The organism is Flavobacterium sp., from assembly GCF_036741995.1.
Taxonomy (GTDB): domain Bacteria; phylum Bacteroidota; class Bacteroidia; order Flavobacteriales; family Flavobacteriaceae; genus Flavobacterium.
On record NZ_DAINRG010000009.1, the window covers coordinates 7726 to 65396 of the forward strand.

Annotated in this window: 61 protein-coding genes (1 of these 61 running past the window's edge); 44 read left to right on the forward strand and 17 right to left on the reverse strand. The window is 38.5% G+C overall.

The genetic code is table 11. The features are described from left to right. Positions 1-153 precede the first annotated feature (153 nt). The gene (locus tag V7D82_RS04945) at positions 154-1209 is read left to right on the forward strand and encodes a T9SS type A sorting domain-containing protein (protein WP_333599865.1); all 1056 of its coding nucleotides are present in this window, start codon (positions 154-156) and stop codon (positions 1207-1209) included. A gap of 78 nt (positions 1210-1287) precedes the next feature. Here the strand turns inward: V7D82_RS04945 and V7D82_RS04950 are convergent, their stop codons facing one another. Next, complete coding sequence (locus V7D82_RS04950) at positions 1288-1665, reverse strand: hypothetical protein (RefSeq protein ID WP_333599866.1); 378 nt, start codon at positions 1663-1665, stop codon at positions 1288-1290. A 103-nt stretch (positions 1666-1768) separates the two neighbouring features. Between V7D82_RS04950 and V7D82_RS04955 the strand changes: the two genes are divergently transcribed. After that, positions 1769-1990 (forward strand): hypothetical protein, encoded by a 222-nt coding sequence (locus tag V7D82_RS04955; RefSeq protein WP_333599867.1) that lies wholly within the window; start codon positions 1769-1771, stop codon positions 1988-1990. Positions 1991-2048: 58 nt separating this feature from the next. Here the strand turns inward: V7D82_RS04955 and V7D82_RS04960 are convergent, their stop codons facing one another. The 3 genes from V7D82_RS04960 to V7D82_RS04970 all read right to left on the reverse strand — a co-directional run bounded on the left by V7D82_RS04960 (position 2049) and on the right by V7D82_RS04970 (position 5145). After that, the gene (locus V7D82_RS04960; protein WP_333599868.1) at positions 2049-2717 is read right to left on the reverse strand and encodes a hypothetical protein; all 669 of its coding nucleotides are present in this window, start codon (positions 2715-2717) and stop codon (positions 2049-2051) included. Between the two features lie 218 nt (positions 2718-2935). Beyond that, positions 2936-3262, reverse strand: coding sequence for a hypothetical protein (locus V7D82_RS04965; RefSeq protein ID WP_333599869.1), 327 nt, complete (start codon positions 3260-3262; stop codon positions 2936-2938). Between the two features lie 113 nt (positions 3263-3375). Then, the gene (locus tag V7D82_RS04970; RefSeq protein WP_333599870.1) at positions 3376-5145 is read right to left on the reverse strand and encodes an ABC transporter ATP-binding protein; all 1770 of its coding nucleotides are present in this window, start codon (positions 5143-5145) and stop codon (positions 3376-3378) included. A gap of 165 nt (positions 5146-5310) precedes the next feature. Between V7D82_RS04970 and V7D82_RS04975 the strand changes: the two genes are divergently transcribed. From V7D82_RS04975 to V7D82_RS05005, 7 genes are all read left to right on the forward strand, one after another. Further along, the gene (locus tag V7D82_RS04975; RefSeq protein ID WP_333599871.1) at positions 5311-5721 is read left to right on the forward strand and encodes an SHOCT domain-containing protein; all 411 of its coding nucleotides are present in this window, start codon (positions 5311-5313) and stop codon (positions 5719-5721) included. Between the two features lie 77 nt (positions 5722-5798). Further along, positions 5799-7583 (forward strand): ABC transporter ATP-binding protein, encoded by a 1785-nt coding sequence (locus V7D82_RS04980; protein ID WP_333599872.1) that lies wholly within the window; start codon positions 5799-5801, stop codon positions 7581-7583. 128 nt (positions 7584-7711) lie between these two features. Beyond that, positions 7712-8557 carry a L,D-transpeptidase gene (locus tag V7D82_RS04985; protein ID WP_333599873.1) on the forward strand — a complete coding sequence of 282 codons (846 nt, stop codon included), beginning with the start codon at positions 7712-7714 and terminating at the stop codon, positions 8555-8557. An 82-nt stretch (positions 8558-8639) separates the two neighbouring features. After that, entirely contained in the window at positions 8640-9188 is a 549-nt protein-coding gene (locus V7D82_RS04990; RefSeq protein ID WP_333599874.1) for a GNAT family N-acetyltransferase, read from the forward strand. Between the two features lie 35 nt (positions 9189-9223). Then, positions 9224-9748: a DinB family protein gene (locus tag V7D82_RS04995; RefSeq protein WP_333599875.1), complete on the forward strand. Its 525-nt coding sequence runs from the start codon at positions 9224-9226 to the stop codon at positions 9746-9748. 85 nt (positions 9749-9833) lie between these two features. Beyond that, entirely contained in the window at positions 9834-10358 is a 525-nt protein-coding gene (locus V7D82_RS05000; protein ID WP_333599876.1) for a DUF4199 domain-containing protein, read from the forward strand. Between the two features lie 74 nt (positions 10359-10432). Beyond that, the gene (locus tag V7D82_RS05005; protein ID WP_333599877.1) at positions 10433-10846 is read left to right on the forward strand and encodes an OsmC family peroxiredoxin; all 414 of its coding nucleotides are present in this window, start codon (positions 10433-10435) and stop codon (positions 10844-10846) included. A 76-nt stretch (positions 10847-10922) separates the two neighbouring features. Here V7D82_RS05005 and V7D82_RS05010 read toward each other — a convergent pair whose 3' ends face one another. The 4 genes from V7D82_RS05010 to V7D82_RS05025 all read right to left on the reverse strand — a co-directional run bounded on the left by V7D82_RS05010 (position 10923) and on the right by V7D82_RS05025 (position 17337). Then, entirely contained in the window at positions 10923-13139 is a 2217-nt protein-coding gene (locus tag V7D82_RS05010) for a T9SS type A sorting domain-containing protein (RefSeq protein ID WP_333599878.1), read from the reverse strand. Between the two features lie 186 nt (positions 13140-13325). Beyond that, positions 13326-15236: an acetate--CoA ligase gene (gene acs / locus V7D82_RS05015; RefSeq protein ID WP_333599879.1), complete on the reverse strand. Its 1911-nt coding sequence runs from the start codon at positions 15234-15236 to the stop codon at positions 13326-13328. Between the two features lie 501 nt (positions 15237-15737). Next, positions 15738-16499 carry a hypothetical protein gene (locus tag V7D82_RS05020; RefSeq protein ID WP_333599880.1) on the reverse strand — a complete coding sequence of 254 codons (762 nt, stop codon included), beginning with the start codon at positions 16497-16499 and terminating at the stop codon, positions 15738-15740. A gap of 196 nt (positions 16500-16695) precedes the next feature. Further along, entirely contained in the window at positions 16696-17337 is a 642-nt protein-coding gene (locus V7D82_RS05025) for a DUF6266 family protein (RefSeq protein WP_333599881.1), read from the reverse strand. Between the two features lie 578 nt (positions 17338-17915). On the opposite strand from V7D82_RS05025, the gene V7D82_RS05030 reads away from it, so the two are divergent. The 16 genes from V7D82_RS05030 to V7D82_RS05105 all read left to right on the forward strand — a co-directional run bounded on the left by V7D82_RS05030 (position 17916) and on the right by V7D82_RS05105 (position 32235). Next, positions 17916-19280, forward strand: coding sequence for a DUF4041 domain-containing protein (locus V7D82_RS05030; RefSeq protein WP_333599882.1), 1365 nt, complete (start codon positions 17916-17918; stop codon positions 19278-19280). Positions 19281-19582: 302 nt separating this feature from the next. Then, the gene (locus V7D82_RS05035) at positions 19583-20431 is read left to right on the forward strand and encodes a hypothetical protein (protein ID WP_333599883.1); all 849 of its coding nucleotides are present in this window, start codon (positions 19583-19585) and stop codon (positions 20429-20431) included. Between the two features lie 142 nt (positions 20432-20573). Beyond that, positions 20574-21056, forward strand: coding sequence for a hypothetical protein (locus tag V7D82_RS05040; protein WP_333599884.1), 483 nt, complete (start codon positions 20574-20576; stop codon positions 21054-21056). A 94-nt stretch (positions 21057-21150) separates the two neighbouring features. Beyond that, positions 21151-21630: a TPM domain-containing protein gene (locus V7D82_RS05045; RefSeq protein ID WP_333599885.1), complete on the forward strand. Its 480-nt coding sequence runs from the start codon at positions 21151-21153 to the stop codon at positions 21628-21630. A 176-nt stretch (positions 21631-21806) separates the two neighbouring features. Next, complete coding sequence (locus V7D82_RS05050; RefSeq protein ID WP_333599886.1) at positions 21807-22550, forward strand: hypothetical protein; 744 nt, start codon at positions 21807-21809, stop codon at positions 22548-22550. A 192-nt stretch (positions 22551-22742) separates the two neighbouring features. After that, positions 22743-23318, forward strand: a complete 576-nt coding sequence (locus V7D82_RS05055) for a hypothetical protein (RefSeq protein WP_333599887.1) — start codon at positions 22743-22745, stop codon at positions 23316-23318. Positions 23319-23329: 11 nt separating this feature from the next. Continuing rightward, positions 23330-24604, forward strand: coding sequence for a hypothetical protein (locus V7D82_RS05060; protein WP_333599888.1), 1275 nt, complete (start codon positions 23330-23332; stop codon positions 24602-24604). Between the two features lie 51 nt (positions 24605-24655). Continuing rightward, positions 24656-25171, forward strand: coding sequence for a hypothetical protein (locus V7D82_RS05065; protein WP_333599889.1), 516 nt, complete (start codon positions 24656-24658; stop codon positions 25169-25171). A gap of 168 nt (positions 25172-25339) precedes the next feature. Further along, complete coding sequence (locus V7D82_RS05070; protein WP_333599890.1) at positions 25340-25642, forward strand: hypothetical protein; 303 nt, start codon at positions 25340-25342, stop codon at positions 25640-25642. Positions 25643-25811: 169 nt separating this feature from the next. Further along, entirely contained in the window at positions 25812-26348 is a 537-nt protein-coding gene (locus tag V7D82_RS05075) for a hypothetical protein (RefSeq protein ID WP_333599891.1), read from the forward strand. Position 26349: 1 nt separating this feature from the next. Further along, entirely contained in the window at positions 26350-27198 is an 849-nt protein-coding gene (locus V7D82_RS05080) for an alpha/beta fold hydrolase (protein WP_333599892.1), read from the forward strand. A gap of 181 nt (positions 27199-27379) precedes the next feature. Beyond that, on the forward strand, positions 27380-28891 hold the full coding sequence (locus V7D82_RS05085) for a T9SS type A sorting domain-containing protein (RefSeq protein WP_333599893.1): 1512 nt from the start codon (positions 27380-27382) through the stop codon (positions 28889-28891). A gap of 61 nt (positions 28892-28952) precedes the next feature. Next, positions 28953-29474: a GNAT family N-acetyltransferase gene (locus V7D82_RS05090; RefSeq protein ID WP_333599894.1), complete on the forward strand. Its 522-nt coding sequence runs from the start codon at positions 28953-28955 to the stop codon at positions 29472-29474. Positions 29475-30272: 798 nt separating this feature from the next. Beyond that, positions 30273-30752 (forward strand): hypothetical protein, encoded by a 480-nt coding sequence (locus tag V7D82_RS05095; protein ID WP_333599895.1) that lies wholly within the window; start codon positions 30273-30275, stop codon positions 30750-30752. A gap of 134 nt (positions 30753-30886) precedes the next feature. Further along, positions 30887-31351, forward strand: coding sequence for a YcxB family protein (locus tag V7D82_RS05100; protein ID WP_333599896.1), 465 nt, complete (start codon positions 30887-30889; stop codon positions 31349-31351). Positions 31352-31506: 155 nt separating this feature from the next. Further along, on the forward strand, positions 31507-32235 hold the full coding sequence (locus tag V7D82_RS05105; protein ID WP_333599897.1) for a hypothetical protein: 729 nt from the start codon (positions 31507-31509) through the stop codon (positions 32233-32235). 502 nt (positions 32236-32737) lie between these two features. Here the strand turns inward: V7D82_RS05105 and V7D82_RS05110 are convergent. Beyond that, on the reverse strand, positions 32738-33034 hold the full coding sequence (locus V7D82_RS05110; RefSeq protein ID WP_333599898.1) for a helix-turn-helix domain-containing protein: 297 nt from the start codon (positions 33032-33034) through the stop codon (positions 32738-32740). Between the two features lie 169 nt (positions 33035-33203). On the opposite strand from V7D82_RS05110, the gene V7D82_RS05115 reads away from it, so the two are divergent. The 8 genes from V7D82_RS05115 to V7D82_RS05150 all read left to right on the forward strand — a co-directional run bounded on the left by V7D82_RS05115 (position 33204) and on the right by V7D82_RS05150 (position 39484). Further along, positions 33204-34196: a T9SS type A sorting domain-containing protein gene (locus V7D82_RS05115; protein WP_333599899.1), complete on the forward strand. Its 993-nt coding sequence runs from the start codon at positions 33204-33206 to the stop codon at positions 34194-34196. Between the two features lie 148 nt (positions 34197-34344). Further along, the gene (locus V7D82_RS05120; RefSeq protein ID WP_333599900.1) at positions 34345-34878 is read left to right on the forward strand and encodes a hypothetical protein; all 534 of its coding nucleotides are present in this window, start codon (positions 34345-34347) and stop codon (positions 34876-34878) included. 185 nt (positions 34879-35063) lie between these two features. After that, positions 35064-35342 (forward strand): hypothetical protein, encoded by a 279-nt coding sequence (locus V7D82_RS05125; RefSeq protein ID WP_333599901.1) that lies wholly within the window; start codon positions 35064-35066, stop codon positions 35340-35342. A 50-nt stretch (positions 35343-35392) separates the two neighbouring features. Then, positions 35393-35557 (forward strand): hypothetical protein, encoded by a 165-nt coding sequence (locus tag V7D82_RS05130; protein ID WP_333599902.1) that lies wholly within the window; start codon positions 35393-35395, stop codon positions 35555-35557. Positions 35558-35576: 19 nt separating this feature from the next. Next, positions 35577-35945 carry a VanZ family protein gene (locus tag V7D82_RS05135; RefSeq protein ID WP_333599903.1) on the forward strand — a complete coding sequence of 123 codons (369 nt, stop codon included), beginning with the start codon at positions 35577-35579 and terminating at the stop codon, positions 35943-35945. 65 nt (positions 35946-36010) lie between these two features. Continuing rightward, positions 36011-37138, forward strand: coding sequence for a hypothetical protein (locus tag V7D82_RS05140; RefSeq protein WP_333599904.1), 1128 nt, complete (start codon positions 36011-36013; stop codon positions 37136-37138). 16 nt (positions 37139-37154) lie between these two features. Beyond that, a complete protein-coding gene (locus V7D82_RS05145) occupies positions 37155-38030 on the forward strand; it encodes an alpha/beta fold hydrolase (protein WP_333599905.1) in 876 nt (291 codons plus the stop codon). A gap of 56 nt (positions 38031-38086) precedes the next feature. After that, on the forward strand, positions 38087-39484 hold the full coding sequence (locus V7D82_RS05150) for an alpha/beta hydrolase family protein (RefSeq protein WP_333599906.1): 1398 nt from the start codon (positions 38087-38089) through the stop codon (positions 39482-39484). On the opposite strand, the gene V7D82_RS05155 is transcribed toward V7D82_RS05150, so the two are convergent. From V7D82_RS05155 to V7D82_RS05185, 7 genes are read right to left on the reverse strand one after another with little or no spacing between them, the layout of a single operon-like run. Beyond that, on the reverse strand, positions 39453-39968 hold the full coding sequence (locus V7D82_RS05155) for a 4'-phosphopantetheinyl transferase family protein (RefSeq protein ID WP_333599907.1): 516 nt from the start codon (positions 39966-39968) through the stop codon (positions 39453-39455). The two genes, V7D82_RS05150 and V7D82_RS05155, sit on opposite strands and share 32 nt — an antisense overlap. Then, entirely contained in the window at positions 39965-40219 is a 255-nt protein-coding gene (locus V7D82_RS05160) for an acyl carrier protein (protein WP_333599908.1), read from the reverse strand. Before V7D82_RS05160 ends, V7D82_RS05155 begins: the two co-directional genes overlap by 4 nt. A gap of 3 nt (positions 40220-40222) precedes the next feature. Next, positions 40223-41494, reverse strand: a complete 1272-nt coding sequence (locus V7D82_RS05165) for a beta-ketoacyl-[acyl-carrier-protein] synthase family protein (RefSeq protein WP_333599909.1) — start codon at positions 41492-41494, stop codon at positions 40223-40225. A gap of 3 nt (positions 41495-41497) precedes the next feature. After that, the gene (locus V7D82_RS05170; protein WP_333599910.1) at positions 41498-41923 is read right to left on the reverse strand and encodes a 3-hydroxyacyl-ACP dehydratase FabZ family protein; all 426 of its coding nucleotides are present in this window, start codon (positions 41921-41923) and stop codon (positions 41498-41500) included. A 1-nt stretch (position 41924) separates the two neighbouring features. Then, complete coding sequence (locus V7D82_RS05175) at positions 41925-42977, reverse strand: type III polyketide synthase (RefSeq protein ID WP_333599911.1); 1053 nt, start codon at positions 42975-42977, stop codon at positions 41925-41927. After that, positions 42974-43708: a methyltransferase domain-containing protein gene (locus V7D82_RS05180; RefSeq protein ID WP_333599912.1), complete on the reverse strand. Its 735-nt coding sequence runs from the start codon at positions 43706-43708 to the stop codon at positions 42974-42976. Before V7D82_RS05180 ends, V7D82_RS05175 begins: the two co-directional genes overlap by 4 nt. Continuing rightward, positions 43705-44817 carry an NAD(P)/FAD-dependent oxidoreductase gene (locus V7D82_RS05185; RefSeq protein ID WP_333599913.1) on the reverse strand — a complete coding sequence of 371 codons (1113 nt, stop codon included), beginning with the start codon at positions 44815-44817 and terminating at the stop codon, positions 43705-43707. The genes V7D82_RS05180 and V7D82_RS05185 overlap by 4 nt, the downstream gene beginning before the upstream one ends. A 332-nt stretch (positions 44818-45149) precedes the next feature. Between V7D82_RS05185 and V7D82_RS05190 the strand changes: the two genes are divergently transcribed. From V7D82_RS05190 to V7D82_RS05240, 11 genes are all read left to right on the forward strand, one after another. Beyond that, the gene (locus V7D82_RS05190) at positions 45150-45995 is read left to right on the forward strand and encodes a class I SAM-dependent methyltransferase (protein ID WP_333599914.1); all 846 of its coding nucleotides are present in this window, start codon (positions 45150-45152) and stop codon (positions 45993-45995) included. 129 nt (positions 45996-46124) lie between these two features. After that, positions 46125-46730 (forward strand): flavin reductase family protein, encoded by a 606-nt coding sequence (locus V7D82_RS05195; protein WP_333599915.1) that lies wholly within the window; start codon positions 46125-46127, stop codon positions 46728-46730. Continuing rightward, entirely contained in the window at positions 46731-49031 is a 2301-nt protein-coding gene (locus V7D82_RS05200) for an oxidoreductase (RefSeq protein ID WP_333599916.1), read from the forward strand. Positions 49032-49064: 33 nt separating this feature from the next. Continuing rightward, complete coding sequence (locus V7D82_RS05205) at positions 49065-50654, forward strand: AMP-binding protein (protein WP_333599917.1); 1590 nt, start codon at positions 49065-49067, stop codon at positions 50652-50654. A 1-nt stretch (position 50655) separates the two neighbouring features. Continuing rightward, positions 50656-52236: an FMN-binding glutamate synthase family protein gene (locus tag V7D82_RS05210; RefSeq protein WP_333599918.1), complete on the forward strand. Its 1581-nt coding sequence runs from the start codon at positions 50656-50658 to the stop codon at positions 52234-52236. A 65-nt stretch (positions 52237-52301) separates the two neighbouring features. Continuing rightward, on the forward strand, positions 52302-52724 hold the full coding sequence (locus V7D82_RS05215; RefSeq protein WP_333599919.1) for an acyl-CoA thioesterase: 423 nt from the start codon (positions 52302-52304) through the stop codon (positions 52722-52724). A gap of 9 nt (positions 52725-52733) precedes the next feature. Further along, positions 52734-53714 carry a carbon-nitrogen hydrolase family protein gene (locus tag V7D82_RS05220; protein WP_333599920.1) on the forward strand — a complete coding sequence of 327 codons (981 nt, stop codon included), beginning with the start codon at positions 52734-52736 and terminating at the stop codon, positions 53712-53714. Between the two features lies 1 nt (position 53715). Beyond that, complete coding sequence (locus V7D82_RS05225) at positions 53716-54825, forward strand: cupin domain-containing protein (protein WP_333599921.1); 1110 nt, start codon at positions 53716-53718, stop codon at positions 54823-54825. A gap of 184 nt (positions 54826-55009) precedes the next feature. Further along, positions 55010-55924 (forward strand): fumarylacetoacetate hydrolase family protein, encoded by a 915-nt coding sequence (locus V7D82_RS05230; protein ID WP_333599922.1) that lies wholly within the window; start codon positions 55010-55012, stop codon positions 55922-55924. Positions 55925-56069: 145 nt separating this feature from the next. Further along, positions 56070-56837, forward strand: a complete 768-nt coding sequence (locus V7D82_RS05235) for a maleate cis-trans isomerase family protein (protein ID WP_333599923.1) — start codon at positions 56070-56072, stop codon at positions 56835-56837. Between the two features lie 4 nt (positions 56838-56841). Beyond that, complete coding sequence (locus V7D82_RS05240; RefSeq protein ID WP_333599924.1) at positions 56842-57075, forward strand: 4a-hydroxytetrahydrobiopterin dehydratase; 234 nt, start codon at positions 56842-56844, stop codon at positions 57073-57075. 463 nt (positions 57076-57538) lie between these two features. Here the strand turns inward: V7D82_RS05240 and V7D82_RS05245 are convergent, their stop codons facing one another. After that, positions 57539-57671, reverse strand: the 3' portion of a protein-coding gene (locus V7D82_RS05245; RefSeq protein WP_333599925.1) for a VIT1/CCC1 transporter family protein. 965 nt of this gene lie beyond the right edge of the window; the window shows 133 of its 1098 coding nt (coding positions 966-1098); its start codon lies beyond the right edge, outside the window — the gene reads right to left on this strand; it ends in the stop codon at positions 57539-57541.

Genomic DNA, 57671 nt, shown 5'->3' on the forward strand with positions numbered 1-57671 from the left:
AGTTTGCTTCGCTGCGAGGAGGTTTGCGGTGGGTTCAACAGTTTGCTTCGCTGCGCTCGCAATGACTAGGAGAACTACCCGTTTTTTTTGAAATTCTTATTGATAGTAACGCAACCAAAGAACGCTAATCAAGACTACTAATAAAAACAACTTATGAAAAACAAGCTACTATTGTTGCTGATTCCTTTATTGATGACCACCGCTAAAACTAATTCACAGAGTACAGAGGTAATCGGTGGGTTTCCGGGTGGGCCTTTGATTATTGCCTTTAGTGGCAATTATTTATACATGGTGGCCGGAGATAAAATTCAGAAAATAGATGTTACGCTCACCAGCCCATCAGCGGTTACCGTAGTATCGGGTCTCACCTCTCCGCAATATTTAGCCATTAAAGACAACTACTTATACATAGCACAAGGCACCAAAATAAGCAAGGTGAACATCAATGCCGCCACGCCAACAACAGCAACCGACGTCATTACCGGGATAGGTTTTGCACAGGGATTGTGTTTTAGTGGCAATACCCTTTATATTGCCTTTTACAACGGGGGTAAAATAGCCAAAATAGACGTCATGCAAAGCAACCCGGTTTTGACCAATGTAATCACCGGCATCAGTAGTCCGATTGCTTTGGCTATTAATGGTAACGATTTATACTTTAGCTCTACTGTATCTGCTACCTATCCCTCTCAGGGCATATCAAAGATAGATGTAACACAAGCGGTACCGGTAATGCACACCCTACTTACCGGAGTAGATGATCCTAAGGCTTTTATCCTGAATGGGAATGCATTGCTTTTTTCGGAGTTAGGGGCCAATACCATAGCTGCTATTGACATTACGCAGGCCAATCCGGTAAAAACGCTGCTTTTAAATGTTCCTTTGGGGCCTTACGGTATTGCTATTTACAATAACACCCTCTACGCCAGCGAATTATTTGCTAATAGAATTATAAAACAAAACACAGCGTTGTCTCTAAATAGTAACCCGATAACTGATACCCGAATAAAAGTATTTCCAAACCCGGCTCAAGACGAAATCACTATATCCGGAATAGTTCCAACATACTATACGATTTACAATCTGATGGGTCAGAAAGTAGTACAAGGCACAATGGATACGAACACGATAACCGTTAACAGTCTGACTAAAGGAATCTATTACTTAAAAACAGCAACTCAAGAGACTGTACGATTTATCAAAGAATAGCTATTCTTTTGCTAGCAGTTGCTCTGAACTTATCCGGTTCTAGTAGTACTTCAACTAGTCCTGCCTAAGATACTAATATCATATTTTAGATTCCGACTTAGTCGATTTACCAACTGTTAGCAAAACATGTCGCTCAGGGTTAAGAAATTCAATGCTGGTTTGAGCTTTATTCACTTTCATTTCTGTTTCGCCTAAGTCATTTTTAAGCTTATAAGTAGTAGCAACAGCGTTTGTTTTAGCATCAATAATTTGATAGACAAATTTTAAGTCGGTCAGATAAAATACTACTTCGTGTTTTTTGACATCCAAGAACACAAAGGAATATTCATTCCCCGATTGATCGCACTCGCCTTGCTGCAACGGTTTTTCATCAATGCAATACTGTTGTACGTTAAACACTTGCTTTTGAGCATATACTCCTGAAGTGAGCAAAAACAATAACATTACTTTTTTCATAGGTTCCCTCTTTTAGTATTTGGATAGGTATAAACAAAAGTCAAGCCAAAGTACTATAGCCATTTCTTTTTAACTACCTTACCAACTCACTAAATCGAAGCAAATGAATACCACAAAACTTATTGGAACAATTCTACTACTATTCAGTCTTGGCATTGGCTATATGGGTGTCACTAAAATAACTAACAATACCGCTGTTGTTAGTGTATTGGGTATAAAAATAGATGCCTCAAATGAATCAGGTAAACAACAAGGGTTTCTTTACATAGGACTAGCTGTAGTGCTATTTGCCGGTGGAATTTATACTTTCAATAAAGCAAAATAAAGACCTCACCTTAGATAAGGTTGTAGAATACTAAGGGTGTTGTTAGGATAAAATAGTTTTACTTTTTAGCAGTCTTAGCATCAAACAGTGCCATCATTTCGGTAGCTCTTTCAGTGTCCCCAACAGCTTTTAGGGACTTCGCATAGCGGTAAAAGTACACGGGATCTAAATCGGTAGTAATTTCAAATAATTGACAATACCATTCGGCAGCAGCTGCCCAATCATCGTCAAAAAAGCTTCTGTCTGCTACTTTTTTGAGCATATCCTCCGTTTTGTAGCCATTATTCAAAACCCTTTCATAGGTATTTAAAACATTGATACGAACAGATCGGTTTCCCATTTTCGGGACAATCGTATCCATTTTAATTGGTTTTATAGGAGCATTCCCTATAACTTTAACAGGAGCTGGCGCTTCAGTACCCATCACGGCAACTTTTGTTCTTACCAGTTTCGGAGTGACAACCCGGCTGTTGTTAGGACCCAAATCATTGGTGTTTACTAATTTCAAATCGGGAACCGTATATGTGCTGGTACTGCTTCCGAAGTTCATGTTAATCTTTTCTTCGACATGGTAAGAGACTACCGTAAACTCATTATCATTCAATTTATCCGACATTACCAGGGTGTTTTCGAAGGGTACATTGGTGAAAACGTCATCATTGCCCTGGGCAAAACAGCTAACCGAGAAAATAGCTGTTACAACAAAAAGAGGGGTATAATTTTTCATACTAACTTAAATTTAAGATTATACAAATAATTATAGGGCAGAATAAAGGTACTCAAAATAGCTTTTCAAAGCGCATTTTTTTGATTTATTTTACTGAATCCCAGAAAGTAACTTTGCTAACAGATAATATACCATCATAAAAATAAAAAGCGGTTTTATACAAAACCGCTTTTTTAATTCTTATCATTCTTGGAAACACTAGAACAGTTGCTTAGGAATTAATGTTTTTCTTTTCCTTCGTTTTTTTCATGATTTCTGGCTTTATTGGCAGCAGCTTTTGCTTTTCCACGAGCCGATCTTTCTCTGCCTCTTTCCGAAGCATTATTCCATTTAGGTCGTTTCACTTCCGGTTTAGGCTCTACAAACACTGGTTTAGGTTTGGAAACTTCCTCTTTGGGTTTGGTTACAACCACTCTCGGTCTTGGCGCTTCCGTTTTAGGCTTAGGCGTTATCTTGGGCTGCGGGATTTTAGGTGTCCCCACAAATTGAGCCTGCATCGCCATTGAAAAACCCAATGCTACTACTAATAAGATTTTCTGTTTCATAATTAAGATATTTTAAGTTTCATATTGCACACAACTCAACTATTGTGCCATTTGTACTAACGAAAATAATCAAAAGAAACGGTACAACCTAACCAATACCCCTCTAATTGCACTTAAACAGCTGCTCCTTGATAGTGTGCTCGCTCCCCAATCTGTTGTCTCCACATGGCGTAGTATAATCCTTTTTCATCCAATAAATCCTGATGTCTGCCTTGCTCAATGATTTTTCCTTGTTCTAATACAAATATCTTATCGGCATGCATAATGGTAGATAAACGATGCGCAATCAATACAGTGATTTGATCTTGCTTAGACGATATATTTCGAATGGTTTGCGTAATCTCTTCTTCGGTAATCGAATCTAAAGCCGAAGTTGCTTCATCAAACAGAAGCAGTCTTGGATTGCGCAGCAAGGCTCTGGCAATAGACAACCTTTGCTTCTCACCACCGGATACTTTGATACCGCCTTCGCCAATCGTAGTGTTGATCCCATTTTCGGCACGCTCTAATAAATTCTGGCAGGCGGATTTTTGCAATACATCGTTCAGTTCTTCATCGGTAGCCGACGGTTTGACAAATAGTAAATTGTCTTTAATGGTTCCTGAGAATAACTGGGCATCCTGAGTTACAAAACCCAATTGCTGTCTTAATTCCGTCAGGTCAATGTCTTTGGCATTTTTCTCATTGTAAAAAATGTTACCTTCTTCGGGAGTATACAATCCGACCAGCATTTTGACTAAGGTTGTTTTCCCACTGCCTGAAGGTCCCACAAAAGCAATCGTCTCCCCGGCTTTGGCTTCAAAAGAAATGTCTTTTACAGCATAAGTACTGGCCGTTTGGTGTTTGAATGAAATATGGGAAAAACGCAAATTATTAATAGAACCAATAGTTTGCGGATGCAACGGTGTTTCTTCACTTTTGGCATTCATCAAATCGCTGAAATTATCCATAGAGGCTTTGGTTTCGTTAAAGGTGGCAATCACATTCCCCAATTCCTGTAACGGATTAAACAAAAAGAAAGAGAAAAACATCAGCGTAATCAAGTCACCGGGTTTAATGATACCATGGAAAATAAACATATACAACGCAAAAACCAAACTGGTGCGCATAAAGTGTACGGTAGTGCCCTGAACAAAACTCAACGAACGGATGAAACGCACTTTCTTTAATTCTAATCCTAAGATTTTAATCGTAGTACTGTTCAATCGGTTGACTTCCTGCTCGGTCAATCCTAAACTTTTTACCAATTCGATATTGCGCAGCGATTCTGTCGTAGCTCCGGCAAGCGCAGTGGTTTCGCCTAATATTTCTCTGGATACTTTCTTGATTTTTTTGCCCAAAAATGAACTGATAAAAGCAATCACCGGAACGGTTGCCAAAAAGATTGGCCCTAATAACCAGTGAATATTAATAGCATACACCACCACAAACGTAATCCCGATAAGCGTTTGAAATACCATGGAAATGGATAGTGTAATGAATTTTTCACAGTCGATTTTTACCTTTTGCAGTTTGCCCAAAGTCTCTCCACTGCGTTGGTCTTCAAAATCCTGATAAGGCAATTGCAGTGCTTTTTGAATGCCGTCCGTGTACATGTGAGCTCCGGTGCGCTGAATGATGATATTGGTAAAATAATCCTGGAAGTTTTTGGCAATCCTCGACATCATCGCCGCTCCTAACGATAACGCCAGCCAACCCAACACCGCTTTGGTAAAAGCCGCATAATTATGGTTGAATTTGGCAACTCCCACGCCACATTGGTTCAACAATTTCCCGATGATGATGGAGTCACTCAACGAGAAACATTGGTTAATAGCCGCTAAAAAAAGTGCCAGGAACAACAGCGATTTGTGTTCCTTAATGTAAGTATATAATATTTTCATGGATGTTTTTACTAAAAAATAAGCACTGCAAAACTACAACTATATCAATGCAATTTTTGAAATCATCATTCTTTTTATTTATACTGTTTTAGTTAAAAACTGTACAGTGATTTTGACAGAAATAATATTTATATTAGCCATCGTAACTAATTCAAAATCTTTGCCATGAGAAAAATATTCGGAATTTTGTTTTTAATCCTTGGAATTGTCATGCTGGTGGTAGGTGGCGCTATCATTGTTACCAATGAAGCCAAAGACGATACTGTTAGTGGTCAGATTAAAGAAGAATTCAGCAAACAGTATCAGACTGAAAGAGAACGAGAATTAAATAACGGCAGAATATTATTAGTCGCCGGACTAATTTTCTTTGTCAGCGGCACTACGATAATTTCAGTCAAAACCAAAGGGCAAAAGAAAAAGGAAAATGACAGCTATACATCGGAAGATTGGAATACCGCTCCTTTGGCACAAAACAACGATATACTGACCCAATTAGAACGATTAGGCGAACTGAAAGCCAAAGGCATCCTCAGCGAAGAAGAGTTTCAGCAACAAAAAAAGAAGATACTCGGGTAACAACATTTTCACAAAACTTTATACTTTGTAAAAGATATCATTGCCCTACTATTGATTAGTTTTGCAATAAAAAAAGAATGGCCCGTTACGAAGAAAATAATTTACCCAAAGCCAAGCTCAATGCCAGTTCGCTAAACAAAGCTTTACTCATATTCAAATACGCCGACAACCACAAATGGAAATTCTATGTGGGGTTGGGATTCCTGTTGATGACCGGTGCCACAGCTCTTGCCTTTCCTAAACTGATGGGAATGTTGGTTGACTGTGTGAAAAATAAAGATACGGCTGTGGCCAATAATATCGCGCTAACCTTAGTTGGCATCCTATTTCTACAATCCTTCTTTTCGTTTTTTCGATTATCATTATTCGTGAATTTCACCGAACATACCTTAGCGAATATTCGTCTATCGTTATACAGTAACTTGGTCAAACTCCCGATGAGTTTCTTTTCACAGAAGCGCGTAGGTGAACTAAACAGTCGCATCAGCTCGGATATTACACAAATTCAAGATACTTTAACAACTACTATAGCTGAGTTTCTAAGACAATTTATCCTGATTATTGGCGGTATCGCGTTATTGGCCAGCCAAAGTTTTAAACTGACTTTAATGATGCTTTCGATAGTGCCTGTTGTAGCAGTAGCAGCGGTTGTCTTTGGAAGATTCATTAGAAAATATTCTAAAAACGTACAGGATAAAGTAGCCGAAAGCCAAGTCATAGTGGAAGAAACCCTGCAAGGCATCAGCAACGTAAAAGCGTTTGCCAACGAATGGTACGAGATTGCCCGCTACAAAGGCAAGATTCACGAGATTGTCAAAATTGCCATCAAAGGAGGAAAGTACCGTGGGTATTTTGCTTCGTTCATTATTTTCTGTTTGTTTGGAGCTATTGTTGCCGTAGTTTGGTATGGCGTTACCTTGAGCATACACGGGGAAATGAGCGTGGGACAATTGATTTCGTTTGTATTGTATTCTACTTTTGTCGGCGCTTCTTTTGGCGGTATAGCCGAGTTGTATGCCCAAATTCAAAAGGCAGTTGGTGCTACCGAAAGAGTTTTCGAATTGCTTGAGGAAACTCCCGAAAAAATAAACGCTACCGACTATCAGGTTACCGAAAAAATAAAAGGAAACGTTACCTTCCAAAATGTGGCTTTCAGTTATCCGTCGCGTGCCGAAATTGAGGTCTTGAAAGACGTAAGCTTTACGGCCAATTATGGTCAAAAGATTGCTATTGTAGGCCCTAGTGGTGCCGGTAAATCCACCATCTCCTCTCTCCTGTTGCGTTTTTATGATATTGATGGCGGGCAGATTCTGATTGACAATAAAAACATCTATGACTACGATTTGGAAAACCTGCGTGGTAATATGAGTATTGTTCCGCAAGACGTTATTCTATTTGGTGGCAGCATTCGTGAAAACATTGCTTATGGTAAACCCAATGCCACTGAGGAAGAGATTTTGGCAGCAGCCAAACAAGCCAATGCTTTGGATTTTGTCAACGGTTTCCCGGAGAAGTTTGATACTTTGGTTGGAGAGCGCGGCATTAAACTATCGGGAGGACAGCGCCAGCGTATTGCCATTGCCCGTGCTTTGCTGAAAAATCCAAGTATTCTTATTCTGGATGAGGCTACCTCCTCTTTAGACAGCGAAAGTGAAAAACTGGTACAGGAAGCTTTAGAAAACTTAATGCAAGGCAGAACCAGTATTATCATTGCCCACCGCCTTTCGACTATCAGAAATGCCGATGCCATTTTGGTGCTTAACGAAGGTAGAATATCCGAAAAAGGAACCCACAAAGAACTGCTGGAAATTGAAAACGGTATCTATAAAAACCTCAGCAATCTGCAGTTTAGCGAATATTAATTAGCATAAGGCACTCCCAACAGAGTGCCTTTTTTAATACCATCCATTTCAAATCACATAACGAATTCTGAAAATTGTGTAACACACTCCCCAAGGAAAAAGTGGACTTTTACAGTAAAGATTTCATTATGAAAAAGTCACTTATCCTATTCAGCTTATTCCTTATCTTGTTTTCGTGCCAACAAACTCCACCAACTAAGAAGGTCAGGAAACCGGCACCGGTAAGACACCAACCCAAATCGGTTGCGTATCAATTGGTCAAAACCAAAGAATGGCTGGCTACTACAACGGACAGCACTCAATTCAGCATTGCATTAGCCGTAAACCGAACCGATAGAAAGAATATTGTCAAAATGGATTCTATCGTAATTCCCACTGATATGACCGGCGATATTGCTTATTACCTTCCGTTTCCGTTGGAAGTACCGTATCTGAATGACGTAGATAAAATCATTTTCTTTTCCTATGCTACGCAAACTTTTGCCGCTTATGAAAACGGACAACTGGTTTATACCGGCCCCACCAATATGGGCAGAAAAGCAGATCCTACCCCTACCGGACTTTTCCATACCAATTGGAAAGCCGAAAAAACCACCAGCACTTTTAATGATGAGTGGGATTTGCGTTGGAATTTTAACGTGGCTAACAAATTAGGTGTCGGTTGGCATCAATATGAATTACCGGGCTATCCGGCTTCGCATTCGTGCCTGCGTCTTCAGGAAAAAGATGCCCGGTATCTTTATGATTGGGCAGATCAATGGATCTTAAAAGATGAAGAACACGTGTTAGTCAAAGGAACTCCGGTGGTTATTTTTGGTAGTTATGATTTTGGCGCACCAAAACCTTGGTTACAACTAACCTCAAATCCAAAAGCTTTGGATATATCGGCGGCAGCCATTGAAAAACTGGTCTCCCCCTATCTAAAACAACTGATAGCAGAACAGCTAAACAGAGCCAAATTGCAAGCGAATTAGTCTGTCATAACTTAACCACAAAGCCCTGATGATAAAAATTATTGGGGCTTTTTTATAGCGTTAATTTTAGTATTTTAGTACCATGATGACAGCACCCTTTGAAATACTAACGACAGACCGTCTTTTATTGCGAAAGCTTTCGCCGGAAGTCTTTCAGTATATTTATGAAAAGTACTCCGATGCTGAGTTGCTTACTTTTCTAGGATTAACAGACGAAAATGCTTTAGCCGTTGAAAAGGAAAAGTTCCGCAAAGGGCTTTCAACATTCAACAAATCCTTTCTCTATTTCCAACTCTTGGACAAAAGCACTAACAAAATCATTGGCTGGTGTGGCTATCACACTTGGTATTTAGACCACAACCGAGCGGAAATTGGTTACGGTTTATTTGATGATAACTACAAGCAAAAAGGTCTCATGAGTGAAGCGGTGAAAGCCATCTTAGAGTATGGCTTTGGCTCCATGAAATTGCATCGGGTGGAAGCTTTTATCGGTACTGAAAACCAGGCTTCCCTGAATTTGGTGGCTAAATTTGGCTTTACCAAAGAAGGACAACTTCGGGAACATTACCATAAAAACAATATCATGGAAGACTCCGTAGTTTTCGGTTTACTCAAGCAGGAGTATCTATAAATTCTTTATTTTTGATATCAGATAAACTACTGATCATGGAATTCGATTTACAAAAAGCAACAGAAGTCCTTACCAACACACCAACAGTACTCCGTACACTATTGCATGGTCTTAGTGAGGAATGGATTTTTGAAAACGAAGGAGCGGATACTTGGAGTCCGTTTGATATCATGGGGCATTTACTGCATGGTGAAAAGACCGATTGGATAGCCCGAATGGAAATCATACTATCCGATAGTAATGATAAAACCTTTCAGCCTTTTGACCGGTTTGCGCAGTTTGAAGAAAGCAAAGGAAAATCAATTGTTCAGTTATTAGATGAGTTCAACAGTAGGCGCGACCATAATCTGGCGGTACTGCAATCGAAAAGAATTGATGCGACTGCTCTGGCTAAAAAAGGAATCCATCCCGCTTTTGGTGAAGTCACACTACGGGAATTACTTTCCTGTTGGGTAGCCCATGACTTGGGACACATAGCACAAATAGCCCGGGTAATGGCCAAACAGTATAAAGAAGAAGTGGGGCCTTGGGAAGCCTATTTACCCATATTGCACAAATAGCATCCAGCAATGGAAAAGCTATACCAATGAGTTATTTACAACAGGGTTTTCAAACCTATATAGTCTAATCTTAAACTAAACGGATATGAAAAAAATTGTTCTTACTTATGGTCTTATTGCCGGGGCGATAGTGACTGCTTTTATGATTTATGCCTCCTACACCTATTATCACAATACCGATTTCAAGCCTAATGAAGTGATAGGTTATACCGGCATGCTGATAGCCTTTGCGTTTGTTTTTATCGGTGTCAAAAAGTACCGAGACCAGGAGAATGACAACGCAGTATCGTTTTGGCAGGCTTTTAAAGTGGGGGCACTTATTGCTTTGCTGGCTTCCTGTATTTACGTTGGCGTTTGGCTCATTGAGTATTACTGCTTCTTTCCTGATTTCATGGACAAATATGCTAAGACCGCTATTGACAACATGAAAACAACCGAAATGAGTGTGATAGAAATCAAAATCAAAACAGATGAAATAAACATGTACCGCGAATGGTACAAAAATCCGGTGATGGTTATTTTACTAACCTTTATGGAAATACTACCTTTAGGAATCGTGGTAGCTTTATTAAGTGCCGTGTTATTAAAACGAAAAGCGAAAGCTGTATAAAGAATTAACAAAACCCTAATACGGGGCATTGCTATTTTTGTTAACTTTAGGCTTCATTTAAAAATCTAATAGGTATGAAAAGAAATGCAATAGCCGTTTGGAACGGCACCGGAAAAGATGGTAAAGGCCATTTGACTACACAAAGTACGGTTTTGAATCAAACACAATATTCTTTTGGCTCCCGTTTTGAAAACGGTGTAGGCACCAATCCGGAAGAATTAGTGGCTGCGGCACACTCGGGTTGCTTCTCTATGAAATTAGCCTTTAATCTGCAAGCTGCCGGATTTACAGCAACCGAACTAAGAACCAGCTGTGATATCCTTTTTGAAGATGGCAAAATTGTAGCATCCAATTTGCAATTAACGGCTAAAGTGGATGGCGTTTCTAAAGAACAATTTGATGAGTTAGTCAAGGATGCCGAAAAAAACTGTCCTATCTCACAATTACTGAATACCGCAATTAGTGTTACCTATACTTTGAATGGATAACCAATAGTATCCAAACTCTGTTACAATAAAAAAGTCCCGATTGCTCGGGACTTTTATTTTATATAAAGAATGATCGTTATTCTTTAATCACTTTAATAGTTTTAGTCGCACCATCTTCTGCGGTTACTTTTACCAAGTAAGTTCCTTTAGATAAGTAAGACACATTAATTTGTGATTGATCGGCATTGATCGCTTTTACCAACATCTCCTGACCCAAAACATTATAAATAGCTACAGTTGTAATGGTTTTATTATAGCCAATATTCAATACATCTTTTACCGGGTTTGGATAAAATGTAAAGCTATTAGCGTCAAAATTAGGATTGGCTAAAGCAGTAGTCACTGAAATATCATCTACAAATAAATAATATTCATTGGCTAAAGAATAAGCATTAAAACCAAAATAGTAATCTCCTGAAACGGAAGGTGTAAAATCAACAGTACCTAATAAAGCAGAAGAAGTTGTTGTACCCCCTGTAATTCCAGGATAATCTGCTAACACAGTTGTCATGGCAGTAGCCGTTGGAGAAGTTCCGTAAGCCACTTTTAGATTCTCTGTATAGGTTGTACTGTTATTTCCATATTTATAGGAAATGGTATAATTGGTTCCCGCAGTTAAAGTAATACCGTTAGTGTAAAACCAAGTGTTGGCAGCATTCGTTAAGCTGTAAGCATATCGCAACGTTTTAGAAGCAAAACCATAACCCGGATTGGCAGCCACCGTCCAGTTGTTTCCTGGTCCTATATTTTGAGTAGAGGTACAAGTAGGTACAGCAGGCACAACGGCAGATTCAAAATCCTGAGTATAAGGCACAGTAGCACTCATGCAGGATGTTGTAAAAGTGGTGAAAGAACTCCAAATACTGCTATCAGAACCGGAACATACCGAACGAGCCCAGAAATAGTAAGTAGTCGCCGGAGACAAGCCAGACAAGTCCGTAGTTAGTATGCCCGCCGCTACGGCTCCTGATACCGGAGTTACAGCTGTAGGGGCTGTGTTAGAAGTTGAAAAATAGTACTCATACCCATTAGCCGGTGGTGTTGCAGAGGCTGTCCAGGAAACAGTAGCCGATATAGCGGTAACAGCGGAAGCTGTCAAAGCTGTAGGCTCAATACAAGTTGGGATTGGCTCATACGCTACATCATCAATAAGCACACTATAAGAAAGGGTTCCTGTTCTTAGTGCCAATGTCGTTATACCTGTTGGTGCTACAACCGGTGATACCACAAAATTTTGAGCAACAGTAGTACTGTTAGTCACAATAGAACCTAAAGACACAAAAGTAGTAGCATCTGATGGATTTGTTAAATAACCGAATTGTAAGGTTTCACCAGCCGTAAAATTAGCTCTTACCTTAGCTCTGAATTGATGCGTTCCGGCATCGGCATTGCTAACCGGCGTCATAGAAACCACTGCTTGGCTCGTTGAAGTGGAGCTGTACATATATAAATTTCTGGCTCCCGAAATACCGGTACTGGTTTGCGGATAAGAAGCTCCTGTGGTGCCTACTTTGGCCCAACAAGACGGGAAATTAGCACCTGTGGTGTTTTCAAAATCTTCTGTGAAAGCCGTAACCAGGTTACATAGAGTAGAAAAATTAGCGGTAACACTCCAAATAGAAGAATCAGAAGCACTGCATACAGCACGCTCCCATACATAATAAGTTGTCCCCGAAGACAAACCGTTTAAATCAACTGTTGTTACACCAGCGGCTACACTTCCTGAAGGAGTGGTTGCTGCCGTTGGAGCAGTATTGGAAGTAGCATAATAATATTCATAGCCGTTAGCCGGTGTGGTAGCTGAGGCTGTCCAGGAAACGGTTGCTGAATTCAATGTGATAGCCGAAAACACGGTAGCCGTTGGCGCCTGACAAGTGGCTAAATACTGCACTTGTGAATTACGACAAGTAGAAGCACCGGCACAATTGGCATCATCAGCAAAATGCAATCTGACATCTGTAGTGTTGATGGCATTAATCGTTAGCGGTGAGGTACCATAAGCAAGAACATTGTTTGATAAGTCAGTCACTGTCAAGAACAAATGTGTTCCCGCGCCGCCTGTACTTCCTGATTGTTCTGAAAACAAATAATTGGCACCCGGAAGTAAACCCGTAACCGTACAATATTCTGTTCCGTAAGCACAAGTAGCTATCGTTTGAGGCACCCCTGAATTGTTAGAGGCTACGGAAAGATAAGGAGTCGTTCTAATACATTGCGCCCCCGCGAAAGAGCTTGTTAATAGTAAAAACAATATGGCTAACTGCTGCCATAGGGATAAAGTAATTTTTTTCATAGGGTTAGTTTAAGGATTTTTAGAAGTGCAAGTTTATGAAAAACTGTCCAAAAAGCATAATTTATGGAGGTACAATTCATCAACTTTAACTTTTGAATCCCCTGATTCTTACTAAAAAGGAAAATATATAAAAAACTCCGAAATAATACAATTCCGGAGTTCTGATTGGTGTAGCACTACACTAGCCTATGACACTTTTCCGTCCTTAATTTCATCAACGATTTCGGGGTTTAATAAGGTGGAGGTATCGCCAAAATTAGAGAAATCACCCTCGGCAATCTTTCTCAAAATACGACGCATGATTTTTCCCGAACGCGTTTTAGGCAAACCGGAGACAAACTGAATCTTATCCAGCTTGGCAATAGGCCCTACTTGGTCTGAAATTAACTGATTGATTTCTTTGGCTACATTATCCTTATCCCGGGTTTCGCCTACTTCTTTCAGTATCACAAAACCATACAAGGCATTTCCTTTAATATCATGTGGGAAGCCAACAATGGCGCTTTCTGCCACCGCCGGATGCTCATTAATAGAATCTTCTATAGGGGCGGTACCTAAATTATGGCCCGACACTATAATCACATCATCTACCCTGCCGGTAATTCTATAATAGCCTACCTCATCTCTTAATGCCCCATCACCGGTAAAATATTTACCCGGAAAGGCCGTGAAATAAGTGTCTTTAAAACGTTGGTGGTCACCCCAAATAGTTCGGGCCATAGCCGGCCAAGGGAACTTAATACACAAACTACCCGTTACCTGATTGCCTTCAATTTCGTTGCGCAGCTCGTCCATTAATACCGGTTGTATGCCCGGCAATGGTAAGGAAGCATAAGTGGGTTTGGTGGGCGTTACAAAAGCAATAGGCGAAATTAAAATGCCTCCGGTTTCGGTTTGCCACCAGGTATCTACCAGCGGGCAACGTTTGCCACCCACGTGATCATTGTACCAATGCCAGGCTTCTTCATTAATAGGTTCGCCCACAGAGCCAATCACTTTCAATGACTTTAACGGAAAGCGTTGTACATAATCGAGGCTTTCTTTGGCCAATGCTCTGATGGCCGTTGGTGCTGTATAAAACTGGGTCACATTGTGCTTTTCTATCACTTCCCAAAAACGACTGTAATTCGGATACGAGGGTACGCCTTCAAAGATAATGGTGGTGGCACCGTTTAATAAAGGCCCGTATAAAATATAAGAGTGTCCGGTAATCCAACCAATATCGGCAGTACACCAAAAGACATCATTTTCTTCGTAGTTAAAAACATTTTTAAAGGTATAAGCCGTGTAAACCATATACCCCGCCGTGGTGTGCAACATGCCTTTAGGTTTACCCGTTGAGCCCGAAGTATATAATATAAACAAAGGATCTTCGGCATCCATTATCTCAGCCACATTATTGGGGATGGCTTCGTCTAATAGTGGTTGTAACCAAAGGTCGCGCCCCTCTTTCATGTTGACCGGAGTGTTGGTTCTTTTTACTACTAAAACTTTCTCTATCGTTGGGCATTTTTCCAGCGCTTCATCAATGATGCCTTTTAAGTCGGTGGCTTTGTTGCCTCGGTAACTTCCGTCTGAGGTGATGACCATTTTGCATTCGCTGTCATTAATACGCGCCGCCACTGCCGAGGCTGAAAAACCGGCAAACACTACCGAATGGATGGCTCCTATTCGGGCACAGGCCAAAACCGCCATGGCCAATTCAGGGATCATGGGTAAATAAATACAAACCCTGTCGCCTTTCTGAATCCCTTGCTCCCGCAGTACGTTTGCCATTTTGGCCACACGGGCATAGAGTTCGTTATACGAAATATGCAGCGCTGCTTCCTCCGGATTGTTAGGTTCAAATATGATAGCGGTCTTATCCCCTCTTCGGGCTAAGTGCCTGTCGATACAATTCTTGGTGATGTTGACTTTAGCATCCAAAAACCATTTGAATTTGGCCTGTTGAAAATCGAATTCAAAAACCTTATCCCATTTTTGGTACCAGGTAAAGTTCTCATCGGCTATTTTGCTCCAAAACTTTCTCGGTTCTCTGATGGATTTATTGTAATGTTTAAAGTATTGCTCCAGATTTTGTATTTTGTAATAACTCATAATGTTAGGCGTGTTTAAGCGTATAAAAATAACAATTACTCCACAATAAAAATAGCATTATTCAACCAATTTTTGTGTTAGCTTAAGTGGTTTTACAGACTCCATGAGGTAAAAATCGTATGGCAACTTTTTCCTTAGTAAGGCTTCTCGATACATTTTTGGTTGAGCAGGTATCTTTTTTTTAATTGATACTACAGAACCAAAAACACTCGAAGTGACGATACACTCCTTTAGGCGTCAGTTCGAGTGATTCCGATTTATCGGAATTCTATTGAAATCTTTTTCCTTAGTAGGGCTTCTCGATACATTTTTGGTTGAGCAGGCCTCTTCTTTTTTAATTGATACTACAGAACCAAAAACACTCGAAGTGACGACACACTCCTCTAGGCGTCAGTTCGAGTGATTCCGATTTATCGGAATTGTATCGAGAACCTCTATTCCAACAAAAAATCCCAACTAGTACTACCAATTGGGATTTTCTGCATTATTATTTATCAAATATCAGCCGTTGCTGTTACTACCATCGCCATCATTGTCTCCGCCATTATCATCGCCGTTTTCGTCACCTTCATGGTGGCCGCAGTGGTCATCGGCAGCCTGTAAAGCCGCTAACAATTCGTCGTTGTTAGTCACGGTTACGGTAGCCCCTGTTGAGTCGGTAATAGTTAAAGGATAAGAAATAGTCAGTGTTTCGGTAGCCCCTAAAGTAGCTAAGAACGTATAAGCCTCATCATCATTGTTTAAAGTGATGGTGGCTGTTACATTATTGGCATCGGTATAAGTAATACTTATTGGGAAATGCACGTCTAAACAATCAATATCGTCTATGTCATCACTGCAACTGTGTACGGCAGTGTGTAATTCAACCGCAGTAGCCACCGTTTGAGTGGTTCCGTCGGCAAACGTAAGGGTGATAGGGAATACAAAAGTAGCACTGTTGTTAGAATCATCGCCATCATTATCGTCGCCATCGCAATGATGTAACGCATTTTGCACGGTGGCATAATCAGCCATATCGGTTACCGTAATATTTTGCCCATTAATGACTACAGTCACCGGAAGGTTTACGGTAAAACAAGGTAAGTGATCATCGGTTTCGGTTCTACCGGTGGATGGTGTAGCACTATGCGTTACCCGCATCAGCATTTTAGTCAATTCAGAGTTTTTGGTTAATGTAGCCGAACTACCTGAATCATTTTGACAAGAAGTGATTGTCATACCCGCTATTACAATTGTTAGAATAGCCCCAAAGATTTTTTTCATCGTAATAAAGTTTTTAGTTAATGGAATAAGGGGTAGAGACAGTTAAAAGTACTCTTTTTTGAAGCCCATGTCAACTGTTTTTACATTAGTTTAACAGCTTTTACCGTTAAAACCCTACCCAGTCCTGAAACCAAAACTAAAAACCTGACAAGAACAGTTCCCATCAGGTTTTCCATTTGCCTTGTATAGCGCGTGGCTAAGGCAACGTTACTGATCCCAAATAAATGCTGGTGGCATACTTTTTCTCATCGGCTGCCGCAAACGTAATCCAGCTATGCACCTCAAACCCGGCAAAATACGTAGGTAAGGTTATGGTAGTGCTTATGGCTGCACGCGTTTCGGCATTTAAAGAATAATAGTAAAGCCCCGAAGCCGGTTCGTACATCACCACTACCAAACGGTCGTTGCCACTGGCCCCAGCCTGCCCCGAATTGTCTTCCCAATCTAGCTTAACATCGGTACCCCCAACAGCGGCTATCGTGGGGTTTTGCACGCCCACCAAATCGCCTTTGCTGATTTGTACTTTGTTGAACAGGATTTCAAAGTTGGGCGCTACATAGTTGACCGCCTCTTTCAAGTGGTACGACATGGCCTGATTGATGCGGGTTTTGTCGCCGGTGTTGCTGCCATAATACCTTCCCAGTACCGGGTTGATGGGCGTTAAGAATTGGTTGACGGCCAAGAACTTTAACCGTTGCAGTTGCTGCACTTCCGTAGGTGCATGTGTTCCTCTTTTTGGCAAAGAGCGCATAATGTCTTTGCCGCGCCAGTTGGCGCCTACTACTGTACCCACCTTGCCCGAAAAGGGCCCGAGAATACCTTTGTTGTATGATCCCATACTTTTCAAATTTAAATTAGACTTTAGTTTACTCAGCCACAGCCTATTGCCTGGCTATCTACTCCCGAAGGTACAGCAGTGGCTACAAATGGCAATGGGGGTGTCCGGTATAGTCCGGTATAGTCCTATGTTGTCTATTCGTTCGATCTTTCTTTGGGGTTTGTTCGGTTTTTGTTCGGTCTTTGTTCGGTAAACCTTGGGCAAAATAGGACAAATACCGAAGAAAGCCCAACCAAAACACGACAAGAACAGGACAAGAGCCCCACGATAGAAAATGCCGCTTATCGGACTTTTTGGTGGTTGGTAGAGTATTTTTTAGGAAATTGTGATGGTGTGAAAGGGTATTTGTTATTTAGTGCTAAACGATGGCAGTAGCTACAAGCGGTAAAACATTATTACCAAAAGTTTACAAAGTAGTAAACCATCCTTTGATGATTGATAAAACAAATAAAAACTCAACCCAAGTTGTGCATAGCTACCCCAATTAAAGATAGCTATACTCAATAAAAAGACAAAAGTTGAGGATATAAACTAGTTGGCTGCAATGCTAAAAAACCGAACTAAATAAAAAACAAAATATGGGATTATTTGATTTTCTAAAGAAAAAAGAGTTTCAAGAGATTGAACAACTAAAAAAACAACTTGAAAAATATAAACCAATTTCTAATATTGAAGTTGAAGTTGAAAGTCAAAGAAAAGCATTAGAATCTTTGATTTCTAATAAACAAACTGAAATACAGAAAGTTGAATCTGATTTCGTCAAATTAAACTCAGATTACAAATCCGCACTGGAAACATACACTAAACTTCGTAAGGAGGTAAGTATATTTGAGAATAAGCTTGATTTAATTGAGTTTGGTATTTATGAACCTATTTATGACTTTGAGAAGTCTGATGAATATAGAGCTGAACAAAAGAAAGCTATCGATTTGCAAAAACAAATGATTACTTCCGAAAAGGCTGCGATTTGCAGAACAAATTGGACTATTGATGGTAGCGAAGCGAAAGGACGAGCGAGTACAAAAAGATATATCAAATTAACATTAAGGGCTTTTAATGGAGAATGCGACTCTTTAATAGCAAAAGTAAAGTGGAATAATGTAAATCAAATGAAAGAGAGAATTACTAAATCATTTGAAACAATAAATAAAATTGGAGAAAGTCAAACCGTTACTATCCAAAAAGAGTATCTTGATTTAAAAATTAAAGAGTTAGTTTTAGAATACGAATATCAACAAAAAAGACAAAGAGAAAAAGAAGAGTTAAGAGCCGCTCAAGAAGAATTAAGGGAAGAGGAAAAAGCGAGAAGAGAATTTGAGCAAGCTCAAAAAGAAGCTGAAAAAGAAGAAACTAATTACCAAAAAGCATTAGAAAAAGCAAGAAAGGAAATTGAATCGACTACAGGAGAAAAGCACGATAAACTTTTGGAACAAATTGCAAAATTAGAGCAAGAACTGAAAGAAGCACAAGAACGTAAAGAACGAGCCTTGTCAATGGCTCAACAGACAAAACGCGGTCATGTATATGTTATTTCTAATATTGGCTCATTTGGTGAAAATGTTTTCAAAATTGGAATGACAAGAAGATTAGAACCAACAGAAAGAGTAAAAGAATTAGGAGATGCATCTGTTCCTTTTCAGTTTGACATTCACGCAATGATTTTTTCTGATGATGCACCAAAACTTGAAAATGAATTACATAAAGCGTTTACTAATCATAAAGTCAATATGTTAAATTATCGCAAAGAATTCTTTAATGTAACTATAGATGAAATAGAACAGAAAGTTAAAGAAACGGGACTTGATGCAGAAATAATTAAGTTGCCAGAAGCTATGGAATATAGAGAAACAATAGCTATTCTTGAAAAACTTAAAAATCAAGGAGAACAAAAAACAATTGACGACTTAATTGCTGAAGAATTCCCCACAGCATTGATAAACTAACAAGCACTGACAGGCAACAGCGGTTTTGCGAAATTGCGAATTTTGTGGTAAATTCACGTTTGCGTTTCGCAAGAATTTTTATCTTTAACAGAAAATAATTAGTTCGCGGGCTGCTACTTCGCCAAGCCGCGAAACGTTGGCAGTAATTTTGAAAAACCTGAAAACAAAGATCTTCGCTAAAAGAAGCGTGGACAGGTGTCCTACTGAAGAGGCTTTTGCTGATTTAGTATGTCGGGTTCGATTCCCGGCCGAAGAAGTGCTATTAGTATTTCTTCGGCCGCGCATTAACCAATTAATGAACTATGACACAAAACGAAATAAAAACATACTTTGATTATCACAATTCCAACATGAAATATCTGAAAATTGGATACGAGGAAATACGAAATCAAATTAAATTGTTTTACAAATCAACTGACAAAAACGGAAATTTAATATACGATTTTGAGGATATTGACTTTAGAAAGATTGATATAAGAAAAAAAGAACAATCATTTAATCGAATTTTATCAGGAATTCAGGTTTCTTGGGCAGAAGAAAGTCTTAAGCGACTATTATACGAAAAAGACTTATTAAATGATAATCAACGAAACTATATTCTTAAAAAACCTTTAATTGAAAAATGGCTTGAAACCTTTAAGATTGTTTTTTGTATTGCATACGATTTAATGCCCGCAAATGATGAATTTTGTATTCAAGTAGATATTAGAAGAGAGCGAAATAATTTGGGCAATGAATTAGTTGAACAATATTTATTATTACGAAAAATTATATCCGAAAATTTGACTCCAAATTTTGCAATACGAAATAAAGTTCAACATGGAGAATGGAATTTCGCCTTTGAAGCTCCAATTTCAGAAGTATTCAGTCAAAACTTAACTGACAAAATTAAGAAAGAAAATATAGTTACTACAACATCAAGATATTTAATTGTAAATTCAATTTATAATATGATTGTTGATTTAGGAAGATTTAAAAGTAACAGCTTTGCCCTTGACTCAATCACAACTCCATTTGAATATTTTTATGAAAAGTACGTGAAAAAGATAAACTTTGAAATTGAAAAAATAAAACATTGTGATTTAGAAAAGTTTATTGAAGATATTGTTCAAAAAGAAATTAGAGGAATAGAATATCGAAATAGAATGTAAAAAACTACTGCCAACAGTGGTTTTGCGCAATGATTGGTTTATTTTCCTCAGCCGGAAATTTACATATCTTTACAACAAAGCGGTAAATTATCGCTACAGAGCCAAGCCGCTAGACATTAGCATCAATTATTCATCACGTTATATGAGACCATTAATCTTAATTACAACATTGTTGCTTTGTTTAAATAGTTGCAAAGAGAAAAAAGAAAATTGCTTTTCAAATTTTACTTTTTCCAAAGGTAATATTAAAATGAGCTATAGCTTAAAGTTCAATTCATCAGACACCGTTTATTATCAAGACGAATATATCAACGGAAATAAAAAGTCATTATATTATTTTATAATTAAAAGGAATGAGAAAAAAATATTAGACAGTCTTGTGTGCAAATTTAAATTTCCTAAAGATTCCCTGCTATTAAATAGTAGTATAAATGACGGAACTACAATAGCTTTTTCAGTTGACAACAAGAAGTTAATGTTACACGAAACAGGACCAAAAGAATTTTGGGAATTTGAAAAGTGGATAGAAAATATAAAGCCTTACAAACAGTTAACGCCAACAAAAGAAAAAATAGAGTTTGCTGATTTTAGTAATATGCTGCCACGTCCAAAGATTAAAAAATAACTGATGTTAACAGCGGTTTTGCACTTGTGATAATTAGTGATAAATTTAACAGCTGCTATTAGCCACGGAACGGTAGCAGCCATTAGAACACACCTTGAAAAGAACATTTACATTAATAACTCTACTCTTTTTTAGTTTTGGCTTTGGTCAAAATGTAGTTAATGAAAATAAGCAAACCAAAGATTTTCCAAGCATAGATAACTATGTGAATGATTATGACGACATTTTATCTTTTCCGCAAGAAGTGATTCTCAAAGAAAGCCTAAAATCATTTGAAAAGCTGAATAACATTAGAATTGTAATTGTAACGGTTGACTCAATTTCACCCTATCAGAATATATTTGATTACTCATTAGCTTTAGCAAAACAAACTGATTTCGCTTGCGTTTATATTGTTGTTTGTAAAAGTTTGCGCGTAATTCAAATACAAAACTGCGACGATATATTACCGAAGTTGACAAACGAAGAAACTAAAACGTTAATTGAAGATTGCATAATACCAGAGTTCAAAAAAGGAAATTATTTTATCGGACTGGAAAATGGAATTTTTGAAATAAAGAAAGAGTTGCAATAACCGCCTATAACAGCGGTTTGCCTCAACCACGCAGTTTGTGCTTTTCCTGATTTTCAATAGTAAATTGAAAAGGGTTTTGTACTTGGAATGATTTGTCGTAAATTTATTGCTACTGTTTTAGAGCCTCAGAACGTTAGCCGTAATCGTGGAGAAACAGCAATCTTAAAAATCATGATATGAAACACCTAAGAATTATCATACTAAGCCTTCTTTTTGTCAACTGCAGCCAGAATGACGGATCAGAAAATACTATAGCTGTTAGCCAAATTCCTTTTCCGGAGGCTTCATTCAAAATCACTTTAAAAAATGATTTTGAAACCTTCAACACCATAAGTAGTTCAGAATTTTCATTTGATGCTAACGGTAATGTCCTGGCAGAAAAATGTATAGGAGCCACTCCCGAACAAAGTTATTTTAGTACTTTTCAGTATGACGCCAATGGCAGGATACTAAGCGAAACCCGTAACCATCATATTGTGTCCCACGTTATCTGGAATGGTAATACGGCAAAGGTTTACGATAACATCTATCTTGTCCCTTGGACTTTTGTTTTTTCAAACGGCAATTTATCAGAAGTTATTGCTGCAAATTCCGAGAGCCAGCAAATCAATTATGATGCAAATAATAATATTATTGCTGAGGAAAGAAATCATGACGTTTTTGTAGAGTACCAAAATTATAATTTATCCGTACCCAATCCTACATCGGTTTTAAAATCAATTGCCATTTTGAGATATGATATCCGCCCGTTTTCTAAAAATATTTTTGATACTAAGAAAGCCTACCCATACGACGGCGGTGACTACAGTATCCCTCTGACTTACTATCAATATCAGTACACCTTTAATCAAGACAACAAAGTCATTACCATGACAGATGACGAAACCGGTATTTACAAAACGTTTTTTGAGTATTACTAAATACGACTATTGCTAATCGCGTTTTTGCGCAAGCGGCGAATTGCAGTAGCTTCTCTCCTACTATTCATAAAAAGCGCTATCTTTGATAGAAACCTAAACGTTCTAAGCACTGCCTGACGGCAAGACACGGAACGTTGGGCAATGTTTTGAACGAAACGCGTAAATTCAATACTTTACTTAAACTATGTAAAAATGAAAAAAACACTACTGCTTTTAGTACTATTTTACGGAAATGTTTTATTGTGCCAAACACTAACATCCGGTATTTACTCGTCTTCGGATTTAGGATACACTTACAGTGTAGACACAAAACAAGAAGGCAACATCATTACTATTACCGAGCCTAACCGTGTAAATAAGTATATAAAAAGTGATGGTAACATTTACTACCATAGTGAAGCTAAATATGACCAATTTTACATTAAAGTTGTAGCCAATAATAAGTACTACACTGGTAAAAAAGGCGGTACAGAACAACTATTTACTCTTTCGAGCGAAAATGACAATTCAACTGAAACTTTACCTTCAGGAATAGATAACTGCCCACTATATGACAAGTATCTAAAGATGGCACAAACCGATGATGTTGAAGTGCAAGCTTGGGTGTTTTGTGGTGCAGCAGCCTTGGCTAAATGTACTTATTCAGATGCAAAACCTTATATAGAACAGATTATTAAATCTTTGAAACCTATTATGGACAATCCTTCTGACTGTCCCTGTACCGATGTAAATACTCAAATTGAGTGGCAGTCTGTACCAATTGATTAAAACAAAAAAATATGAAAAAAAATACGTTTCTTATAGTTGTAATCTTGATTTTCTGTTGTTCAGTCAAGGGTAATGCTCAACAAAACAATATTAAATTTGAAAATGCTGTTAACGATCAATTTGGTACTTTATTGGAATCGCTATTAAAAGACGGCAAAATTGATGAATTGGGAGCAAAAACCTATTTAGAAACCGTTTTTGGAAATGATGAATCGGTCACAAATTATTTGCAAACCATTGACTTGTCAAAAAAAATTGATGGCTTAAAGCAGGGGAATTTATCTTTTGACAGTTATTTATCTAATATCAATAGTAGCTTAATTTCATTCATTCCGGAAGAGAAAAAACAAGCATTTATGAATTATTTTGAAACACGGATGATTGTTGAAGGTTCCATGAACGAACTTCTGAGTGGTGAAATAGGATCAAATACAGTAAATTTAGCTGCAGGGTTAATTGAAGGTAGTAAAGAAGCTAAAGCCGAACGACTCAAAAAAGAAGCAATTGCAAAAAAACTGGAAGTTATTACTCCAACATTGAGCAAGTTGAATAACACCAGAGCCTATACAAAATTAAAAATTGTTGATGAGATTGATTCTAATAAAAATTGGATTGTAAACACGAATCCTGTGGTTACAGAAGATGCTACTGCCAAGTACACAACAAATTACTCTAATCTTGAAAATGGGTATTTAAAAATAAGTACGGAAAACTACGTACAAGCTGTTTTTAATTGGGATAAAATGATGTTTTTTAAGCCCATGAGAATATACAAAAATCCAGAAAAATTTGATTTCTCAAAAGATTTTAAAATGAATCTATTTTTAAAAAAGGAAAGAAAAGTTGCTGAAACGATTACAATCGAGATTGGAAAGGGTTATCAGCTCTCTATCATTAGACAAGAAGGATATATTTATTTCATGACTCCATTAAATTATACCGTTACAGATAAATATGGAGAATTAAGAGCTGATAATAAAAAAGAAAAGAGCGATAAAACAAAGTTAGTTGATAAAGAAAAAGGTGTAATACTATCTAAAAATGGATATGGAAATACATTTTATATTCGTGAAAACAAGAATAAAGATATTGATTTTGATGGAGTATTAAAAATTACAATTATAAAAAAAGGCAACTCATTCATTTGTAAATTTAATGATATGGAATATGAACTTATATCAGAGATAAATTATTTTCCGGATAAATACTATTTAGGAATAGTTGTGAGCGATATGAGTAAAAAATCTTATATTGAAATCCATAAACTTGAATTAGAACATTTATAATTCATGAACGTTAAATACATCTTTTTGCTTTTCTCTATAACGCTGTTGAATATGAACTTATATTCTCAGAAAAGTTTTATTAGTTATGAGAAAGTTAAAGTTGACAACATACCTTCAATTGAAGAAAGCTTTAATTCGAAAGTATATGAATCTAAACTTGAATATGTGGAGTCAAAGAAGGACTCAATGATTCGTTATGGAAAACTTAAAAACTATAGTCGTCCTGAAAATGAAGCTTTTGGTAAAATTAATGTCACATACTTTTATTTAAAGAAAGACAGCATTGTTAAGAAAATAAGTTATCGCTGGGTTTCTTTAAAAGATAGTAAGCTAAAAGATTACAGTAAACAATTCGATAAAACTGTTGAAAAAATTTCGACTGATTTACATTTACCTATTGGAGAACAAGGCAAACCATCAAAAATAACTGACGACACTATCGAAGGAATACCTGTCGAGATAACTGAAAGAAGAGTAACTTGGGAATACAGAGGTGCAAAAGTCCTTATTATAATGATTTGGTCAGAAAAGCATGGAGCATATTTACATACTGAAATAGAATGGTAAAAATAACTGCCTATAACAGTAGTTTTGCGCAATAGTGTAGTAAGTGTCCGCAGTAATCCTAACGGAATCCCATAAAACCTTTTTACACTTGTGATAATTAGTGCTAAATTTAACAGCTGTTATAAGCCGCGGAACGGTAGCGACAACCTTCCTCAACAAACTTAAAAAATGACTGCGACAGAAATTAAAGAAATAATAAATAGAGAATTAGCAGCTACTCTAGATCATTCTAATGTTTTTGGAATGAACTTGACAAAATATCTAATTGAACCTAAAAAACAGATATTCAAAGCTGCTGATAGCTCAAATATTTCTTATGAATTATGGACAGTACTAGAAGATGAAATGGGATACAAAGTTTATTTTGACGAAGAAACAAATATGTTTGGTTTGGCAATGAAATTAAATGAGAACGAGCAAATGGACATTGGAACTCATGGAAGTTTTTTAGAAACGCTATATGGAATGTAAAAAGGCAGCTGCTAAAAGCCGTTTGGCACAATAGTGTAGTAAGTGTCAGCAGTAATCCTAACGGCATCCGATAAAATCTTTTTACGCTTGTGATAATTAGTGCTAAATTTAACAACTGTTATAAGCCGCAAAACGATAGCGGTCATTCTTAAACACGAAAAATATAAAAATGAGCCAATTTAATTCACTTATACTATTGATATTAATCTTAACTACGTCTTGTAAAGATAACTTAGGAAAGTCTGAACCAATAGTTAATACCGAAAATTATGAACTCACAAATAAGTTCCTGAGTGGTTTTGACAACATAAAACTAATATCGTATGACACTCATAGAGATGATTATTCCAGTAATTATCAACTTAAAATTGAAAACGATACAATAAAAATTCCAGAAGTAAAGTATATTGACAATGTTGATCTTGACAATAAATTCTCCAAAAAAATATTTCGGGTTTTACTTTCTGAGAATAAAAACTGTACAATGGCTGATTGCTATAACCCAAGACATATTTTGTTGTTTTATAAAAAAGACAAATTGGTCGGTTTCTATGAATTTTGTGCCGAATGTGGTGGAAGCAGGCAATCTGAAAATATAAAAATTGCTCCTATTTGCACCAAAAAAGGAGACGAACTAATAGCAATTTTCAAAGAAATGAAGCTCAAAAATGATGGTGAGGAAAGTGAAAATTATAAGTATTTTTAACTTGAAAAAAAAGACTAAAGAAAACTATAGGCAACTTCTAATTGACAAAATAGAAGGAGTAGTTGAACAAAAAGAAGTAACTATTGGAACCCTTAAAACCACCTACTTATTAAGTGGCAATGGGAAACCGGTAATTTTGCTGCACGGTGCTGGTGCAGGCGCTGTTACCTGGTATCCATCCATTAATACCATCTCTAAAAATTTTCAAGTAATAGCACCCGATATCGTTGGATATGGAGAATCTGATAAACCGGATGCGCCTTATAATAGACCCTATTTTTCGAACTGGCTCAAAGATTTCATGAAAGAATTGGGTATCTCAAAGGCTCATATTGTCGGATTGTCACAAGGGGGCGCCATAGCGTTGCAGTTTGCCATAGACAATGCTGCAATGGTTGATAAACTTGTTGTAGTTGATGCTGCCGGTTTAGGGGCAAAAGTTTCTTTTTGGCCTTTACTTGGAACAATATGGATGAATAGTTTTCCATCAGCAATGGCAAATCGTTTTAATTCGCGTTATATACTTCATAAACCCGTCAATAGAGACCCGAACCATAGTAGCTACTCCATAGCCGTTCTCAAATATAAAGGAGGTCAAAATGCATTTAAGCAAGGGCGTGGAACTGCAGTATCTAAAATACCAGAAGAAGCATTAAAGCAAATAAAAAATGAAACCCTTATCATTTGGGGGAAAGAGGATCAATTATTTCCTGTTGCCTATGGTGAAGCAGCCGCTAAAATAATCCCAAAGGCAAAGCTTCAGTTAATTCAAGAGGCTGGACATTTACCATTAATGGACCAACCCGAACTATTTAATACAATTCTTGAAGATTTTTTAAAAAGCGAATAAAAACGGCCTACAACAAGAGTATTCCCAATAGTATGCTTTGATCCGCGAAAGGTAATGGCTACAGTAAAAACAAAAAACTGGCAAAATGATGTATTGCCTTATTAAAAAAAATATTACTTTTAAAAAATTAATGGTCTTTACCCATTTTCACTGTACAAAACAACCATTTAACTACATACTAATGAGAACATTTACTTTTACAGCAGTACTATTGTTATTAATTACAAACGCTTTTGCCCAGGCTCCCGCTATTGAATGGCAAAAATCACTTGGGGGCACAAATCAGGAATATGCCTTTTGTGTCAGACAAACCAGTGATGGGGGCTACATCGTAGCAGGTGAAACAGTATCCCCTGTTGGCGGTATGATAACAAATAATTATGGCAGTTATGATTGTTGGGTAGTAAAATTAGACACTACCGGAGCCTTGCAATGGCAAAAAGCACTGGGGGGTTCGGATTATGACAGAGCCTATTCGGTTGAACAAACGGCTGATGGCGGGTATATCGTTATTGGAATGACGTATTCCAATAATTTTGATGTTTCCGGTCAGTATGGCACTAGTGATGTTTGGGTAGTAAAATTAAGTACGGCAGGAGCTATAGAATGGCAAAAAACCTATGGCGGTTCTAGTTTAGATGAGGGATATAGTATTAAGCAAACGGCTGATGGCGGGTATATCTTAAGTGGGGTTACCTTTTCTACCAATGGGCTTGCCATCAATGGACAAGGGGGTTGGATTTTAAAGTTAAGCAGTACCGGAACCGTGCAGTGGCAAAAAACCATTGGTGGTTACGGTTGTTATCTGTTTAGTATTCAACAAACCACTGACGGAGGGTATGTTACGGCCGGATATTCTAATGGTCCCTTAGGGAATACCGATTTTCATATAATAAAACTGGACAGTGCAGGTACTATAACATGGCAAAAGTTTTATGGGGGTACCGCCAGCGACTATGCCACATCCATTCAGCAAACCGCTGATGGAGGGTATATAGTGGCCGGAAATACCAATTCGAGTAATACTGATGTGACTCAAAACAATGGAAGTGATGATTATTGGATCATAAAATTAGACAGTACCGGTGCGTTGCAATGGCAAAAAGCACTAGGGGGTGCCTTTTCTGAGTTTTCCGGTCGAAGTGTGCAGCAAACTTCCGATTTGGGATATATTGTTTGCGGCTATACCAATTCAAATAATGGATTAGTTACCGGAAACCATGGAGATGCTGATTACTGGGTAGTAAAACTGGATAACTCAGGAAGTATAGCGTGGCAAAAAACATTAGGGGGCACAGGAACCGATTGGGGCCAATGCATTCAGCAAACCGCTGATGGTGGTTATATAGTAGCCGGAACCACCGGTTCTTATAATGGCGATGTTAGCATGCAATATGGGGATCGGGATTTTTGGGTAGCCAAACTTAGCCCGGAGAATTTAAATAAGCCCGATTTTACAAACGAAAATAAGGTAGCTATCTATCCAAATCCAACCAAAGATTTTTTCAAATTATCCAATTATAAAAACATTCAAAGGATTGAGTTATATGATATCAATGGAAAAAAACTACTTTCTAAAAATGATGTTATAGACGAAAACATATCCCTGCAGAATTTTTCAAAAGGGGTATATCCGATAAAAATTTATTTAACCAACGGAGCTATTGTAGCAGACAAAATCATTAAGGAATAATTTATAGTTTTTAAAGCCTTTTTACGTTTACTGTCCATAAATCGCTTCATCACTGCATACAATGTCAAATATTCAAATTCAGAAAATAAGCTTAACAGAAATTGACCAATTACAGAAAATTGGCAGACAGACTTTTGAAGAAACTTTCTCAGAATCTAACTCTGAAGAAAACATGAAAAACTATTTGGAAGAAGGTTTCTCCAAAGAAAAATTAACCGCAGAACTGAATGATAAAAACTCTGAATTTTATTTTGCAACGCTGGAAGCAGAAGTAATTGGATATTTAAAAGTCAATTTCGGAGAATCACAAACCGAATTGAAAGACAGTAAAGCTCTAGAAATTGAAAGAATTTACGTTTCAAAAGAATTTCACGGAAAAAGTGTTGGACAATTACTTTACGATAAAGCAATCGACGTTGCAAAACAGAAAGATTCGGAATATGTTTGGTTGGGCGTTTGGGAAGAAAATCCAAGAGCAATAAATTTCTACAAGAAAAATGGTTTTGTAGAATTTGACAAACATATTTTTAAGTTGGGAGATGACGAGCAAACCGACATAATGATGAAGTTGAAACTTAAATAACAAAAAAGGCAGTCATTAACAGTAGTTTGTAGTAACAGTGTGGCTTGGGCTTCTCCCCGATTTGCTTGCAGAAATCGGAAAGTTGTTTTGTACTTGCAATAATTAGTACTAAATTTAACAGCAGCTATAAGCCGCGGAACATTATGTGTAATTGCCAAGCTGTTTAAAAAAGAACTTATGCTTAAATCTTCCTCTTTATTTTTATTCCTAACGTTCTCTCTTTTGGTTTCCTGTAATAAATAAAAAAAGAAAGAAATTGTAGAAGATACACATTGGGAAAATATTGAACTTATTACTAAAAGCCAAAGAATAACCGTTTACCAATCAGAAGATACAGCGAGCGTAGAAAAAGCGATTTACAAAAAAACAAGTGGTAAAGGTTTTTCCGCAACTTACAAACTTGAAAAAGTAGAACGGAAAAGTTTTAAAATAAATAAATCTGAACGTGACAGCTTATATAATTATGTTTTTAAATTACTGACTAAACCAACATTCACAGACAAAGCGGCAACGGATTATGCCGGTTATATAATGATAAAATTGAAAGATAGAAACACAACATTGATGTGTGAATACCAATCTGTTGGGGAATGGTCAACAATCTCAGCAGAAACCAAAAAGATTTATAAATTAATTAATCCAAAAACTGAACTGCCTGAATAAAGCAATTACACAAAACAGTAGTTTATAACAACTGTTAGATATAGGCTTTTCCCCGATTTCCTTACAGAAATCAAATCAGTAAGCAGCTCCGCTATTGCGTAAAGCCACGGGAGGTTAGCGGTAATTATTTCGAACATGTATAAAAAAGGAATTATATCATTACTATTGACCCTTTTTCTCCTTGCTTCTTGTCAAAAGCAAAGTAATATCACCTCTTTGGATTTTATTGCAAATGGGAATAAACTCGAATTCTTATCCAACGATGGAGAATATGGAGAATGGGGCGGAAATGAAAAGATAGTAAAAGTATACAGCATCAAAAATCATTTATTCGCTGATTATACTGAAAGGGGTATCATTTCAAAAACAAATCCTCAATCAAAAATTAGGTTCTCAAAAAAGAAAATTAGTATTGGTGATTCAGAAAAGGAAATGATTCTTGAAAGCATTAATGAACTTTCTTTTCAGAAACTTACAGAAAAGCAAACACTTTCAAATAGTGCTGTAGTAAACCAAGTTAAATCAAGTGATTCCTCTTTTGTAATCACAATATGGCCTGTTGTTTCGGAATGGAAAAAGTATGATGCCTTTTGCAATGCTTTGAAAAAAAAATAACTACTGCTAACAGCGGTTTACAGCAACTGTTAGGTATGGGCTTCTCCCAGATTTGCTTGCAGAAATCGGAAAGGTAATTTCCATATATTTACAACTAATCAGTAGACCGCTTCGCTACTGCATAAAGCAGCGGAATGTTAGCAGTAACATTAAAAACCTTTACAATGGAAGATTTCAGTATAACTTCACGCCTAACAAAAAACGAATATGCAAAAGTTGTTTTCTTGGGACTTTGTAGAAAGCCTGCTTTTATTTTAATACAACTTTCAGCAATTTATCTTTTAATATATGATGAATCCTATATTTTAGGAACTTTTTTCATTTTATCGCCCGTTATAATTACATTAATCGCGGTGAACCAATATAAATCTAGTGTCAGTTTTAGGAGCGATATAAAATTTACTTTTGGCGAAAATGGAATGAGGGTTGAAGCTCCAACCTATAAGAGCGAATTCACCTGGAAACATATTTTGAAACATAAACAAATAAGCAATTTTCTTATTCTATATCATAGCAATAGAATGGGAAATTTTATTGACACCAGAAAGTTGAATGCAGAACAGTTAAAATTTATAAAGGATAAAGTTGTTGAAAAATAATTTGGATGCTAACAGCGGTTTAACGCAATGGCTAAGACCGATTTCCTAGCAGAAATCAAAAAGTAAATTTCCATACAATTACAACTAATCAGTAGACCGCGTCGCTACTGCATAAAGCAGCGGAATGTTGCCTGCAATTTTTAAATACGAAAAGCTTGAAAGAGATTATACAGAAGATTAACAAAAGATGGTACATTTCCATAATTCTTATGATTATAGGTTTTGTTATTACATTTTTTGGGCTTCAAATTCCTAATGAAATTGCATTCAATATCAGTTTAGGAATTTTTTACGCATCATTTCTATTCTCTTTAGTTTTTGCAATAATGAGATTGTTTAAAAAAGATTATTTAAAAGGAACCCTTCAAATAGCAGGAACCCTAATAATTGGTGGCGTTTCTTTTTTATTTCTTTCCCTGTTTTTATTCTTATATCCTTTTGATTTTTTTGCTGATAATTTAACTGTTCCTAAAAATGTGGAATTTCAGAAACCAATACCGTTATATCAAAATGATACGGTAAAATCGGAAAAGGTATATAATACAGATTTTATTCTTTATGATGGTATGCAACCTGGAATTTACAAATATGATATATATCTCAACCAAATAGAAAAGGGAAAAGTTTATTTAAAAGTTTATGAAATAACTCAAAATCAAATTTTATCGGAAGAAGATATTGAGAATAGTAGCTCAATCGATGTTTATAATCCAACACCAGAATTGAAAAAATTTAAATTGAAAGACGACTTCACTGTTTATGAGGGAAATTGGGATCAATTTTATGGAAGCAGAATTGAAGTGTGGTTTAAACCTAATTCAATGAATCGGCCTGAAAGAAAACTTTTGACCAAAAATTATATAATTCAAGGTTGGCAGAGATAAAAAAACTGCAGGTAACAGCGGTTTACAGCAACACCGTGGCTTGGGCTTCTCCCCGATTTCCTATCGGAAATCAAAAAAAGTTTTGTACATGGAATAATTAGTATTTACTTTATCACAGCAGCTACAAGTTGCCAAACGATAACAGCAAGCTTAATGACAAACAAATCTTTACTAGTAAAATGGCTTAAAATTATATTTGCATTTAGCTTCGTTGGTTGTATTTCTATATTTTTATATTATGTGAATTACTATATGGGAGAAAGTAAAGTGCTACAAGACATCTATTTTACTTTATTTTATATCAGTATTTTGTGTTTTGTGCTAATTATTATAATTACATTTTTCAAAAATAAATAAAGTCAACTGTTAACAGCCGTTTGTAGCAACTGTTAGGTATGGGCTTCTCGATACATTTTGAGCTTTGCTCAAAACACTCGAAGTGACGGTGCGTAACTTATAACTTCGTCAAAACACTTGAAGTGACGAAGAACCGGTAAAAAACTTAAAATGTCGTATAGGCCCCGGGTTTAGTGATGCTATGGTATTGGGTTTCCAGGCGGGTTCGGAGTATGGCCATGATGATGCGTTTGGAATAAAAATACTTCCCTCCCATCTTTCGGGACGGGAAATATTGTTTCTTGCGCCAGCGGTAGAGTGTTTTATCACATATTTTAAAAAGGAGTTTCATATCGGCACTGTCCAGTATGTCTTGGTCAGCATAAGAAGCCGTTAGTTTTTCCAGGTGTTTGTTTGTTTTCTGTAGTTCTTGTAATACTACAGCAATCGCCACTTCGCTCATAGTAGTTTGATTTAATAATTTCTAAAATGGTGTGTGGTATTTTATAGATGAAAAGTACTACTTTATTTTTAAATAAACAAGAGGCGTGTAGTATATTTTGTAAAACTATTTTGTTATTTTTACCAAGCAAGACGTTCAGTAACAATGGTTATTGCACAATACTAACATCATGAAACAAATACTAATATCGCTTTTATTAATAGCTGTTTTGAGCAAAGCACAAGCTCAAAATGCCTATTTGTGTAAAACCGATAATAGGATATATCGGCTTAATTCAGATTCCTCTCTCACTAGTATACTTGCTGTTGACAACACACCGTCTTATCTTTATGATGTAGCGTTATCTCCTTCAAACATTTTTTACGCCATTATCGATTTTAATAAAATTATAGCCATTAACAGTACAAACAATTTTACAGTTTTAACAACACTGCCGGGCAATGGCCTCTACAATTCTTTAACCTGCAGTACCAATTACGAATTGTATACCATTAGCAATGAAGGGGCTAATTCTAAATTATATAAATATAATATCCTCACTAATACAACCGAATTGGTTACAACTTTAGGATTCGCAACTCCGGGAGATTTAACGTTCTACAAAGGTAACTTACTATTTTCAGCGGAAGGAACCAATAAAATTAAAGCCTATAATTTAGAGAATAATACATTGGTAGATCTATTTTGCCTGCCGCAACAATATGCCACTATTTTTGGGATAGCCGGAATCTATACCTCCTGTGATTCAACTATTATTCGCTGTTGTACACAAACAACGGTATTGGAATTAGACCTTTTGAACAACATAGTAACCGATTTACAAGTGGCCAGTTCCGGTTTTTTAGGGATGACTTCTGACAATGAGTTTTTATCTTCAGCATGCAGTTTTCAATTTGAAACGGCTCCCTGTGCATTATCAACTCCCGACTATTCACAAGAGGCTGCCAACTCCATTTACCCCAATCCTTTTCAAGAAACAATACAGTTTAAAAATTATCAAGAAATACATTCATTAGAAATATTTGATAGTAACGGACGGCTTATTTTAAAAAGCGCTGCTCCTGGTTCTCAATTAAATTTAAATAATTTAGAAAAAGGAGTATATTTCATTAAAACATATACCGAAAGAGGTTCTCAAATCAATAAAATTGTAAAATCGTAAGGTATAGTCAAAAAAACAACTACTGCCAATAGCAGTTTGGCGCAATCCTAAAAGTATAAATCAAATTAATCATAAACACCTAACACTAACCCATGAAAAAACTATTCGGATTATTGGCTTTTATAATACTCCTCCAAACCATCAGCCTATGAGATTCGAAATTCCTTTTAATGAAAAAATTTACAGGCAACAAGTTACATTGAATGTAGATTTGGCTTGGCAAAAAGCTTTAAAAAAACAGGATAGAAGTGCTATTATTTGCCTTATTATCTTTCTGTTTGGTTTGCTTATCATTTATGGAAAAAGCAATTTGGGGTATCTGTTTGTGGCCATGGGAATGTATGGTTTCCTTGAGTTTTACAAAATCCGTATAGCGTATAAAAAAAACCAAAAGAGAATGCAACAGATTGTTGACAAAGAAATTAAAATACAAACAGCGGCCAATGAAAACTCTGTTTGGGAATTTAACGAAGAGTATTTTGGGTACAAAGACTGTAAATATGAAGCAAAAATTAAATGGAACACCTTTTATGCTTACCGTCTTGTAGAAGATCAGTTGTTTCTGGACTTAAGTGTAGGGATTCATTCTTCTTATGTCTTAGGCAAAGAAGAAGTTGGGGAAGAGGCTTTTCAAAGCATACTCCAATTGGTAGCCGGGAAAATAAAAAAAATCGATTCATAACAGCCGAACGTTCAGAGGCAAAATCGGGAGCTTTTTTGGCCTGTATACTTTCAAGAAAAAAGAGGGCAAATGGATTTTATGCCATTGGATAGATGAGTCACATCCGTAAGCTTTTTTACTGCAAAGAAGTTTTGTATTTATTCCATTTTGTAATACATTTACCTAAATTACTAAGTAAATTTTCCATGAAAATCAACAACAACTTCAAAGCTATCTTCGCTCTATCGCTTGTAGTAACCTTACTAGGCGCCTTGCTGAAAATAGAGCATTTGGGTTATTCACAACCGTTTCTAATAATTGGCGTTTTGCTAACACTGGCCTATATTGTTTTGGGGATCATCGAAGTTCAAAATTCCTCTAAAATAAAATCGTCCGAAAAGGTTATGTGGACCATTGGCTTTATTGCTCTGAGTTTCTTTACCGCTATAGTGTATTTGGTTTCCGGCAGAAAGCGCATTGTGTAAAGCCAACTTCACTAGGATTTTAACAGTAAAAAAATACTAATTTCAAAACTATGAGACTTTTTATCCCCATTATACTGATAGCGCTTTTTGTGTTTTATGTGTTGTACTTAGCACTAATCAAAAAAGAATTAAAACAAAACCTTACCGGCGTACTCTATCCGGGACTATTCTTTATAGTAGTTTGGGGGATATTGTATTATATAATATTGGAATAATGACTAAAACAACAGCACTATGACACAATGGAAATGGTATTTAGGCGGCTACACCCTACTCATTTTAACCATTTTTGCCTTAGCCTATCTTAAATACATACCAACAGAACTCAATACCATCCCCGATTATGATTCGATAGGCCATTTTGTACTCTACGGCATTTGGGGATATTTATTTGCCCAAACATTCAACAAACCCATACTAAGTGTGGCAAAAGTTACCGTTCCCTTAGGCACTTTGCTCATCATCCCTATTGCTATTACCGAAGAATGCCTGCAATCCTTATCACCGGTCAGAACCTTTAGTTGGTTTGATATGGGCTGGGGACTACTCGGAATTACGGTAGCCTGTTTGGTGATTCATTTTAGGACTAAAATCACCCACTGATAGAATGACAATTCCATAAAAAACTGTCTTTATGATACTGTAAAGCGTATTCAAAAAAAACAACCATGGCATACTCCAAAAACCTCAGCTATTCACTCCTGTTTCTCTTTTTCTTGTCATGGAGTACTGCATGGACACAAAACAATACAATCACTATCACTGATTTAAAACCCAAACACAATGACAATAGATTCCCGGAAGTACAGGATACCCAAAATCCCAAAGTAGCCGAGAAAATAAATACTTTTTTACAACTCGAGTATTTAGAGCATCTGCCCGGCGTTTTCAAAAAGCATCCGTTTGAATTGGTTTCCTATGACAGACCGAATCGGGAAATGGGGGGCAGCAAAGGATTTGAAAGCTGGAAAAAAGAACCAGCTCCTAAAAATGTACTGAGCATTACTTTGAATGCCGATTTTACGGGTGCCTACTCAGAAGAATACCAAATCCATCACAACTATGACAGCCGCACCGGTAATGTGATTACACTGTCATTGCTGATTAAAAAAGAACTGCAAAAAAAGTTGGCCCAACTCCTAAACGACAAAGCCAAAAAAAGAGTCAATGACTTTTTAATAGAACTTAAAAAAGACAGCACAGCCATAGACAGTATTGCCGACAGGGAAGCCTTTGATATGTACACAGAACAGGTGAATATGTACACAAATTGTATCAACGACGACTATCCTTATGCACTGGAAGATCATTCCTTTTACTTTTCAAAAGACAGCCTGCATATTATCCGAGAGCGCTGTTCGGCTCATGTTAACCGGGCTTTGGATGATTTATGGGAATTTGATTTCCGATTTTCCTATACTGAAATGGAACCGTATTTTTCGCCTTATGGCAAAAACTTATTAGCCAACAGCCCTGATATAGCAAAAACCAATTCACCCGAAGGCAAGCTGTACAAAGGAAAAATAGGTTCCTATCCTATCACGCTGTTGATACAAAATAGCAATACGGATGGTTCAGTTACGGTTCAATATTGGTATGACAAACACAAAATACCCATTGAGTGGGACGGGCACTATGCTGACCATCATTTTTCCTTACAAGAAGAGGTGGAAACCCCGGATGCTTTTGAAACGCTTGCCAAAATAGAAGCTAATTGGAGCAACGGCAAAATAACCGGTACCTGGACCAATGTCAAAACCAAGAAAGTACTACCACTGGAAGTAACAGAATATTAACCTAAAACAACAGCATATGAAAACAGCATTATCATTATTCCTATTGTTGTTCACAGCCACACTAACGGCCCAAAAAGATTACGAGGCATTAGGCAAAGACTATAGCAATCAAACAAAAACCACCACTTATGGCAAAGATGCCAAGACGGGAAAATATTGTGACATAAGGGGCTTCAAAATGTATTATGAGGTGTATGGCAGTGGCGAACCGGTATTGTTCATTCATGGCAATGGCGGAAGCATCAACAACTTTGTCAAACAGATTCCGGTTTTTTCCAAAAAATACCAGGTTATCATTGCCGACAGCCGTGCCCAAGGCAAATCACTTGACCCGGCAGATTCCCTATCCTATGAAATGATGGCCGATGATTATGCCGAACTATTGACTAAAATAGGCGTACCATCCGCCAACGTTGTGGGTTGGAGTGATGGTGGCATTAATGGATTATTACTGGCTATCCGTCATCCGGAAAAAGTAAAAAAACTAATCGTAACCGGAGCCAATCTAACTCCTGACACTACCGCGGTAGAACCTGACATACAAGAATGGGCTGCCAAAATATTTACCAAAATGAAAGAGCAAAAAGCCATCACTCCGGAAGAAAAAAAGGACTATAAATTATTCCGACTCCTCGTAGAACAGCCTAACATTCCTTTGGCTGATTTGCATAAAATAAAAGCAGCTACCTTAGTGATTGGCGGTGACCATGACGTTATCCGTCCTGAACACACCCTGGCTATTTTTCAGAATATAGAAAATGCCTACTTATGGATATTACCCAATTCAGGACATAGCACCCTGGTAGTGTATGCCGATGAGTTTAATAAAAAAGTAGATGATTTCCTCCAGGAACCCTACCGGAAAATAGTCTTTAAAGGTCGATTCTTTTAAGTCCGATAAAAAAAGTTTTTATATTTTTACAACACTAAAAAACAGTCCTACATTCCATGAAAAAAACAGCTTTTCTTACCCTGCTCTTCCTCACTACTTTAACGGCTTTCGCCCAAGATATCACAGGAGACTGGAATGGCGCTCTGAAAGTACAGGGCATACAACTAAGATTGGTATTTCACATTACTAAAACCGACACAGGCTACACCGCTACTATGGATAGTCCAGACCAAGGAGCTAAAGGCATTCCGGTAACGACCACTACTTTTGTAGCACCCACCGTAACTTTAGAAATTGCAGCAGCCCATATTGTGTACACCGGAGATTTAAAAAACAATGGCATTAGCGGTATTTTCAAACAAGGTGGCATGGAATTCCCAATGGATTTATCCAGAGATGCCATTGGAGAGCAAACCTATAAAAGACCACAAGAACCAAAACAGCCTTATCCATATTACTCTGAAGACATAACATTTACCAACCCTAAAGCCAATATCACTTTGGCCGGAACCTTAACCTTACCCAAAAAAGAAGGTGTATTTCCGGTAGTGGTTTTAATTTCAGGCAGTGGCCCGCAAAACCGAAACGAAGAACTGTTAGGTCACAAACCATTTCTGGTACTATCCGATTATTTAACCAAACACGGGATTGCTGTGCTACGCTACGACGACAGGGGCATAGCACAATCTAAAGGCGACTTTAAAACTGCCACTACAGCTGATTTTGCTACCGATGCGGAAAGTGCCATCGCCTATTTAAAAACCAGAAAAGAAATCAACCCAAAGAAAATCGGACTGATGGGGCATAGCGAAGGAGGACTTGTAGCCCCTATGGTAGCAGCACGATCTAAAGACGTTAGCTTTATAGTACTATTGGCCGGCCCTGGAATGCGTGGAGACAAATTGCTGTTGCTTCAACAAGAATTGGTAGCAAAAGCAAGTGGAGCTACAGCTACAGAAATTAAAGATGCTAAAATCATGAACGGGTATTGTTTTGACAAAGTAATCAATTCAAAAGATGACGCTACTTTAAAAACCGATTTAACACAATACTTAACCGGAATCCTAAAAGAAACCCCTAAAGAACAAAAACCGGAAGGCATTACCGATGAAGAAAATGTGGCCATGCAGGTCAATCAAATCACCAACCCCTGGATGCTATACTTTTTGAGATGCAATCCGGCAACGGCTTTGGAAAAAGTAAAATGTCCGGTACTGGCCGTCAATGGCGCTAAAGATTTACAGGTTCCGCCAAAAGAGAATATAGAAGGCATCACCAAAGCACTGCTGAAATCAGGAAACAAGAAGGTAACTACCAGAGTATTTCCAAATCTAAATCACCTGTTCCAGGAATGTACCACCGGATCGCCAAGCGAATATGTTCAGATTGAGCAAACCATCTCGCCTATCGTTTTAGAGGAAGTTACCCAATGGATTGTGAATCGGACAAAGTAACTAGTTTTTCAAAACGCCCGTGATGGCTTTTGGAGATTGGTTTTACGGTTGAAGTAGCAGTAGCATAATACGGAATTCCATTTATTTTCAGGATTTCTACAGAAGCATGAAGTTCGATTATGCTGTTAAAATCATCTTGCTGCAGCACAGCTACTGTTTCAATACACTCAGGCGTTATTTTGGTTTTTGTATAATAAACAATACCATAACAAAGTACTTCTCCATAGTGGAATCCATCCCTGCTTTCCGTGTCAAAACATTCTAATTGCAACGGAATAAAAGCGCGAACCTGAGTTTGACGGTTGTATATTTTATAAGCGGCTTCTTTTCGGCTCCATAAATTCCAAACCGCAATTTCAGGAGCTTCTGAATTTAAAATCAATAGTTGTTCGCTTGGCGTAAAGAGTTTAGCTAAAAAACCTTTGCGCTGCCAATGGCTTTCATTTTGGGCTAAAGCCAAATCAACTACGTCATTGCCTATCATTTTTCGGCGAGTTTGGTTTCTATAATGTCTAAAGCAGCTTTAATGGTCAGCATCTTTTCCATCGATTGGTTGTCAATTTCAATATGAAAGGCTTCTTCTACATCCAGCACTATATCCACTAAATTGGCCGAATTGATATTCAAATCCGCAATAAAATCAGTGCTTTCCGTAATATTATCAAACGCTTCTGTATTGGCAACAAAAGGCTTTACAATGGTTTTTAATCTTTCGATGGTGGCGGTTCTATCCATAGTTCAGTGGTATTTTTTAAAAATAACGCATCCGTTGACGTCTCCAAATCCAAAGCTGGCTTTCGCCAAAAGCGTAATCTCTTTTTGGATCAGTTGCTGCGGAATTCTGGAGGCATCAATGATGTTGGTAATATCGGGATTTAAATCGATACAATTTATATTTGGAAACACAAATCCTTCGTATAGCTGCAACACCGAAGCCACACTCTCCACACTACCTGAAGCTGATAAACAGTGGCCTACCATAGATTTCAGCGAATTGATATACGGAAAGTCCATTCCTTTTCGGTTCAAGGCTTCACTCCAATTCTGAATCTCCAAACCGTCTTTACTGGTAGCCGTCAAATGACCGTTGATTACGTCTATCTCGTTTGGAGAAACCTTTGCATTTTTCAAAGCCTCCGTAATGCATTTTTGCACTGCAACAGCATTGGGAGCCGTCATAGTGCCCCCGCCACGCTGCCCACCGGAGTTGACATTTCCGCCTAACACTTCAGCATAAATACGGGCACCGCGAGCCACTGCACTTTCTAATTCTTCCAACACAAAAGCTCCGGCACCGCTCCCCGGAACAAATCCTGAAGCGCTGGCCGACATCGGTCTGGAACCTTGTTCGGGAGTTTCATTGTGTTTGAACGTACAGACTTTCATCGCATCAAAACCGCCCCAAATGTAAGGACCACTGTCGCTCGTACTTCCTGCCAACATGCGTTTGGCCTGTCCGGCTTTAATTCGCTCATACGCCATCAGTATGCTTTCTGTCCCTGTGGTACAAGCTGAAGAATTAGTGGTGACTTGGTTACCCAACCCTAACTTTCCGCCGAGATAGGCACTCACGCCACTGTTCATGGTTTGTGCCACGGCCGTACTTCCCAGTTTTCTGGTTTCTAAATTGTCAATTTTATAAATGCTGTCGCGGAATTTGGCAATCCCTGAAGTGCCGGTTCCGAAAATAGTCCCCGAGTCCCAATCGGGATTTTCGTTGTTTTCTATGGGTAATCCGGCGTCTTTCCAGGCATCTAAACCTGCTATGACACCATATAGAATTCCAGTCGCGTCGAAGTTACGGAGTTCCAGTTCCGTGAAATAATGGCGTTTCAGTTCTTCCGAAATTTCAGGAGTTCCCGAGATTTGACAGGAGAATTGCAGTCGTTCCAACTCGGCATCGTGCTTTATACCCGAAATCCCATTTCGGATGGCATGGGTAAATGCCTCAAGCCCGACTCCGTTAGGCGCTACAATTCCCAGACCTGTTATGACGACTCTTCTGTTCATTTTTTACATTATAATTCCGGCTATAGTGCCTTGACAAACCACTTCCTTATTGGCATTCCGCATTTTTACTTCGCATTTTAATTTTCCAAATCGGAAATAAATTTTCTCTGAAATCACCGTTACTGTTTCATTAGGATACACTGGTTTTAAATATTCAATTTCTGAAGAAGTTAAAGCTATTTTAGTCTCGTTACTGAAAGCATCTCCCAGCAAATAAATTCCCAAACACACCACTCCTATCTGCGCCATCGTTTCAGTTAAGATTACTCCGGGCGTAATAGGATTGTCTTTGAAATGGCCTTTATAAAAGTCTAAATCCGAAGTAAAGGTAAAAGTTCCTTCAGCTCCGTTTTCATCCACATGCACTAAGGTATCCACAAAGAGAAAGGGTTTGGCATAAGGCAATTTGGTTAGGATATTTTGATACATATTAAAATTCAATTAAAATGCGTTGGGCCGAAAAACCGGGACCAAAGCTCAACAACAATCCTTTCTCTCCTTTACTCGGTTGATTATCCATCACCCGTTCTAAAACATACAAGACGGTCGCGCTCGACATATTACCATAGAGTCGCAATACTTCTTTAGTGTCGTTTATATTTTTCCCTAAACCGGAAAACAATTCTTCCACGGTTTGCACAATTTTCTTGCCTCCGGGATGGAATATCAAATGGTCAATATCCTCAATTTTCAAATCATTTTTGGCCAAAAAAGGATGAATAATATTCGGGAAATGCGAGGCTATCGTCTCCGGAACTTCTATGTCCAAGACCATTTGCAAACCGGGATTTGTCAATTTGAACCCCATCATGTGAATGGCATCATAGAAATGATACATTTCTTCGGCTAAGATTTTAGGGCCATTATCATCTTCGTGTGAAGACAACAAAACACAAGCAGCACCATCGCCAAAAATAGCGGCACTCACAATATTAGCCATGGAATAGTCATGGAGTTGGAAAGTAGCCGTTGGGCTTTCGACAGCAATAACAGCGGCACGTTTTCCGGGGTTGGCCTGTAAAAAATTTTTGGCGTAAATAATTCCGGAAACTCCGGCAGCACAACCCATTTCGGTTACCGGCAAGCGAACGATATCCTGACGCAATTGCAGTGTATTTATCAGATAAGCATCGAGAGACGGAATCATGATACCGGTGCAACTGACCGTGATGATATAATCTAAATCGGTTGGTTTCCAGTTGGCTTTTTGCAATGCTTTGGCTACTACTTTTTCACCTAAGACGATAGCTTCCCGAACATAAATAGCATTGCGTTCTTCAAAAGAAGTTTTGGTAAACACTTCGACAGGATCCATAATAGAATAGCGTTTATCTACCATGGCCCCTTCAAAAATCTTCTTCGCTTTTCGAATAAAACGCTCCTCCTGACCAAAAAGCCAGGCATCCAGAAAAGGAAGGATTTCTTCCGTTGTTCGGGAATATTTTGGCAACGCTTTGGCTACAGTTACTATTCTTACGCTCATGATTTTGGTGTCAAATTATTGGTACTGATAATCCATTGATAGCGGAATGCCCATTTCCATTGTATCGTATATTTATTAAATCCTAATTGCTTTGAAAAAGCGATTAAGTCTTCTTTTTTAAATCCTCTTAAAATAGAAACCAAACCGTCCTCACGTGACATGGCATTCAATCCGAAAACAAAACACAATGCCTGAAACAAACGATACGAAAGGGCACTTCGTTGCAAATCATTAACCACGATGCCGAGTTTTGCTTTTTCCTGAAACACTTTCAAAAGCGATTTAATTTCTTCATCTTTAAAATGATGTAACGTTAAGGTGCAGAGCACTATATCGTATTCTAACTGCTGAAATGATTCACTGAAAACATCTTCGCAACGGTAACTAACATTAGGATAAAGCGAAGACAAATTACGCGCATGAGTAATGGTAAAATCATTGGCATCGATGCCGATTAACTGAAACATTACATTGTACTCATTGCCATAATCTGCCAGCCAGCGAAGCATATCACCATTGCCACAACCGACATCAACAATTGTAATGGTTTGTGATAAATCGCTCTTTTGAATCAATCGTTCAACGCCTTGTAAAGTTAGTTGGTTTCCGCCTAAAAGCTGATTGATTTTGGCAATTTTATCCAAAGCATCTCTGAGGATTTCTCCCTCCATAGCAAAATCGTCCATGATTTCGGATTGTGTGGTTCTGTATTTGGTATTGATAAGCATCATATAGGTTTTCCGTGGGTATTTTTAATGAGTAATGGCAACAGGAATGGAAATAAGGTCACCATTTGCAAAAAGAAAGAAGCTGTTTTTTCTCTTTGAAGTAAAGAGCCTAAAAGTCGGCCAATGCGCAAGCGGTGCTTGAAATTAAAATTCCAGCTTTCCGTATAATGCTCTTCCATTTTGGTTCTTGACCATTTATTGTTCAGAAACGGAATAGCGACTTCGGAAGCCAACTTCGCACTGTGAATAGCCATGGCCATACCATTGCCACACAAAGGATGAATTAAACCGGCCGTATCGCCAATCATCAGCATGTGTTCTTCCACTGTTTTCTTTTCTTCAAATGAAATCTGACTGATCGTTAATGGTTTCTCAAATTGCATCCGGGCCTTTTCAAAAAGAGCTTTTAAATGAGGGTTTTTACAAACCACATTATCTTGATAATCCTGAGTGTTTTTATACTTTTTAAAGGTTTCGTAATTGCCCAAATAACAAATGTTAATCAAATTGGTTTCCACTTTAGAAACACCGCAATACCCCCCGTTAAAATGATGCAAGCCAACCATATTGTCAGGAAAATCAACAGCATAATGTGCTTTTACGCCCAACCAATTGGAAGGTTTGGTAATGAACCGGCGATTTAATTTAATATCCAGATTGGAACGTTTACCAAAAGCGCCCATGACCAATCTGGACTGATACCTTTTTTGTTGTGTGGTCACCATAAAAACTTCATCGGAGAACCACACATCTACAACAGTTTCCTGATGCAATATCCCTCCTCGTTTTTGAACTTCCTGGCACAAATAGTAATCTAATGCATAGCGACTCACACCAAAACCTCCCAGCGGCAATGGAGCCGTAATCGTTTTACCGGAAACCAGTGAAAAAGAAAGAGTATCAATTTGTTTGGGATGTAAGGAGGCGATATCCAATCCTAAAGAGTCAAGATAAGACAAAACTTCATTAGAGATGTATTCGCCACAAACCTTATGTTTGGGGAATTCATTTTTTTCAAAAATCACAACGCTCTGTCCGTGATTTAAAAGGTGGAGCGCCGCTGTTAGTCCGGCCAAACCACCACCAACGATAATGACATCTTTAGTCTTCATAGCGAAGTAAATTTACGCAATTGACACGAAAAAGGTTTACACAATTCTCAGAAACATTTATCATATTCTTTTTTAAAACTTGGTTATACAGGGTTCTGTTCCCTTGTGACATAGCTTATTTAAAACACCTGTTTTAATACAGAATCAAGAAAATCATCGCATTACCGGCTACAATCGAAATAAGTAACATCTATTGTTTCTTTGATTTTAATTCCTAAAAAACAGACTCTTTCATTACATTTTTCAGTAAATTTGTTACTGTATATGCTCCTTTTTCCACCACCAACAGTTAGCCAATGCTATTCTTTTTTAACTGTTAAAATCAACACATCATGGAACAACAACTTGAAGAAATCCGGGAACAACAAAAAGCATCATGGAATAAATTTTCTCCCGGTTGGAAAAAATGGGATGCCTTAATGATGGATTTTCTGAAACCTATGGGCGATGAAATCATTTATTTATTAAATCCAAAAACCTCCGACATTGTCTTAGACATCGCCGCAGGAACCGGTGAACCCGGACTAACTATAGCTTCATTAGTGACTAATGGAAAAGTAGTCATTACCGATTTATCGGATGACATGCTCGAAATTGCGCGTGAAAACGCTCTACTAAGAGGGATAACCAATATTGAAACCAAAGCTTGTGATGTATGCGAACTGCCTTTTGAAGACAATACTTTTGACGCTATCAGTTGCCGGTTTGGTTTTATGTTTTTTCCAGATATGCTGCTGGCCGCCAAAGAAATGGTGCGGGTCTTAAAACCCGGTGGCCGAATAGCCACATCGGTGTGGAATGGTCCGGAGAAAAACTTTTGGATAACCGCCGCCATGGGCACCATCAACCGCAATATGGAATTACCGCCACCGCCACCAGGGTCACCGGGTATGTTTCGGTGCGCTAAAGATGGCTTAATTGCTGATTTATTCCAACAAGCCGGACTAAAAAACACCAAACAAGTCGAAATTACCGGAAAACTAAATAGCAAAACAGCCGACAATTATTGGAATTTAATGACCGAAGTGGCCGCTCCTATTGTAGCCGCACTAAGCAAAGCTGACGACGCCATGAAAGCTAAAATTAAAAAAGAAGTCTTTGAAGCCATTCATCAAAAATACCCTGATGGCAACGTTCAAATCGACTCCAGCGCTTTGGTTATTTATGGTGAAAAGTAGACCACTATGTAGGATTAACAATACTATAGGGATAAAACTAAATTATCCCTATTTTTATGCCTATAAATTTGGTTTCAGTTCAAAAAAATAGCAAAAAATAGCTTTAATTTGTAGTAAACAAACAACACAATGCAATTTGACCCTAACGAATTAGAACATACGGCTGTCTATAAGCTTCTTACCGGTTCCGTTATTCCAAGACCCATTGGCTGGATATCGAGTATCAGCGAAAGCGGCATCAACAACCTCGCTCCTTTTTCTTATTTCAATGCCGTTGGTGACGACCCGCCACACGTGATGTTTTCAACTGGCAGAGGCAATAATACCAACAAAGACACTCTGAATAATGTCCTGGCTACGAAGCAATTTGTAGTCAACATGGTAACCGAAGAACTGGCCGAACAAATGAATATGACTGCTCAATCGGTTCCTTCGGAAATTGACGAATTTGAATTGGCCGGCGTGACTCCTACGGCTTCGCTCAAAGTAAAACCGATGCGCGTCAAAGAAAGTCCGATTGCCTTTGAATGCGAACTGGTTCACCATTATTTTCTGGAAGACCATAAACATGGCGGCGCTTGCGTTGTCATTGGCCGCATCATTATGATGCATTTTGACGATAGTGTTTTATTGGAAAATCATAAAATTAATTTAGAAACTTATAAGCCGATTTCCCGATTGGCAGGTTCTAATTATTCAAAATTGGGAGAATTATTCTCTGTCAAAAGAAATTAAATGAAAATAGCAGTTATAGGCGGCGGTCCGGGCGGACTCTACTTTTCCATATTGACCAAAAAAGCCATGCCACAGTGCCAAATCGATGTGTACGAACGCAACAAACCCGATGACAGTTTTGGTTTTGGCGTGGTGTTCTCCGATGAAACTTTGGGCGAATTCCTAAAACGAGATATGCAATCGTATGAGCTAATCCGAAGCAAATTTGCTTATTGGGATGACATCATTGTAGCCCGTGATGGTGAAGAAGTAAGCATTGCCGGAAACGGATTCTGCGGCTGTTCCCGAAAAACCTTATTGCAATTATTACAACAACGCTGCCGCGAAGAAGGCGTCAATCTTCATTTTGAGCAAAATATAGCCGATGTAAGCCAATTTCAGGACGCCGACATTATTCTCGCTGCGGATGGCATTGGAAGCGCTATACGGACGCAATATGAAAAGGAATTCGGCACCACCATTACTTTAAAGAAAAACCGCTTTGTGTGGCTAGGTTCTACCAAACCACTGGATGCTTTTACCTACTTTTTCCGAACCACACCTTATGGAACAATAGTCGCCCATACGTATCAATACGAAGAAGGAATGAGTACTTGGATATTTGAATGCAGCGACGATACTTGGCAAAAGCTCGGTTTTGAAGTGACCAATGAAGAAGATACAATAACCAAAATAAGCGAAATCTTCAAAGAAGAACTCGACGGACATCCGCTGATTTCCAATAAATCGCATTGGCGTCAGTTTCCGCATGTGACCAATAAAAACTGGTATCACAACAACATCGTTTTATTAGGCGATGCCAAAGCTACCGCTCACTATTCCATTGGCTCCGGAACTAAATTAGCTATGGATTCTGCTATAGGTTTATCGGATGCAGTGATTGCCAATCCAACCAACGTACAAGCAGCTTTTGAACACTATGACAAAACCCGCAGGAACACGGTAGAGATGATACAACATGCTGCTTTAGTTTCCCTAGATTGGTTTGAAAACATGGATCGAAACAGTCAGCATCCGTTCTATCAGTTTGCTTTTGGCTGCATGACACGCGCTAAAAAAGTAACGTATGAAAACCTTCGTTTGAGAGATAAGTCCTTTACCGATAAGGTTTTATTCGAGTTCAATACGTTACAAAATAATTTAAATCCCGCAGTTCCGGCTGCGTTTACCAAATTCAAACTAAGAGATTTAGAGTTACAAAACCGCATCGTCATGGCGCCCATGGGACAATATTCAGCCGAAAACGGTGAGGTCACCTATTGGCATTTAGTGCACTATGGAAGCAGAGCTACGGGTGGTGTTGGTCTAATTTTAACCGAAATGACAGCGGTTTCAGAAACAGGTCGAATTACTTTAGGTTGCGCTGGCATTTACACTGATAAACAAATTATTAAATGGAAATTAATCGCTGATTTTATCCATCAAAATACTCAAACCAAAATCGGAATTCAATTGGGACATTCCGGCAGAAAAGGTGCCACAAAAAAACCTTGGGAAGGCACCAACGAACCGATTGACAATCCATGGGAATTACTTTCTGCTTCACCAATTCCGTTCAATTCCAAAATGGCAACACCAAAGGAAATGACTTTGTCAGATATGGATTTGGTAACCTCACAATTTGTACAAGCCACAAAGAATGCTGATAAAGCCGGATTCGATATGATAGAATTGCAAGCGCATCACGGATTTTTATTGGCCTCTTTCCTATCGCCTCTGACCAATATCAGAACAGACGAATTTGGCGGAAGCATTGAAAACAGACTAAAATTTCCTTTACGAGTTTTCAACGAAATGCGAAAAGTGTTTCCGCAAGACAAACCAATATCAGTTCGAATCTCCGCTTCCGATTGGGCAGTAAACGGAATTTCAGAAGAAGAGGTTATTACCATTGCTACAACATTTAAAGTGGCCGGTGCCGACATCATCAACGTTTCTACAGGAAATACGGTTGAACAGCAAAAACCACAAGTTGGTCGTATGTGGCAGACTCCTTTTGCTGACGCCGTTAGAAACACGGTTCATATTCCAACTATAACCACTGGCTACATTCAGGATATTGACCAAATCAATACAATAATCCTAAACGGTAAAGCCGATTTGGTGGCATTGGGCCGACCGTTATTGGCGGATGCCAATTTTGTCCGCAACGCACAGGCCTACGAACAATTGGAAACCAATGACATTCCAAAGCAATACAAAGCAGGAAGCTCTCATTTGTATCCGTTAAAAGCCAGTGAGAGAAAGCAAACCGAAGGCATGAAGATAGCCCTGAAACCAAAAAGCAACAAAAAAGAATAACACTCAGCAACTTAGGTACTCAGCAACTAAACAATGAAACATTACGAAGATAATTTTGCTCACGAACATTTACCAAGCCCGGACTTGCAACCCGACTATGTTTTTCTTGATTTGCCTCAGTTCAACAGACCGGAGATGCTCAATTGTGTGGAAAAACTTTTGGACAATCACATCAAAGATGGCAGTGGCAATAATGTTTGCATCCGCACTTTTGAATCGACTTGGACCTATACGGATTTATTCGAAAAAGCCAATCAGATTGCCCACGTTCTGGTTGACGATTTGGGTTTGAAATCAGGCAACAGAGTATTGATTCGTTCTGCCAATAACCCAATGATGGTCGCGTGTTGGTTTGCCGTTTTAAAAGCTGGCGGCATTGTAGTAGCCACTATGCCGCTGCTTCGGGCCAAAGAACTGACTACCATTATTGATTGTGCCGAAATTTCTCATGTGTTCTGCGATAATGATTTGATAGATGAAATGCAATTGGTAAAATCCGATTTTTTAAAAACCACTTGTTATTTCAATACTACTGATTGGGAAAACTTACTGCAACACAAACCGAAAAATTTTTCCAATTACCACAGCAAAGCAGACAGCATTGCCTTAATTGGCTTCACATCCGGAACGACAGGTTTGCCAAAAATGACGGCACACTATCACAAAGACATTTTGAATATTTGCGAAGCCTTTCCCAATTACGCATTACAACCTACCGAAAAAGACATTTTCACAGGAAGTCCACCACTAGGATTTACCTTTGGCTTGGGCGGATTGGTCTTGTTTCCAATGTATTTTGGAGCCTCGACATTTTTAATTGAAAAACCAACACCTGATATGTTATTACAAGCTATTCAGGATTTTAAAATCACTATTTGCTTTACCGCCCCTACCGCTTGGCGTGTGATTACTACCAAAGTCAATGACTTCACTATTTCAAGCTTGCGCAAATGTGTGTCTGCCGGAGAAACATTGCCCTTAAAAGTGTGGCAGGATTGGTATGATCTTACTGGTTTAAAAATCATTGACGGCATTGGTGCTACCGAAATGTTGCATATCTTTATCTCTTCCAACGAAGAGAACATGAAACCCGGCGCAACCGGAGTAGCAATTACCGGATATGAAGCCAAAATTATTGATGGCAATGGAAATCAAGTTCCGACCAATGAACCGGGAAGATTAGTAGTTCGTGGCATTACCGGATGTAAATACCTGAACCGCATTGAGAAGCAAAAAGAATATGTTGTTGACGGCTGGAATTTTACTGGCGACATCTTCCGTCAGGATGAAGATGGGTACTTTTGGTTTGTGGCGCGTGGTGATGATATGATTATTTCTTCAGGCTATAATATTGGAGCTGTTGAAGTCGAAAGTGTACTTTTAACACACGAAGCCATTTTAGAATGTGCCGTTGTTGGACTGCCTGATGAAGAACGTGGAATGCTCGTTTGTGCCCACATTGTATTGAAAGAAAAAAGTAAAGCTACAGACAACATGAAAAACCACATTCAACACTGGTTCAAGGAAGTAGCAGCGCCTTATAAATACCCGAGAGTAATTTATTTTACCGATGCTTTGCCCAAAACAGAGACCGGAAAGATTCAACGATTTAAATTGAAATAAAATGAGAAAAGCGTTTATAGTATTCGCAATTACATCAATAGCCTTGATAGGAATTCTAACCTATATAAACTGGAAATTCAGTTTTCTATTATTGATATTCGTTCCGTTGATAATCATGGGATTTTACGATATGTTTCAATCCAAAAAAACCATTCGAAGAAACTTTCCGCTCTTAGGCAGAATGCGCTATTTGCTCGAAGCACTGGGTCCGGGTGCCCGACAATATTTTATTGAAAGTGATACCGATGGCAAACCATTCAATAGATTACAAAGAAGCCTCGTTTACCAAAGAAGTAAAAAAGAAATGGACACTATGCCATTCGGGACACAATTAGATCTTTATGAAATTGGCTACCAATGGATCAATCATAGTATCAAGGCTATTCCGTTTTCTGAGGTTAATAGCAATCCGAGAGTAAAAATTGGTTCGTCGCAATGTGAGAAACCCTATTACGCGAGTCTGTTTAACATCAGTGCGATGAGTTTTGGCTCCCTGAGTAAAAACGCCATTTTGGCTTTAAATAATGGTGCCAAAGAAGGCGGGTTTTATCATAACACCGGAGAAGGTGGATTGTCTCCCTATCATTTGCAAGGCGGTGATGTGGTTTGGAATATCGGAACCGGTTATTTCAGTTGTCGCACACCGGACGGCAAATTCTCTTATGATGAGTTTGCCAAAAGAGCTACTTTAGACAATGTCAAAATGATTGAAATCAAATTCTCGCAAGGCGCTAAACCCGGCCATGGAGGCATATTACCCAAAGAAAAAGTAACCGATGAAATTGCTGCCATTCGTTTGGTCGAAAAAGGACACGATATCATTTCACCACCAACGCATTCTGCTTTCAAAACACCTTTGGAATTAATGGAATTTGTAAAGTTACTACGAAAAGGCTCCGGCGGGAAACCTATCGGCATGAAAATTTGCATCGGTAACAAATCCGAATTCATTGCCATTTGCAAAGCCATGGTACAATCCAAAACCACTTTTGATTTTATTACCGTTGACGGTGGCGAAGGCGGCACCGGTGCGGCTCCTCAGGAATATTCAGACCACGTAGGCATGCCTTTGCGCGATGCCCTGGCTTTTGTTTACGATTGCTTGGTGGGTTTCGATTTAAAAAAAGACATCAAAATCATCTGTAGTGGAAAAATCATCACCGGATTTGACATCATCAAAACCCTATCCATTGGAGCGGATGTATGCAATTCAGCACGCGGAATGATGTTTGCTCTGGGCTGCATTCAGGCACTCGAATGCCACGCCAATACTTGTCCGACCGGAGTGGCCACACAAGACCCACGATTAACAAAAGGATTGGTGCCCGAAGAAAAAAGTGTTCGCGTTGCCCGTTTTCAACACGAAACCGTAAAAAGCGCTATGGAATTAATGGCCTCTGCTGGAATAGACCATCCCGATAAAGTAGACCGAAGCGTCGTGAGTATGCGGGTAGACCGAACCCAAATCAAGACCTTTGAAGAAACTTACCCCGAGCTAAAAGTCGGAGCCTTACTCGACGGTAGTAAAGTGCCTAATGAAATGTTTCATTATTGGAAAAAAGCGACTGCTGAGAGTTTTTAGAAGCTATTTCCCGCTTTCCGCGTTACATGGTAACTGCTGCAATCGGGGCTAAAAAATTAATATTTATGAGTAACTATTTTACAAAAACAGAAAAAATACGTTTCAAGCACGTTGATTACGCCGGGATTGTGTTTTACCCACGCTTTCTGGAAATGCTAAACGATTTAGTCGAAGACTGGTTTGAAGAAGCCCTTGACCGCCCGTTTTCCAAAATCCATGAAACCAATGGCATTCCCACAGTTGACTTAAAAGTACAGTTCAAAAAAGCAGCCCGTTTGGGAGAAATGTTGACCAAAAAACTTTGGGTCATCAACCTTGGCGGCGCTTCGGTAAATTGTGGTTTTCGCTTTGAAGATGAAAACGGTAAAACTTGTTTGGAAGGCGAAGTAACCTTAGTAAACGTAGCCATCGCCGAAGACCGAAACAACATCAAAGCCGAACCGTTCAACGAAGAAATGAAAACTAAGATTTCAAAATTTATCATTTAAAAGAATCAAATGGAATTCAAAAAATTTAAGGCCGCTACTGTTCAAACATCGCCTGTTTTTCTCAATGTAGAAAAAACGATAGCCAAAGCCATTTCGTTTGTCAAAGAAGCCAGCGAAAATGGTGCCCAACTCATCGCTTTCCCGGAAGTATTCGTGGCCGGTTATCCGTATTGGAATTGGATTATGACACCGGTACAAGGCAGCAAATGGTATGAGCAATTGTATAAAAATTCTGTGGCAGTGACGGATGAAGCTATGAAACCCTTATTTCAGGCAGCCAAAGACCACAACATTCATATCGTTATCGGAATCAACGAACGAGGCGACAGTTATGGTGAAATTTACAACACCAACCTCATCATTGACAATAAAGGAAACCTCATCGGTAAACACCGAAAACTAGTACCGACCTGGGCAGAAAAACTCACCTGGACATCAGGCGATGGCTCATCCTTGAAAGTATACGATACCGAAGTGGGACCAATAGGAACGCTGGCTTGCGGGGAAAATACCAATACGTTAGCGCGCTTTACGCTGCTTTCGCAAGGCGAATTGATTCACATTGCCAATTACATTTCATTGCCGGTTGCCCCACCCGATTACAATATGGCGGAAGCCATTAAGATTAGAGCAGCAGCACATTCTTTCGAAGGAAAATTGTTTACCATCGTTTCGTGTTCTACGATTTCTCAGGAAATTAAAGATGCGTTGCGCGATGATGTGCCGAATGTTGATGAATTGCTCACGCGAAAGAACTCGGCTTTCTCCGGATTCATTGGACCAAATGGCGCTGTGATTGGGGAACCTTTGATTGATGAAGAAGGAATTATTTATGCCGATATCGATTTGGAAAAATGCATTCAACCGAAACAAATGCACGACATACTGGGGCATTACAACCGATTTGATATTTTTGATTTAAGGGTAAATACTGCTCCAACCAGAAAGATTACCTTTGTAGATAATCACGAGGAGTTTAATAAGAAATAAGATGGAAGCAAAACAGTCAGACGACGTCATCGGTCGTGCGCGGGTACAGGACACGCCTGAACTCGAAGCCTATTATAAAGAATTGGAAGCCCTTGGTGCCGGAGCCCTTTGGACGGTGGCCAACGATATTGAACCTTGGGAACCCCGCTCCTCTTCCGTACCAATGCTTTGGAAATATGAAGACTTGCGCAGCTTAGTTTTAAAATCCTCCGAACTCGTAACACCCGAACAAGCCGGCAGACGAGTAGTCTATTTAGTCAATGACAAACGAAAAGATGTTAGCGCCGCTGTGGGTTGGCTGTATACCGGAATTCAGGTGACACGCCCAGGTGAAAGCACTTCAGCGCACCGTCATAAAGCTTCTGCGTTGCGTTTCATCATGGAAGGTGACAAAGGATATACGGTCGTAGACGGTAATAAAATCATGCTGGAAGTGAATGACTTTGTGATTACTCCCAATTCCACTTGGCACGAACATGGTGTAGAAGAAGGCGGCCAAACCTGCATTTGGCAGGATGGTTTAGACATTCCGCTCGTGAATGCTTTGGAAGCTAATGATTATGCAGTTTTTGATGGCAAACAACCTTTAATAGCTCCGGTGAATCATTTGCCAATGTCGTTTGACGGTAATGGTATAGTACCAGCCGATTTGGTTTGGGACAAACCCTATTCGCCGCTATTTAAATATTCCTGGAAAAAAGTCTATCCGGCTTTATTAGAAGCTGCTAAAGTCAATGAAGGCAATCCTTTTGACGGCATTATCATGCGTTATGCGAATCCGTTAACCGGCGGTCATGTAATGCAAACCATGGGAGCTTCCATTCAGTTGTTGCGTCCAAACGAACATACCAAAGCCCATAAACACACTAGTTCTTTCGTGTACCAATGTGCCAAAGGACATGGCTATTCGATTATTAACGGCCAACGGTTTGACTGGAAGGAAAGAGATATTTTCTGCGTTCCCTCCTGGGCATGGCACGAACACGTGAATTTATCCAATACGGATGATGCCTGCTTATTCTCGTTCAATGATTTGCCGGTGATTGAAAAATTGGGCTTGTACCAAGAAAGAGAGTATCCTGAGAACAATGGATTTCAAACAACCAACTAAACTTTACTATGAATACCAAATTAAAACTTTTTTCTGCTTTTGCCGGCCCCATTGGTTTCATCTTGATGGGAATTAATTTAATACTGAAAGAAGATACTATAGCTGTTATTATCGGATATACTAATATCATATTTTGGTCTGCTTTACTGCTATTTACTGTCTACAAACTTGCAACAAAAAAACAATGAAACTACTAACCTACCAAACAGCTGACACCGAACCAAGGTTAGGCTTTCTTCACAACAACCAAGTCATCGATATGGAAGACTTTGGTGAAATTTCCAATTTTCCATTGCCAAGCGATATGCTTGATTTAATTGATATGGGAATTGAAATTGTGGAAGAGCTGAACGATATGGTGGCTGATACTGAAGAAGCCTATTTCACCGAAATTGCCTATTCGATGGACGAAGTGACCCTCCTGGCTCCTATTCAAAAACCGAGAAAAAATATCATCGGGATTGGATTGAATTATACCGAACACGTATCGGAAAGTGCCCGAACTTTAGACACCACCGGAAAGCTGCCTCAGAAACCGATTATTTTTTCAAAACCGCCAACAACGGTTACCGGAACCAATACTGATGTGATTAAAAATACCAAACTCACTTCGCAACTCGACTGGGAAGTGGAACTAGCAGTAGTCATTGGCAAAAAAGGGAAATACGTACCAAAAGCTGACGCTATGGATTATGTATTTGGGTATACTGTTATCAACGACATATCGGCACGTGATTGTCGGCGTGAAGGCCAATGGATTGTTTCCAAAGGACAGGATACCTTTGCTCCTATGGGGCCTATATTAGTCACTAAAGATGAAATCGAAAATCCGCACAACCTCAACTTGTCGTTAAAAGTCAACGGTGTGGAAAAACAAAGCTCCAATACTAAATTTTTATTGTTCAACATCAACGAACTTATCGAAGATTTGAGCATCGTATTTACGTTAGAACCAGGCGATATTATTGCCACCGGAACTCCGGCCGGCGTTGGTGCGGGAAGAGATCCACAGGAGTGGCTGTATGATGGCGATGTCATAGAAGCCACTGTCGAAGGGATTGGAACCATAGTGAATACTGTTAAAGAGATTTCCAAGTAACAATATTTTGCGTTAGATTTGAGATTAAGAGGAGAATGTCCAGCGGACATTCGGTTACTAATTTAAATGACTGCGTTAGGGATAGAGCCAAGCACCGTGTGCAAGCGAAAGCCCGACCCCGATTTATCGGGGGAACGCCCAAACAATGATTCAACATACTATGACTAAAAAATACAGAATTGGACAAATAGTTCCGTCCTCCAATGTGACGATGGAAACCGAAATACCGGCCATTTTCAGAGCCAGAGAAATCATATTGCCGGAGCAGTTTACGTTTCACAGTAGCCGCATGCGCATGAAAAAAGTCACCAAAGAAGAGCTCGAAGCCATGGATGCTATGAGTTTGAAATGTGCTCAGGAATTATCCGATGCCCATGTGGATGTGATGGGTTATGCCTGTTTGGTGGCGATTATGAGTATGGGACGCGGCTATCATTGTGTGTCCGAAGTAAACCTGCATCAGGAAACGGTAGCGAATGACTTCCCTACGCCTATCGTGACTTCCGCCGGGGCTTTGATTAATGGTTTGAAAGTATTGGGCGCCAAACAAATTTCGATTATTACGCCTTACATGCGTCCGTTGACAGATATGGTGGTGGATTATATTGAACATCAAGGGATAAAAGTCAAACAAAGCATTGCGCTTGAAATTCCAGATAATCTGGAAGTAGCTGCTCAAAATCCGATGAACTTGTTGGAAATTTATAAGCAATTGGATTTGACGGATGTGGATGTTTTAGTAGCATCCGCCTGCGTGCAAATGCCATCTTTGGAAGCCATTGATTTAATCCAAAAAGAATGTGGAATTCCCGTTACTTCTGCCGCTGTATGCACTACCTTTGAGATGATGAAAAAACTCGGCATCGAAGCTAAATCAGCTATTGGTGGAGCATTACTAAACGGCACTTACTAAAATCATGGAATGGATCATTAAAGACGGAAAGCTGGTCAGTACTTTTGAATTCAAATCTCAAACAGAATTAGCCCAATTTATACTAAAAATAGCCAAACAGGCCGATGAGATGAATCACCATCCTGACTATAAAGTTTTTAAAGCTTTTACGTTGGAAATCACACTATTCACCTACGACAAAAAGGCCATTACGGAATTAGATTATAATTTAGCGGCTTATATTTCCGGTACTTTTTAGCCCTGTAGGATTAGGAATAATAATGAGTTAATTAATAGTTAAAGGACTCAAATCAAATAATTTACAGCAATTTTAATTGTAAATTTGAGTATGATTTCGATTAATTACTTGAAGGTATCACAGCGATAATTCAATAGTTGGCTGTATGAAGATGGTACAAGCTAATAATGATAAATCAAAATCATAATAGAGGTCTGAAAAGACCTCTTTTTTTGTGTAATACTATTCCAATATTGCGAAGTAATCCCAATTATTCAATATGCAGCCGGCTGCGTTAAAGTGATGTTAAAGCACTAAAAAACAAAAACTTAAGCGGATACTTTTTCGTAAATTTGAGTATGATTTCGATTGATTATCCGGATGCTTGAGACTTGGTATTCGGCGATTGATAGGCAAGAAGGCATAGTCAATACTAATGAATCAAAATCATAGAACAAAGAGGTTCATACGAGCCTCTTTTCCTTTATCCCATTACCGAAACTCCAATCAATTTTCCGATTCCGAAAGTTATAGCAGCGGCCATCAATCCAAACAATACTTGACGAAAACCTGAATACCAGAGGCTTTTACCGGTAAACAAAGTGATGCTGCCTCCT

Coding starts and splice junctions, on each gene's coding strand:
- V7D82_RS04945 (WP_333599865.1), top strand. CDS start 154: ATGAAAAACAAGCTACTATTGTTGCTGATTCCTTTATTGATGACCACC.
- V7D82_RS04950 (WP_333599866.1), bottom strand. CDS start 1,665: ATGAAAAAAGTAATGTTATTGTTTTTGCTCACTTCAGGAGTATATGCT.
- V7D82_RS04955 (WP_333599867.1), top strand. CDS start 1,769: ATGAATACCACAAAACTTATTGGAACAATTCTACTACTATTCAGTCTT.
- V7D82_RS04960 (WP_333599868.1), bottom strand. CDS start 2,717: ATGAAAAATTATACCCCTCTTTTTGTTGTAACAGCTATTTTCTCGGTT.
- V7D82_RS04965 (WP_333599869.1), bottom strand. CDS start 3,262: ATGAAACAGAAAATCTTATTAGTAGTAGCATTGGGTTTTTCAATGGCG.
- V7D82_RS04970 (WP_333599870.1), bottom strand. CDS start 5,145: ATGAAAATATTATATACTTACATTAAGGAACACAAATCGCTGTTGTTC.
- V7D82_RS04975 (WP_333599871.1), top strand. CDS start 5,311: ATGAGAAAAATATTCGGAATTTTGTTTTTAATCCTTGGAATTGTCATG.
- V7D82_RS04980 (WP_333599872.1), top strand. CDS start 5,799: ATGGCCCGTTACGAAGAAAATAATTTACCCAAAGCCAAGCTCAATGCC.
- V7D82_RS04985 (WP_333599873.1), top strand. CDS start 7,712: ATGAAAAAGTCACTTATCCTATTCAGCTTATTCCTTATCTTGTTTTCG.
- V7D82_RS04990 (WP_333599874.1), top strand. CDS start 8,640: ATGATGACAGCACCCTTTGAAATACTAACGACAGACCGTCTTTTATTG.
- V7D82_RS04995 (WP_333599875.1), top strand. CDS start 9,224: ATGGAATTCGATTTACAAAAAGCAACAGAAGTCCTTACCAACACACCA.
- V7D82_RS05000 (WP_333599876.1), top strand. CDS start 9,834: ATGAAAAAAATTGTTCTTACTTATGGTCTTATTGCCGGGGCGATAGTG.
- V7D82_RS05005 (WP_333599877.1), top strand. CDS start 10,433: ATGAAAAGAAATGCAATAGCCGTTTGGAACGGCACCGGAAAAGATGGT.
- V7D82_RS05010 (WP_333599878.1), bottom strand. CDS start 13,139: ATGAAAAAAATTACTTTATCCCTATGGCAGCAGTTAGCCATATTGTTT.
- acs (WP_333599879.1), bottom strand. CDS start 15,236: ATGAGTTATTACAAAATACAAAATCTGGAGCAATACTTTAAACATTAC.
- V7D82_RS05020 (WP_333599880.1), bottom strand. CDS start 16,499: ATGAAAAAAATCTTTGGGGCTATTCTAACAATTGTAATAGCGGGTATG.
- V7D82_RS05025 (WP_333599881.1), bottom strand. CDS start 17,337: ATGGGATCATACAACAAAGGTATTCTCGGGCCCTTTTCGGGCAAGGTG.
- V7D82_RS05030 (WP_333599882.1), top strand. CDS start 17,916: ATGGGATTATTTGATTTTCTAAAGAAAAAAGAGTTTCAAGAGATTGAA.
- V7D82_RS05035 (WP_333599883.1), top strand. CDS start 19,583: ATGACACAAAACGAAATAAAAACATACTTTGATTATCACAATTCCAAC.
- V7D82_RS05040 (WP_333599884.1), top strand. CDS start 20,574: ATGAGACCATTAATCTTAATTACAACATTGTTGCTTTGTTTAAATAGT.
- V7D82_RS05050 (WP_333599886.1), top strand. CDS start 21,807: ATGAAACACCTAAGAATTATCATACTAAGCCTTCTTTTTGTCAACTGC.
- V7D82_RS05055 (WP_333599887.1), top strand. CDS start 22,743: ATGAAAAAAACACTACTGCTTTTAGTACTATTTTACGGAAATGTTTTA.
- V7D82_RS05060 (WP_333599888.1), top strand. CDS start 23,330: ATGAAAAAAAATACGTTTCTTATAGTTGTAATCTTGATTTTCTGTTGT.
- V7D82_RS05065 (WP_333599889.1), top strand. CDS start 24,656: ATGAACTTATATTCTCAGAAAAGTTTTATTAGTTATGAGAAAGTTAAA.
- V7D82_RS05070 (WP_333599890.1), top strand. CDS start 25,340: ATGACTGCGACAGAAATTAAAGAAATAATAAATAGAGAATTAGCAGCT.
- V7D82_RS05075 (WP_333599891.1), top strand. CDS start 25,812: ATGAGCCAATTTAATTCACTTATACTATTGATATTAATCTTAACTACG.
- V7D82_RS05085 (WP_333599893.1), top strand. CDS start 27,380: ATGAGAACATTTACTTTTACAGCAGTACTATTGTTATTAATTACAAAC.
- V7D82_RS05090 (WP_333599894.1), top strand. CDS start 28,953: ATGTCAAATATTCAAATTCAGAAAATAAGCTTAACAGAAATTGACCAA.
- V7D82_RS05095 (WP_333599895.1), top strand. CDS start 30,273: ATGTATAAAAAAGGAATTATATCATTACTATTGACCCTTTTTCTCCTT.
- V7D82_RS05100 (WP_333599896.1), top strand. CDS start 30,887: ATGTTAGCAGTAACATTAAAAACCTTTACAATGGAAGATTTCAGTATA.
- V7D82_RS05110 (WP_333599898.1), bottom strand. CDS start 33,034: ATGAGCGAAGTGGCGATTGCTGTAGTATTACAAGAACTACAGAAAACA.
- V7D82_RS05115 (WP_333599899.1), top strand. CDS start 33,204: ATGAAACAAATACTAATATCGCTTTTATTAATAGCTGTTTTGAGCAAA.
- V7D82_RS05120 (WP_333599900.1), top strand. CDS start 34,345: ATGAGATTCGAAATTCCTTTTAATGAAAAAATTTACAGGCAACAAGTT.
- V7D82_RS05125 (WP_333599901.1), top strand. CDS start 35,064: ATGAAAATCAACAACAACTTCAAAGCTATCTTCGCTCTATCGCTTGTA.
- V7D82_RS05130 (WP_333599902.1), top strand. CDS start 35,393: ATGAGACTTTTTATCCCCATTATACTGATAGCGCTTTTTGTGTTTTAT.
- V7D82_RS05135 (WP_333599903.1), top strand. CDS start 35,577: ATGACACAATGGAAATGGTATTTAGGCGGCTACACCCTACTCATTTTA.
- V7D82_RS05140 (WP_333599904.1), top strand. CDS start 36,011: ATGGCATACTCCAAAAACCTCAGCTATTCACTCCTGTTTCTCTTTTTC.
- V7D82_RS05145 (WP_333599905.1), top strand. CDS start 37,155: ATGAAAACAGCATTATCATTATTCCTATTGTTGTTCACAGCCACACTA.
- V7D82_RS05150 (WP_333599906.1), top strand. CDS start 38,087: ATGAAAAAAACAGCTTTTCTTACCCTGCTCTTCCTCACTACTTTAACG.
- V7D82_RS05155 (WP_333599907.1), bottom strand. CDS start 39,968: ATGATAGGCAATGACGTAGTTGATTTGGCTTTAGCCCAAAATGAAAGC.
- V7D82_RS05160 (WP_333599908.1), bottom strand. CDS start 40,219: ATGGATAGAACCGCCACCATCGAAAGATTAAAAACCATTGTAAAGCCT.
- V7D82_RS05165 (WP_333599909.1), bottom strand. CDS start 41,494: ATGAACAGAAGAGTCGTCATAACAGGTCTGGGAATTGTAGCGCCTAAC.
- V7D82_RS05170 (WP_333599910.1), bottom strand. CDS start 41,923: ATGTATCAAAATATCCTAACCAAATTGCCTTATGCCAAACCCTTTCTC.
- V7D82_RS05175 (WP_333599911.1), bottom strand. CDS start 42,977: ATGAGCGTAAGAATAGTAACTGTAGCCAAAGCGTTGCCAAAATATTCC.
- V7D82_RS05180 (WP_333599912.1), bottom strand. CDS start 43,708: ATGATGCTTATCAATACCAAATACAGAACCACACAATCCGAAATCATG.
- V7D82_RS05185 (WP_333599913.1), bottom strand. CDS start 44,817: ATGAAGACTAAAGATGTCATTATCGTTGGTGGTGGTTTGGCCGGACTA.
- V7D82_RS05190 (WP_333599914.1), top strand. CDS start 45,150: ATGGAACAACAACTTGAAGAAATCCGGGAACAACAAAAAGCATCATGG.
- V7D82_RS05195 (WP_333599915.1), top strand. CDS start 46,125: ATGCAATTTGACCCTAACGAATTAGAACATACGGCTGTCTATAAGCTT.
- V7D82_RS05200 (WP_333599916.1), top strand. CDS start 46,731: ATGAAAATAGCAGTTATAGGCGGCGGTCCGGGCGGACTCTACTTTTCC.
- V7D82_RS05205 (WP_333599917.1), top strand. CDS start 49,065: ATGAAACATTACGAAGATAATTTTGCTCACGAACATTTACCAAGCCCG.
- V7D82_RS05210 (WP_333599918.1), top strand. CDS start 50,656: ATGAGAAAAGCGTTTATAGTATTCGCAATTACATCAATAGCCTTGATA.
- V7D82_RS05215 (WP_333599919.1), top strand. CDS start 52,302: ATGAGTAACTATTTTACAAAAACAGAAAAAATACGTTTCAAGCACGTT.
- V7D82_RS05220 (WP_333599920.1), top strand. CDS start 52,734: ATGGAATTCAAAAAATTTAAGGCCGCTACTGTTCAAACATCGCCTGTT.
- V7D82_RS05225 (WP_333599921.1), top strand. CDS start 53,716: ATGGAAGCAAAACAGTCAGACGACGTCATCGGTCGTGCGCGGGTACAG.
- V7D82_RS05230 (WP_333599922.1), top strand. CDS start 55,010: ATGAAACTACTAACCTACCAAACAGCTGACACCGAACCAAGGTTAGGC.
- V7D82_RS05235 (WP_333599923.1), top strand. CDS start 56,070: ATGATTCAACATACTATGACTAAAAAATACAGAATTGGACAAATAGTT.
- V7D82_RS05240 (WP_333599924.1), top strand. CDS start 56,842: ATGGAATGGATCATTAAAGACGGAAAGCTGGTCAGTACTTTTGAATTC.